The organism is Vannielia litorea, assembly GCF_019801175.1.
GTDB classification, from domain to species: domain Bacteria; phylum Pseudomonadota; class Alphaproteobacteria; order Rhodobacterales; family Rhodobacteraceae; genus Vannielia; species Vannielia litorea_B.
In genome coordinates this window covers 1,780,908-1,836,399 of sequence record NZ_JAHVJR010000001.1, presented here as the reverse complement: position 1 = coordinate 1,836,399, position 55,492 = coordinate 1,780,908, and the positions used below count along the sequence as shown (strand labels likewise).

At 66.6% G+C, this 55,492-nt stretch carries 53 protein-coding genes and 1 tRNA gene (2 of these 54 only partly in view); 26 read left to right on the top strand and 28 right to left on the bottom strand.

The window, feature by feature from the left end; genetic code table 11:
• The 8 genes from iolC to argE form a co-directional block, all read left to right on the top strand.
• Positions 1-975, top strand: partial view of a bifunctional 5-dehydro-2-deoxygluconokinase/5-dehydro-2-deoxyphosphogluconate aldolase gene (iolC, locus tag KUV38_RS09110; protein WP_222469740.1) — the 3' portion only. 948 nt of this gene lie to the left of the window's left edge; only the last 975 of its 1,923 coding nucleotides appear in the window; its start codon lies off the left edge, out of view; it ends in the stop codon at positions 973-975.
• The gene (gene iolD, locus KUV38_RS09105; protein WP_222469739.1) at positions 972-2,801 is read left to right on the top strand and encodes a 3D-(3,5/4)-trihydroxycyclohexane-1,2-dione acylhydrolase (decyclizing); all 1,830 of its coding nucleotides are present in this window, start codon (positions 972-974) and stop codon (positions 2,799-2,801) included. Before iolC ends, iolD begins: the two co-directional genes overlap by 4 nt.
• A gap of 5 nt (positions 2,802-2,806) precedes the next feature.
• On the top strand, positions 2,807-3,709 hold the full coding sequence (gene iolE, locus KUV38_RS09100; protein ID WP_222469738.1) for a myo-inosose-2 dehydratase: 903 nt from the start codon (positions 2,807-2,809) through the stop codon (positions 3,707-3,709).
• The gene (locus tag KUV38_RS09095; RefSeq protein WP_222469737.1) at positions 3,709-3,909 is read left to right on the top strand and encodes a hypothetical protein; all 201 of its coding nucleotides are present in this window, start codon (positions 3,709-3,711) and stop codon (positions 3,907-3,909) included. The genes iolE and KUV38_RS09095 overlap by 1 nt, the downstream gene beginning before the upstream one ends.
• On the top strand, positions 3,906-5,054 hold the full coding sequence (locus KUV38_RS09090) for a phytanoyl-CoA dioxygenase family protein (protein ID WP_222469736.1): 1,149 nt from the start codon (positions 3,906-3,908) through the stop codon (positions 5,052-5,054). The genes KUV38_RS09095 and KUV38_RS09090 overlap by 4 nt, the downstream gene beginning before the upstream one ends.
• A gap of 11 nt (positions 5,055-5,065) precedes the next feature.
• A complete protein-coding gene (iolB, locus tag KUV38_RS09085) occupies positions 5,066-5,887 on the top strand; it encodes a 5-deoxy-glucuronate isomerase (protein ID WP_222469735.1) in 822 nt (273 codons plus the stop codon).
• A 344-nt stretch (positions 5,888-6,231) separates the two neighbouring features.
• On the top strand, positions 6,232-7,116 hold the full coding sequence (locus tag KUV38_RS09080) for a LysR family transcriptional regulator (RefSeq protein ID WP_222469734.1): 885 nt from the start codon (positions 6,232-6,234) through the stop codon (positions 7,114-7,116).
• Between the two features lie 9 nt (positions 7,117-7,125).
• Complete coding sequence (argE, locus tag KUV38_RS09075) at positions 7,126-8,280, top strand: acetylornithine deacetylase (protein ID WP_222469733.1); 1,155 nt, start codon at positions 7,126-7,128, stop codon at positions 8,278-8,280.
• 77 nt (positions 8,281-8,357) lie between these two features.
• On the opposite strand, the gene KUV38_RS09070 is transcribed toward argE, so the two are convergent.
• Entirely contained in the window at positions 8,358-9,776 is a 1,419-nt protein-coding gene (locus tag KUV38_RS09070) for a diguanylate cyclase (protein ID WP_222469732.1), read from the bottom strand.
• A 100-nt stretch (positions 9,777-9,876) separates the two neighbouring features.
• On the opposite strand from KUV38_RS09070, the gene KUV38_RS09065 reads away from it, so the two are divergent.
• The 6 genes from KUV38_RS09065 to KUV38_RS09040 all read left to right on the top strand — a co-directional run bounded on the left by KUV38_RS09065 (position 9,877) and on the right by KUV38_RS09040 (position 15,005).
• On the top strand, positions 9,877-10,155 hold the full coding sequence (locus KUV38_RS09065; protein ID WP_222469731.1) for a DUF3572 domain-containing protein: 279 nt from the start codon (positions 9,877-9,879) through the stop codon (positions 10,153-10,155).
• Positions 10,152-10,853: an HAD family hydrolase gene (locus KUV38_RS09060; protein WP_222469730.1), complete on the top strand. Its 702-nt coding sequence runs from the start codon at positions 10,152-10,154 to the stop codon at positions 10,851-10,853. The genes KUV38_RS09065 and KUV38_RS09060 overlap by 4 nt, the downstream gene beginning before the upstream one ends.
• A gap of 108 nt (positions 10,854-10,961) precedes the next feature.
• Positions 10,962-12,521, top strand: coding sequence for a trimethylamine methyltransferase family protein (locus KUV38_RS09055; protein ID WP_222469729.1), 1,560 nt, complete (start codon positions 10,962-10,964; stop codon positions 12,519-12,521).
• A gap of 82 nt (positions 12,522-12,603) precedes the next feature.
• Complete coding sequence (locus KUV38_RS09050) at positions 12,604-13,209, top strand: heme NO-binding domain-containing protein (RefSeq protein ID WP_222469728.1); 606 nt, start codon at positions 12,604-12,606, stop codon at positions 13,207-13,209.
• Complete coding sequence (locus KUV38_RS09045) at positions 13,206-14,264, top strand: GGDEF domain-containing protein (protein WP_222469727.1); 1,059 nt, start codon at positions 13,206-13,208, stop codon at positions 14,262-14,264. Before KUV38_RS09050 ends, KUV38_RS09045 begins: the two co-directional genes overlap by 4 nt.
• Before the next feature lie 30 nt (positions 14,265-14,294).
• Positions 14,295-15,005 carry a M50 family metallopeptidase gene (locus KUV38_RS09040; protein WP_222469726.1) on the top strand — a complete coding sequence of 237 codons (711 nt, stop codon included), beginning with the start codon at positions 14,295-14,297 and terminating at the stop codon, positions 15,003-15,005.
• On the opposite strand, the gene KUV38_RS09035 is transcribed toward KUV38_RS09040, so the two are convergent.
• The 8 genes from KUV38_RS09035 to KUV38_RS09000 form a co-directional block, all read right to left on the bottom strand.
• Positions 14,993-15,067: transfer RNA gene (locus KUV38_RS09035), tRNA-Glu, on the bottom strand. The genes KUV38_RS09040 and KUV38_RS09035 overlap by 13 nt on opposite strands.
• Before the next feature lie 79 nt (positions 15,068-15,146).
• Complete coding sequence (locus tag KUV38_RS09030) at positions 15,147-15,653, bottom strand: AAA family ATPase (protein ID WP_222469725.1); 507 nt, start codon at positions 15,651-15,653, stop codon at positions 15,147-15,149.
• Positions 15,650-17,395, bottom strand: coding sequence for a single-stranded-DNA-specific exonuclease RecJ (gene recJ / locus KUV38_RS09025; protein ID WP_222469724.1), 1,746 nt, complete (start codon positions 17,393-17,395; stop codon positions 15,650-15,652). Before recJ ends, KUV38_RS09030 begins: the two co-directional genes overlap by 4 nt.
• A gap of 27 nt (positions 17,396-17,422) precedes the next feature.
• Complete coding sequence (gene glpX / locus KUV38_RS09020; RefSeq protein WP_222469723.1) at positions 17,423-18,394, bottom strand: class II fructose-bisphosphatase; 972 nt, start codon at positions 18,392-18,394, stop codon at positions 17,423-17,425.
• 92 nt (positions 18,395-18,486) lie between these two features.
• Positions 18,487-19,947, bottom strand: coding sequence for a hypothetical protein (locus tag KUV38_RS09015; RefSeq protein WP_222469722.1), 1,461 nt, complete (start codon positions 19,945-19,947; stop codon positions 18,487-18,489).
• Entirely contained in the window at positions 19,944-21,569 is a 1,626-nt protein-coding gene (locus KUV38_RS09010; RefSeq protein ID WP_222469721.1) for a CHAT domain-containing protein, read from the bottom strand. The genes KUV38_RS09015 and KUV38_RS09010 overlap by 4 nt, the downstream gene beginning before the upstream one ends.
• Before the next feature lie 48 nt (positions 21,570-21,617).
• Positions 21,618-22,904, bottom strand: a complete 1,287-nt coding sequence (locus KUV38_RS09005) for a homoserine dehydrogenase (RefSeq protein ID WP_222469720.1) — start codon at positions 22,902-22,904, stop codon at positions 21,618-21,620.
• A 57-nt stretch (positions 22,905-22,961) separates the two neighbouring features.
• A complete protein-coding gene (locus KUV38_RS09000; RefSeq protein ID WP_222469719.1) occupies positions 22,962-23,258 on the bottom strand; it encodes a hypothetical protein in 297 nt (98 codons plus the stop codon).
• Between the two features lie 98 nt (positions 23,259-23,356).
• On the opposite strand from KUV38_RS09000, the gene KUV38_RS08995 reads away from it, so the two are divergent.
• Positions 23,357-23,944: a TetR/AcrR family transcriptional regulator gene (locus tag KUV38_RS08995; protein WP_222469718.1), complete on the top strand. Its 588-nt coding sequence runs from the start codon at positions 23,357-23,359 to the stop codon at positions 23,942-23,944.
• An 86-nt stretch (positions 23,945-24,030) separates the two neighbouring features.
• On the opposite strand, the gene KUV38_RS08990 is transcribed toward KUV38_RS08995, so the two are convergent.
• Positions 24,031-24,942, bottom strand: a complete 912-nt coding sequence (locus KUV38_RS08990; protein ID WP_222469717.1) for a pirin family protein — start codon at positions 24,940-24,942, stop codon at positions 24,031-24,033.
• Positions 24,943-25,076: 134 nt separating this feature from the next.
• Here KUV38_RS08990 and KUV38_RS08985 point away from each other — a divergent pair, with 134 nt between their 5' ends.
• A complete protein-coding gene (locus tag KUV38_RS08985) occupies positions 25,077-25,586 on the top strand; it encodes a hypothetical protein (RefSeq protein WP_222469716.1) in 510 nt (169 codons plus the stop codon).
• 128 nt (positions 25,587-25,714) lie between these two features.
• Here the strand turns inward: KUV38_RS08985 and KUV38_RS08980 are convergent, their stop codons facing one another.
• The 5 genes from KUV38_RS08980 to KUV38_RS08960 form a co-directional block, all read right to left on the bottom strand.
• A complete protein-coding gene (locus tag KUV38_RS08980; RefSeq protein ID WP_222469715.1) occupies positions 25,715-26,290 on the bottom strand; it encodes a TadE/TadG family type IV pilus assembly protein in 576 nt (191 codons plus the stop codon).
• A 4-nt stretch (positions 26,291-26,294) separates the two neighbouring features.
• On the bottom strand, positions 26,295-26,867 hold the full coding sequence (locus tag KUV38_RS08975) for a TadE/TadG family type IV pilus assembly protein (protein WP_222469714.1): 573 nt from the start codon (positions 26,865-26,867) through the stop codon (positions 26,295-26,297).
• Positions 26,868-26,881: 14 nt separating this feature from the next.
• Positions 26,882-28,318, bottom strand: a complete 1,437-nt coding sequence (locus tag KUV38_RS08970) for a TadE/TadG family type IV pilus assembly protein (protein ID WP_222469713.1) — start codon at positions 28,316-28,318, stop codon at positions 26,882-26,884.
• A gap of 223 nt (positions 28,319-28,541) precedes the next feature.
• A complete protein-coding gene (locus KUV38_RS08965; RefSeq protein WP_222469712.1) occupies positions 28,542-29,933 on the bottom strand; it encodes a pilus assembly protein TadG-related protein in 1,392 nt (463 codons plus the stop codon).
• Positions 29,934-30,269: 336 nt separating this feature from the next.
• On the bottom strand, positions 30,270-31,649 hold the full coding sequence (locus KUV38_RS08960; protein WP_222469711.1) for a TadE/TadG family type IV pilus assembly protein: 1,380 nt from the start codon (positions 31,647-31,649) through the stop codon (positions 30,270-30,272).
• Between the two features lie 614 nt (positions 31,650-32,263).
• Here KUV38_RS08960 and KUV38_RS08955 point away from each other — a divergent pair.
• A complete protein-coding gene (locus tag KUV38_RS08955; RefSeq protein WP_222469710.1) occupies positions 32,264-33,694 on the top strand; it encodes a Glu/Leu/Phe/Val family dehydrogenase in 1,431 nt (476 codons plus the stop codon).
• Between the two features lie 86 nt (positions 33,695-33,780).
• On the opposite strand, the gene KUV38_RS08950 is transcribed toward KUV38_RS08955, so the two are convergent.
• Complete coding sequence (locus KUV38_RS08950) at positions 33,781-34,248, bottom strand: DUF1203 domain-containing protein (protein WP_222469709.1); 468 nt, start codon at positions 34,246-34,248, stop codon at positions 33,781-33,783.
• Positions 34,249-34,460: 212 nt separating this feature from the next.
• Between KUV38_RS08950 and KUV38_RS08945 the strand changes: the two genes are divergently transcribed.
• The 5 genes from KUV38_RS08945 to KUV38_RS08925 are packed head-to-tail and all read left to right on the top strand — an operon-like array spanning position 34,461 to position 40,459.
• Positions 34,461-35,714 (top strand): sarcosine oxidase subunit beta family protein, encoded by a 1,254-nt coding sequence (locus KUV38_RS08945; protein ID WP_222469708.1) that lies wholly within the window; start codon positions 34,461-34,463, stop codon positions 35,712-35,714.
• Complete coding sequence (locus tag KUV38_RS08940; protein WP_222469707.1) at positions 35,692-36,216, top strand: hypothetical protein; 525 nt, start codon at positions 35,692-35,694, stop codon at positions 36,214-36,216. Before KUV38_RS08945 ends, KUV38_RS08940 begins: the two co-directional genes overlap by 23 nt.
• A complete protein-coding gene (locus KUV38_RS08935) occupies positions 36,213-36,719 on the top strand; it encodes a hypothetical protein (RefSeq protein WP_222469706.1) in 507 nt (168 codons plus the stop codon). Before KUV38_RS08940 ends, KUV38_RS08935 begins: the two co-directional genes overlap by 4 nt.
• A 4-nt stretch (positions 36,720-36,723) precedes the next feature.
• Positions 36,724-36,987: a sarcosine oxidase subunit delta gene (locus tag KUV38_RS08930; RefSeq protein ID WP_222469705.1), complete on the top strand. Its 264-nt coding sequence runs from the start codon at positions 36,724-36,726 to the stop codon at positions 36,985-36,987.
• Between the two features lie 31 nt (positions 36,988-37,018).
• Positions 37,019-40,459, top strand: coding sequence for a 2Fe-2S iron-sulfur cluster-binding protein (locus KUV38_RS08925; RefSeq protein WP_222469704.1), 3,441 nt, complete (start codon positions 37,019-37,021; stop codon positions 40,457-40,459).
• An 83-nt stretch (positions 40,460-40,542) separates the two neighbouring features.
• On the opposite strand, the gene KUV38_RS08920 is transcribed toward KUV38_RS08925, so the two are convergent.
• From KUV38_RS08920 to KUV38_RS08905, 4 genes are read right to left on the bottom strand one after another with little or no spacing between them, the layout of a single operon-like run.
• Positions 40,543-41,148: a DedA family protein gene (locus KUV38_RS08920; RefSeq protein WP_222469703.1), complete on the bottom strand. Its 606-nt coding sequence runs from the start codon at positions 41,146-41,148 to the stop codon at positions 40,543-40,545.
• Positions 41,145-41,537, bottom strand: a complete 393-nt coding sequence (locus KUV38_RS08915; RefSeq protein ID WP_222469702.1) for a hypothetical protein — start codon at positions 41,535-41,537, stop codon at positions 41,145-41,147. The genes KUV38_RS08920 and KUV38_RS08915 overlap by 4 nt, the downstream gene beginning before the upstream one ends.
• On the bottom strand, positions 41,534-42,718 hold the full coding sequence (locus KUV38_RS08910; protein WP_222469701.1) for a vWA domain-containing protein: 1,185 nt from the start codon (positions 42,716-42,718) through the stop codon (positions 41,534-41,536). The genes KUV38_RS08915 and KUV38_RS08910 overlap by 4 nt, the downstream gene beginning before the upstream one ends.
• A gap of 54 nt (positions 42,719-42,772) precedes the next feature.
• Complete coding sequence (locus KUV38_RS08905) at positions 42,773-43,123, bottom strand: HesB/IscA family protein (protein WP_222469700.1); 351 nt, start codon at positions 43,121-43,123, stop codon at positions 42,773-42,775.
• A 187-nt stretch (positions 43,124-43,310) separates the two neighbouring features.
• Here KUV38_RS08905 and KUV38_RS08900 point away from each other — a divergent pair, with 187 nt between their 5' ends.
• Positions 43,311-44,495: a hypothetical protein gene (locus KUV38_RS08900; RefSeq protein WP_222469699.1), complete on the top strand. Its 1,185-nt coding sequence runs from the start codon at positions 43,311-43,313 to the stop codon at positions 44,493-44,495.
• Positions 44,496-44,578: 83 nt separating this feature from the next.
• Here KUV38_RS08900 and KUV38_RS08895 read toward each other — a convergent pair whose 3' ends face one another.
• From KUV38_RS08895 to KUV38_RS08870, 6 genes are all read right to left on the bottom strand, one after another.
• The gene (locus KUV38_RS08895) at positions 44,579-45,781 is read right to left on the bottom strand and encodes a glycerophosphodiester phosphodiesterase family protein (protein ID WP_222469698.1); all 1,203 of its coding nucleotides are present in this window, start codon (positions 45,779-45,781) and stop codon (positions 44,579-44,581) included.
• A 106-nt stretch (positions 45,782-45,887) separates the two neighbouring features.
• A complete protein-coding gene (locus KUV38_RS08890) occupies positions 45,888-46,250 on the bottom strand; it encodes an SUF system Fe-S cluster assembly protein (protein WP_222469697.1) in 363 nt (120 codons plus the stop codon).
• Between the two features lie 210 nt (positions 46,251-46,460).
• The gene (locus tag KUV38_RS08885) at positions 46,461-46,787 is read right to left on the bottom strand and encodes a DUF6525 family protein (protein WP_222469696.1); all 327 of its coding nucleotides are present in this window, start codon (positions 46,785-46,787) and stop codon (positions 46,461-46,463) included.
• Positions 46,784-47,998 (bottom strand): GTP-binding protein, encoded by a 1,215-nt coding sequence (locus tag KUV38_RS08880; RefSeq protein WP_222469695.1) that lies wholly within the window; start codon positions 47,996-47,998, stop codon positions 46,784-46,786. The genes KUV38_RS08885 and KUV38_RS08880 overlap by 4 nt, the downstream gene beginning before the upstream one ends.
• A 116-nt stretch (positions 47,999-48,114) precedes the next feature.
• Positions 48,115-49,605 (bottom strand): cardiolipin synthase, encoded by a 1,491-nt coding sequence (gene cls / locus KUV38_RS08875; RefSeq protein WP_222469694.1) that lies wholly within the window; start codon positions 49,603-49,605, stop codon positions 48,115-48,117.
• Positions 49,605-50,252, bottom strand: coding sequence for an endonuclease/exonuclease/phosphatase family protein (locus KUV38_RS08870; protein ID WP_222469693.1), 648 nt, complete (start codon positions 50,250-50,252; stop codon positions 49,605-49,607). The genes cls and KUV38_RS08870 overlap by 1 nt, the downstream gene beginning before the upstream one ends.
• Positions 50,253-50,427: 175 nt before the next feature.
• Between KUV38_RS08870 and KUV38_RS08865 the strand changes: the two genes are divergently transcribed.
• From KUV38_RS08865 to KUV38_RS08855, 3 genes are all read left to right on the top strand, one after another.
• On the top strand, positions 50,428-52,401 hold the full coding sequence (locus tag KUV38_RS08865) for a heme lyase CcmF/NrfE family subunit (protein WP_222469692.1): 1,974 nt from the start codon (positions 50,428-50,430) through the stop codon (positions 52,399-52,401).
• Complete coding sequence (locus KUV38_RS08860; RefSeq protein ID WP_222469691.1) at positions 52,398-52,859, top strand: cytochrome c-type biogenesis protein CcmH; 462 nt, start codon at positions 52,398-52,400, stop codon at positions 52,857-52,859. Before KUV38_RS08865 ends, KUV38_RS08860 begins: the two co-directional genes overlap by 4 nt.
• Positions 52,860-52,928: 69 nt before the next feature.
• Positions 52,929-53,705, top strand: a complete 777-nt coding sequence (locus tag KUV38_RS08855; RefSeq protein ID WP_222469690.1) for an enoyl-CoA hydratase-related protein — start codon at positions 52,929-52,931, stop codon at positions 53,703-53,705.
• Positions 53,706-53,777: 72 nt separating this feature from the next.
• Here the strand turns inward: KUV38_RS08855 and gltA are convergent, their stop codons facing one another.
• Together gltA and gltX are read right to left on the bottom strand one after the other, a co-directional pair.
• The gene (gene gltA, locus KUV38_RS08850) at positions 53,778-55,073 is read right to left on the bottom strand and encodes a citrate synthase (protein ID WP_222469689.1); all 1,296 of its coding nucleotides are present in this window, start codon (positions 55,071-55,073) and stop codon (positions 53,778-53,780) included.
• Positions 55,074-55,183: 110 nt separating this feature from the next.
• Positions 55,184-55,492, bottom strand: the 3' portion of a protein-coding gene (gene gltX, locus KUV38_RS08845) for a glutamate--tRNA ligase (RefSeq protein WP_222469688.1). It continues 1,092 nt past the right edge of the window; the window shows 309 of its 1,401 coding nt (coding positions 1,093-1,401); its start codon lies beyond the right edge, outside the window — the gene reads right to left on this strand; its stop codon occupies positions 55,184-55,186.

The window sequence follows — 55,492 nt, the reverse complement described above, 5'->3', positions numbered from 1 at the left end:
TGCACGCCGGCCTATCCATCGTGGGAAGAGCTGGAGTTTTTCCTGAAACGCGGCGTCATCCGCCCCGATCTGCGCAACGATGCCGAGTTGGAGCAGATCCACTGGGCCACCAATCGCAAGGGCGACTGGCCGTCGATGCATATCTTCGCCTTCGATCATCGCTCCCAGCTCGAAGAGATGGAGGGCGCCACGACCGACAAGATCGGAACCTTCAAGCAGCTCTGCCTCGCCGCCACCCGCGAGGTCGCGGAGGGCCGCCCCGGCTACGGCATCCTCTGCGATGGCCGCCTCGGCAAGCACGCCCTGATGGACGCCGCCGAGGGCGATCTCTGGATCGGCCGACCCGTCGAATGGCCCGGCTCCCGCCCGCTGCGCTACGAGCCCGAGCTTGGCCCCGATTTCGGCGGCCTCGCGCAATGGCCGCAGAGCAACGTGGTCAAGGCCCTTTGCTTCTGCCACCCCGATGATGACGACGCGATGTGGGAGGATCACCTCTCTTCTCTCACCCGCCTCGCCGCCGCCGCCCGCCGCAACAGCCTCGAGTTCCTGCTGGAGGTCATCCCCTCCAAGGTCGGCGCCGTGGTCGCCGAGACGACGCCCAAGATCATCGAGCGCATCTACGCCGCCGGCATCTACCCCGACTGGTGGAAGCTGGAACCCTTCAAGACCGAAGACGCATGGGCCAAGGCCGTCCAAGCCATCGAGGCGCATGACCGGCACAACCGTGGCATCGTCGTGCTCGGTCTCGACGCGCCCGAGGCCGAACTGGGCGCCAGCTTCGCCCGTGCCGCCCGCCAGCCGCTGGTCAAAGGCTTCGCCGTGGGCCGCACACTCTTCGGCGAGACCGCCCGCGCCTGGATGAAGGGCGAGGTCTCCGACGAGGCCGCCATCTCCACCATGGCCGCCAATTACACCCGCCTCTGCACCCTCTGGGACGAGGCCCGCGCCGCCGCGCAAAAGGAGGACGCCGCATGAGCAAGACCATCCGCCTCACAGCCGCACAGGCCCTCGTGCGATACCTCACCGCGCAGCTCACCGAGTCGGGCGAGCCCTTCATCGCCGGGGTCTGGGCAATCTTTGGCCACGGCAACGTGGCGGGGCTCGGCGAGGCGCTCCATGCCTCGCGTGATGCCATCCCCACATGGCGCGGCCATAACGAGCAAACCATGTGCCACACCGCGCTGGCCTACACCAAGCAGCTTGGCCGCAGCCGCGCCATGGCCGTGACTTCCTCCATCGGCCCCGGCGCGACCAACATGGTCACCGCCGCCGCACTGGCCCACGTCAACCGCCTGCCGCTCCTGCTGATCCCCGGCGATGTCTTCGCCAACCGCGGCCCCGACCCGGTGCTGCAACAGATCGAAGATTTCTCCGACGGCACCACCAGCGCCAACGACTGCTTCAAGCCCGTCACCCGCTACTTCGACCGGATCACCCGCCCCGAGCAGCTTCTCACTGCGCTGCCCCGGGCCTTCCGCACCATGACCGACCCGGCAGAGTGCGGCCCGGTCTGCCTCGCCTTCTGTCAGGATGTGCAGGCTGAGGCCTTCGATTGGCCCGAGAGCTTCTTTGCCCCCCGCACGTGGCACCTGCGCCGCCAAGGGCCCGATGCCTACGAGCTGTCCGAAACGGCAGACGCGATCCGCGCCGCCAAGCACCCGGTCATCGTCGCCGGGGGCGGCACGCATTACTCCCACGCCTGCGCCGAGTTGCAAGCCTTCGCCGCCCGCCACAACATCCCTGTGGTCGAAACCCAGGCCGGCAAATCCGCTCTCCCTTGGGACGATGCCCTCAACCTCGGCCCTGTCGGCGTCACCGGCGCATCCTCCGCCAACGAGGCCTGCGCCAAGGCCGATCTGGTCCTCGGCGTCGGCACCCGCTTTCAGGATTTCACCACCGGCAGCTGGGCGCTCTTCGCCGCCAACCCCACGCTGATCTCCCTCAATGTCGCCGCCTATGACGCCATGAAGCACGGCGCCATGCCGCTGATGGCCGATGCCCGCGAGGGGCTTGAGGCGCTCACCAATGCGCTCGGCGACTACACGGCAGAGGCCCCCGACGCCGCCCTCAAATCCGACTGGTTCGCCGCCGTCGACCCGCTCACCGATGCCCCCGAAGGCGACAACGCCCTGCCCACCGACCAGCAGGTTATCGGCGCGGTGCAACGTGCCAGCCACGAGGATACCGTGGTCATGTGCGCCGCCGGCACCATGCCGGGTGAGCTCCACAAACTCTGGAAGGCCCCGCGCCCCGGCGCCTACCACATGGAATACGGCTTTTCCTGCATGGGCTATGAGATCGCGGGCGCCATGGGCATCAAGCTCGCCCAGCCCGAGCGCGACGTGATCTGCATGGTCGGCGACGGCTCCTACATGATGGCCAACTCCGAGATGGCCACCGCCGCGATGATGGGCGTGCCCTTCACCGTCGTCATCACCGACAACCGGGGCTACGGCTGCATCAACCGGCTGCAAATGGGCACCGGCGGGGCCGAGTTCAACAACCTGCTGGAGCACACGATCCACAGCCAGCCCTCCAATATCGACTTCGCCGCCCACGCCGCCTCGATGGGCGCCGAGGCGGTGCAGGTGAACACCATCGAAGAGCTGGAGGCAGCGCTTGCCACCCGACACAAGGCCACCGGCCCCTATGTGGTGGTCATCAACACCGATCCATACCCCTCCACGCCCCACGGCGGCCACTGGTGGGATGTGGCGGTGCCCGAAACCTCCACCCGCGATGAGGTCGCGCAGGCCCGCAAGGCCTATGAGTCCGCCCGCAAATCCCAGATCGCAGGATAACCCCCATGCCCGTCAAAATCGGCATCTCCCCCATCGCCTGGCAGAACGACGATCTGCCCGACCTCACCGCCGCCTACACCATGGAGCAGGCGCTCAAGGAGAGCCGCGAAATCGGCTACACCGGCGTCGAGCGCGGGCAGCGCATGCCCCACGATACGCCCGGCCTGCGCCACTACCTCGACATCAATGATATCGCCCTCTGCGGCGGCTGGTGCTCGGGCAACCTTCTGGTGAACGATCTGGAAACCGAGAAAAAGGCCGTCGCCGCGCAGGTCGAGCAGTTCATCGCCCTGAATGCCCCCTGCATCGTCTATGCCGAATGCTCCAACACCGTGCAGGGCGATCCGGCGACCCCGGTGGCAAACCGCCCCAAGCTCAGCCGTGATGAGGTGACGGCCTATGCCGCCAAGCTGGGCGAACTGGCCAAGTGGATGGAAGGGCAGGGCATGCCGCTGGCCTATCACCACCACATGGGCTCCATCATCGAAGACGAGGACGATGTGAACTGGCTCATGGAGGGCAGCCCGACCGAGGTCCACTTGCTCTATGACACCGGGCACCTCCGCTTCGGCGGCGCCGACGAGATGGCCGTGCTCGAGCGCTGGGCCGACCGCATCCACCACGTCCACTACAAGGATGTGCGCCCCAAGGTCGTTGAGCAGATCCGCGCGTCGAACGGCTCCTTCCTCGATGCCGTCATCGCGGGCGCCTTTACCGTGCCGGGCGACCCGGAGGGCTGCATTGACTTCGCCGCCATTACTGCGAGGCTCGCCGCAATGGATTACGCAGGCTGGATCGTGGTGGAGGCCGAGCAGGACCCGGCCAAGGCGCCGCCCTACGACTATTCCAAGCTCGGATACGAGACCATCACCGCCGCCTGCCAGAACGCGGGGCTCGAAATTTCCTGATGGGTGACTTCTTCAATCTCCAGCATCCCTTCTTCCGCCCGATGTGGCGGCGGGTGCTGGCCACCGTCCTCTGCTTCGCATGGGCCGGGGTGGAGCTTTCAATGGGCGCAACCCCTTGGGCCGTGGCCTTCGCCGTGGCCGGAGCATGGATGACCTACCAGTTCTTCATCGTCTGGAAGGACCCGGAGCAGGAGGAATGAAAGACACCGCCTATTACTCTGCCGCAAGCTGTGACCTCGCCGCCTTCAAGGCGCTGACCTCCCGCCAGCTCGCGCCCGCCGACGCCCCCCGCGCCGCCGCCATCGAAAAGAACGTGCCGCTCTATGACGTGGCCGCGCTCACCCTCGATGACCCTGCCGAGCGCACCGCCCTCATGGCGGAATGGGCCGCCATCCTGCGCGACCATTCCGGCGTGCTGGTGCTCCGGCAGGCCGTCCCCGACCACGCCGCGCTCGATGCTGCCTCCGCCGCCTACGAGGCGATCATCGCCGATGAAAAGGCCGCCTCCGGCGCCAAGGCCGACCATTTCGCCGCCGCAGGCGCAAACGACCGCATCTGGAACTCGCTGCAAAAGCTCTGCCTGCGGGATCCGCAGGCCTTCGCCGCCAGCTTTGCCAGCCCCGCCATCGACGCAGTCGCCGAGGCATGGCTCGGCCCGGGCTACCAGATGACCGCGCAGGTCAACCTCGTCCGCCCCGGCGGAAAGGCCCAGACCGCCCACCGCGACTTCCACCTCGGCTTCCAGACCGGCGAAGAGGCCGCCCGCTTCCCCGCCCATGTCCACCAGCTTTCGCCTTTCCTTACCCTTCAAGGCGCCGTTGCCCATTGCGACATGCCGCTGGAGTCAGGCCCCACCAAACTGCTGCCCTTCAGCCAGCTCTACGGCCCCGGCTACATGGCCTACCGCGAGCCCGAGTTCGCCGCCTATTTCGAAGAGGCCTTCATCCAGCTCCCGCTGCAAAAGGGCGATGCGCTCTTCTTCTCCCCTGCGCTCTTCCACGGCGCGGGCGACAACGTGAGCGCGGACATCCAGCGCATGGCCAACCTGCTGCAAGTCAGCTCTCCCATGGGCCGCGCGATGGAGTCGCTCGACCGCCTCGCCATGTCCCTCGCCCTCTATCCGGTGCTGCAAACCCTCTCGCTGCCGCCGCTGCAGGAAGCCGCCGCCATCGCCGCCTGCGCCGAGGGTTACAGCTTCCCCACCAATCTCGACACCAACCCACCCGCTGGCGGCCTCGCGCCCGAAACCCAGGCCGCCCTGCTGCGCCGTGCCCGCGCTGAAGGCTGGGAAGCGTCCGCCTTCGCCGAGGCCGCCCGCGCCCAGCACGCCCGCCGCCAGCCCTGAAAGGAACGCCCATGTCCGACCTGCTCCGCAAACCCTCCGGTGAGACCGGCAAGATCCACGAGATCACCATTGGAAACGCCAAAACCCCCAAGTCCCCGGACTGGGGCTATGTCGGCTTTTCGTGCTACCGGCTTAAGGCGGGCGAGAGCGTTTCCGAGGCCACCGGCGATCTCGAGGTCATTCTCGTCATGGTCGAGGGCAAGGCCAACATCTCTGCAGCAGGCGAAGACTTCGGCGAGCAGGGCGAGCGGATGGACGTGTTCGAGCAAACCGCCCCCCATTGCGTCTACGTCCCCGGCGGCGCCGACTGGCAGGCCACCGCCACGACCGATTGCACCATCGGCGTCTGCACCGCGCCCGCCGGGCAGGGCGGCCACAAGGCCCGCATCCTTCCGCGCCCCGAGAAGGTCACGCGCGGCAAGGGCAGCAACACCCGATACATCTTCCCCATCGCGATGGAAGAGTCCGACGTGGCCGACAGCCTCCTCGTCACCGAGGTCTTCACCCCCGCAGGCAACTGGTCGTCCTACCCGCCGCACCGGCACGATGAGGATGACTATCCCAACATGACCTACCTCGAAGAGACCTACTATCACCGGCTCAACCCCGGGCAGGGCTACGGCCACCAGCGGGTCTTCACCGAAGACGGCTCGCTCGACGAAACCATGAGCGTCAATTCGCATGACGTGGTGCTCGTCCCAAAGGGCCACCACCCCTGCGGCGCCCCGCACGGATATGAGATGTACTACCTCAACGTCATGGCTGGCCCGATCCGCAAATGGCGGTTCAAGAACCACCCCGACCACGACTGGATCGCACAGCGCGACGCTTAAGCCTTCCTTGCGCCACCGTCCGGCGGTCTTAACGGCCCCACGCGGTCAATCTTTGCAGATTGCGTATGCATGGGATGTGCATCGGATGTGCATAAGTTGTGCATCAGTGTTTATTGGCTCTGCGTTGCGTTCTGCGAAGCGGTTAACCAACCGTGCGCCCCACCATTTGCCGTGGTTTTGGTAGAACTCCTCGATCTCGTTCGGCGTGGGTTTTCGCCGGTCGTTCCGGCGCGGAAGGATGGTCAGGATCGGTGTCATCTCAGCCTCCAATTGTTGCGTTATTGAAAAGATAAGGCCTTAATGGGCGTACTAAACTGCCCGATACCGAAGCTTTCTTTTCAAAAATGCAAAACTGGGACGACCTCCGCCTCTTCTTCCACATCGCCGAATCCGGCGGCCTCTCCGCCGCCGCGCGTGAAACCGGTGCCAGCCCCGCCACTCTCGGCCGCCGGATGCTGGCACTGGAGGAGGCGCTGGGCCTGCAGCTCTTCGTAAGGTCCCGAAATGGCTACGAATTAACGCCAGCAGGGCAGGGGCTCTTGGCCCGCGTCAAGCCCATGGCCGCCGCCGCCCGGAGCCTCGATCAATGGCTCGACGCCGCAGGCAATCGCCCCGCCGTCCGCATCTCCGCCGGCACTGCCACCGCCGCCTTCATGGCCGACCATTTCACCGAGCTCTGGCGCCCTGAAGACCCGTTCCGCATCACCTTCTGCACCACTGAGGTTCGGCTCGACATTGCCCACCGCGAGGTCGAGATCGGCATCCGGAACAGCCCGCCGACCAGCGGCAACCTCGCGTCCAAGCCCTTGCAAACCCTGCGCTTTGCACCCTTCCGTGCCCGCCACATGGCCGATCCGGTGAGCGCAGGCTGGGTCGCCGTCGATGAGGCCCATGCCATGCACCCCGCCGCCCGCTGGGTGCTGCGCCAGCCTGTTCAGGTCACCGCCTGGGCAAGCTCCGTGGCCACCATGCATGACCTCGTGCGCGGCTGTGCAGGCATCGGCGTCATGCCCTGTTTCGTCGGTGACGCCGACCCGCGTCTCACCCGCGCTGGCGCGCTGATCGACGAATTAACCGAACGGCAACATCTCGTGACCCATAATGACGACCGACACCGCCCCGAGATCCGCGAGGTCTGTCGCCGCATCTCGACTCTCTTCGCCCGCCACGCGCCCCTCTTGGCCGGGGAGCGCCCGATCGGGCTGGCGGGGGCCGGGCCTGAGGCGTAGTCTCGCGCCATGACCACGCTGGACGACACGATTGCGCTTCTGGGCGAGCTGGTGGCCTATCCCACCGTCTCCGCCGACAGCAACCTTGCCTGCATCGGCGCGCTTGCGGACCGGCTCGAGAATGTCGGCGCCCGTGTCGAGGTGATGAAGAGCGACTGCGGCGAAAAGGCCAATCTTTACGCCACCTTGGGGCCTGATGTTCAGGGCGGCATCCTGCTCTCCGGCCATTCCGATGTGGTCCCCGTAGAGGGGCAGGCATGGACTGCCGATCCCTTCACCATGAGCACCCGTGAGGGCCGCCTCTACGGTCGTGGCACCTGCGACATGAAGGGCTTCATCGCCGCCTGCGTGGCGATGGCCCCCGCGCTCGCCGCGCAAATCAAGACCCGCCCGCTGCACTTCGCCTTCACCTACGATGAAGAGACCGGCTGCCTCGGCGCCAAGTCCTTGGCAGAGCAGCTGAAATCCCGCGAGATCCTGCCCTCCCTCGCCATCATCGGCGAGCCCACCTCCATGCGCGTCGTCGAGGGCCACAAGGGCTGCTGCGAGTACACGACCCGCTTCACTGGCCGCGGCGGCCACGGCTCCGACCCGGCGGCAGGCGTCAACGCCGTCGAATACGCCGCCCGCTACATCGCCCGCCTGATGGAGCTGCGCGAATCCCTCAAGGACCGCACCCCGCCCGAAAGCCGCTTCGAGCCGCCCTGGACCACCATCAACACCGGCAGCCTCATCGGCGGCTTCGCCCACAACGTGATCCCCGCCGAGGCCGAAGTGCAGTGGGAGATGCGCCCTGTGGTAGACGCCGATGCGCAGTTCGTCCGCACCGAAATGCAGCGCTATATCAGTGACATACTGCTCCCGGCCATGCAGGAGGTTGCGCCGGAGTCTGCAATCACGACCGAAACCATCGGCGACACCCCCGGCCTCATGCCGGCGACCCACGGCGAGGCCGCCGCCCTGGCCTGCGCGCTCACCGGCTCCAACGGCGGCGCGCTGGTGCCTTTCAACACCGAGGCGGGCGTTTTTCAGCAACTCGGGATCGACGTGGTGATCTGCGGTCCCGGCTCTATCGAGCAGGCCCACAAGCCCGATGAGTTCCTTGAAATTTCCCAGCTGTCGCAATGCCTTGCCATGCTGGAACGGCTCGGGCCTAGGCTGTAGGTATTCGGCACCGTGCTGGCGCGGAGCTTCGATGGAGCAGCACCCAGATGCAAACCCGCTCGCCCGGGACAGCAGGTTCAGGCGGCGTTGCGCCCAAGGGTAACGGTGTTTCGACCATGCGCTTTGGACGACAGCAGAGCGCGGTCTGCCTGATCGATCAGGGCTTCCAGCATCGCCTCCGCCCCGGCTTCATCGACCCAGTCGCTGCCCGCACCGCCGCCGAGGGCCACGCCGATGGAGACGGTCTGCCGCAGGCTTCCACGCGCAGGAGCGGGCAGGGGGATCGGCTCTGCCTCGATCAGCCGGCACAGGCGCTGCGCCGCGCGTCGGGCATCCTCTTCGGTGGTGTCGGGCATGGCGACGAGAAACTCCTCGCCGCCGATGCGGGCCACCATGTCGACGCTTCGCAGGTTGCCCGCGATACGCTTCGCCACGCTCCGCAGGACCTCGTCTCCCGCAGCATGGCCATACCGGTCATTGACCTGTTTGAAGTGATCGAGGTCGAGCGCCATGACCGCAAAGCTCTTGCCGCTGTGGGCAGCATTGTTGCGGATCCGGGCGAGGTGCGAGAGCGCGTAGCGGCGGTTGTAGAGCCCGGTCAACGGGTCGGTCACCGCAAGCTTCAGCCCGTCGCGCACCCGCCTGCGCAACTGGTCGCTCTCACGTTTGCGGGCAATGAGCGCGGTAAGGCGGAGCGCCAACTCGCTGCCCTCGACCGGCTCGTCGATGAGGTCGGCCGCGCCGAGGTCCAGCGCCATGGCGGCCTGTGCCGGGTCACTGCCGGGCATGACGATGAGGCAGGGCGCATGGCGCGACCAACGGCGCGACCGCAGCTCGCTCATCAGGTGTAGTCCGTCGCCCGGGCGCTTCAGTTCCGATGCGATCACGTAGACATCCTGCAAGGCGGGCGCATGCTCCCCGAGCGCTGCATGCTGATCAAGCACCGAGATCCGGTGCGCAAAATGACCCTTCAGAACCTCCTGCCAGCGCTGGCCGGTCTCCACATCGCCTGCGATCAAGGCGATCCGCGCCGGGCGGGCGAAGGGTTCGATCTCCTCAGCAAAGCCAAGAGCGTGGCTCGTTGTTTCCCGCAGCCGCAGCTCCTCGGAAATTTCCCGCAGGCGAAGCAACTGGCGAATGCGCGCGAGCAAAAGTGCATCTTCGACTGGCTTGGGGTGGAAGGCGTCGGCGCCCCGGGCGAGGGCGGCGAGCATCAGTTCGGTGTGGCTGGCTCGGTCCGAGGGCGCACCGGTCACGATCACCGGCAGGGTGCCGAACTCGGCATCGGCGCGCAGCGCCTCGATGGCCTGCAACGCGGGCGCATCGGGGTGGTCTGCGTCCACGATCACCAGACGGGGCCGAATGCCCCGCACCAGCGCCACGATATCCTGCCCGCTGTGCTCGGCGACGGCGTCATAGCAGGCGGCGGCGAGTTTGACCTTGAGGACGACCCGGTTTGCGGGCACGTCATCAATGATCAGGATTTTCCCTGGCATCCAACGATCCTTCCGAGCGCTTCTGCGCCTTTCCCCTGTGAAGGCCAGTCTGTATGCAGATGGTTAAAAAAACCTTTCCAAAAGTTAATGGGGCCAGAAAATGAATCGTGACTCCGCCGAGACCATCGGCTTGCAGGCCCTCGCCTGGCTGGCCGGGAATGACGAACTATTGCCTGTATTTCTTGGGTCAACGGGCGTGTCGGAGGCCGAGGTGCGGGCGCGGGCGGCGGAGCCCGAATTTCTTGCCTCGGTGTTGGACTTTCTTGCGATGGACGATGCGTGGGTCACTGGCTTCTGCGATGCTGCGGGGCTCAAATACACCGTGCCGATGCAGGCGCGCATGGCACTTCCGGGCGGCGATATGCCGAGCTGGACATGAGCGCGCCGCGGCTCAAGGGCCTGCTCTTCGACAAGGACGGCACGCTGTTCGATTACCAGAAAAGCTGGGGCGGATTCACGCTGGGGTTCATCGACGGGTTGGCCGAAGGCGATACGGCGCTGGCGAGACGGCTGGCGGAAGCCATGGGGGTCGATCCGGAAACTGCACAGTTCTCGCCCGAGAGCCCCATCGTTGCCGGAACTCCCGAGGAGGCGATTGCGCCGGTCTTGCCGCTGCTAAGGGGCTGGAACCGGGCGGCGCTGACCGACCGGATCAACACCGCCGCCGCCGCGGCCCCGCAAGTGCCGGCAACTGACCTCACCGCACTGTTCGACACGCTCCGGGGCAGGGGCCATGTGCTGGGCATTGCGACCAATGACGCCGAAGCCGCCGCCCATGCCCACCTAATCGCCGCCGGGGTGGCAGAGCACTTCGCCTACGTTGCGGGCTATGACAGCGGCCATGGCGCCAAGCCGGGGCCGGGCATGTGCCTTGCCTTCGCCGATGCGCAGGGCCTCGCGCCGGAGCATTGCGTGATGATCGGTGACAGCACCCATGATCTGGAGGCTGGCCGCGCGGCGGGGATGGTCTGCGTGGCCGTCTGCACCGGCATCACACCCCCCGAGGTGCTTGCGCCCCATGCCGCAGTGGTCCTGCCGCACATCGGCCACCTGCCGGAGTGGCTGGCCACGGCCTGAGCCGAAATCGCCGCCCGGTCCACCGTTTGCGACATCACGCGTCGCATCCGGAAAACCGCGTTCCCGATCTCGCGCGCAACCTGAGGCCAGATGCCCAGGAGCCACGCCATGGATGACATGCCCGCAAAACGCCGCCGTTCCGGAGGCCGCGCTGCCAACCCGCGCCGCAACCGGCCCGAGGTGCTGGACCAGATGCCGTGGCGCATCCCGCTCAATACCGATGCTCCGACCGAGCCGCTCACGCCGGAAGGAGTGGCGGCTATTCATGAGGGGGCGATGCGCATCCTCGAAGAGATCGGCATCGTCTTTCTCAACGAGGAGGCCTGCAAGATCTTCGCCGAGGCGGGCTGCACGGTAGAGGACCAGGTGGTGCGGATGGGCCGCGACTGGGTGATGGAAATGGTCGCCAAGGCGCCTGCCGAGTTCACCATCACCCCGCGCAACCCGGCCAAGACCCTGCCCATCGGCGGTAAGGCGATCCTATTCGGCAACGTCTCTTCGCCGCCCAACTACTGGGACCTGTCGCTCGGTTCGAAGGTGCCCGGAAACCGCGAGCAATGCGCCAACCTGCTCAAGCTCACCCAGTATTTCAACTGCATCCACTTCGCCGGCGGCTACCCGGTGGAGCCGGTCGACATTCACCCCTCCGTCCGTCACCTCGACGTGCTCTTCGACAAGCTCACCCTGACCGACAAGGTGGCGCACGCCTACAGTCTCGGGCCGGAGCGTGTGGAGGATGTGATGGAGATGGTCCGGATCTCCTGCGGCCTGACGGACGAGGAGTTCGAGGCCAGGCCGCACATGTATACCAACATCAACTCCACCTCGCCGCTCAAGCACGATTGGCCGATGATCGACGGCTGCCTGCGGTGCATCAGGCGGGGGCAAGCGGTGATCGTCTCGCCGTTCACGCTGGCCGGGGCGATGGCGCCGGTGACGATGGCGGGCGCGGTGGCGCAGTCCATCGCCGAGGCGCTTTCGGCCATTGCCCTCTTTCAATATGTCCGCCCCGGAGCGCCCTGTGTGATCGGCACGTTCACCTCTAACGTTGACATGAAGTCTGGCGCCCCTGCCTTCGGCACGCCAGAGTATATGCGCGCCACCCAGATGACCGGCCAGTTGGCGCGGTTCTACGGCCTGCCCATGCGTGCCTCCGGTGCATGCACCGCCAACGTGCCGGACGGGCAGGCCATGTGGGAGACCTCCAACTCGCTCTGGTCGGCGGTGCAATCGGGCACCAACATCGTCTACCACGCGGCCGGGTGGCTGGAGGGCGGGCTGGTGGCCAGCCCGGAGAAGTTCATCATGGACTGTGAAGTGATCCAGATGATTCAGCGCTACTTCGAGCCGGCAGTCGTGGCGACCACGCCCGATGATATCGCGGTGGATGCCATCGCCGAGGTCGGCCATTACGGCCATTTCTTCGGCATCGACCACACCCAGGCCCGCTACGAGACGGCTTTCTACCAACCCATCGTTTCGGACTGGACGAACTTCGAGGCGTGGCAGGCCAAGGGCGGGGTCTGGACGGCGGAGCGCGCCCATACGCTCTACAAGCAGATCATCGACACATTCGAGCCGCCACCGATGGCGAACGACATCCGCGAAGAGCTGGAGGCGTTCGTCGCCCGCCGGAAGGCAGAAGGCGGCGCACCGACCGACTTCTGAGACGCTCGGCGCGACCGGCACCGCTTCGGTCTTTGTTAACTCGCCCCCGCTAGTCTGCGTCACAGGTTAAACGGGTGCAGCTATGCATGGCTTGATCAATCGCGCGGTCCAGTGCTTCGTGCGCGACATCTACGGCCCTGAAATATGGGCAGATCTCGGTGCCGAGGCGGGGGTCGGCACCTCTGGCTTCGAGGCCATGCTTACCTATGGGGATGAGGTCACGCTCACCATGCTGACCGCTCTCTCTCGCATGCGCGGCCAGCCGGTGGAGGATATTCTCGAGGATCTGGGCACTTACCTCGTCACCCACCCAAATACCCGCGCCATCCGCAGGCTCCTGCGGTTTGGCGGGCAGAGCTTTCTGGAGCTTCTCTATTCACTGGATGACCTGCCGGATCGCGCGCGCCTCGCCGTGCCCGAGCTGGAACTTCCGCAGCTGCACCTGACCGAGCTGGAGCCCGGGCGGTTCAGGCTTGAGGTCGCGGCGCGGCAGGGCGGGTTCGGCGCGGTCATGACCGGGATTCTGCGCGCGCTGGCCGATGATTTTGGCGCACTTGCCTTCCTTGAATTGGGTGGCGCGATGGAGCGGCAGGAGGTGATCACCATAAACCTCCTCGATCCCGAATTCGCTGAAGCCAAGCAGTTCTACCTTGGCGGCGAGGCGCAGCTGCCGGGGGGCGCCGGATGAGTGTCGAGCCGGGTCGCGGGGCCATTGGTGAACTCGCACGTGTTCGCGGGGGCTTTCTGGAGCCGATCCTGCAAGAGGCGCTGGACCGGCTGATGCCGATGCACCTGCAACTGCGCCATAGCGGCCATATCACCCACGCCGGGCCAAGCCTTCAAAAGCTCCGACCCGACCTGCCGCTGGCCGGGCGCAGATTTCTGGAGGTTTTCGAGATCAAGCGCCCGAGCGGGGTAACGCGCGTCAGCGACCTAGCCCGCGCCGATGGCGGACGGGTGAAACTGGCCTTTCGCGATGCCCCGCGCACCGGCATGGCAGGCCTTGTCGCACCCCTCTCGACCGAACATGGGCTGATCGTGAACCTCTCGTTCGGCTTCAACATCATCGAAGCGGTGCAGGATTACGACCTGACCAATGCCGACTTCGCTGCCACCGATCTCGCGGTTGAAATGCTCTACCTCGTCGAGGCCAAGACGGCGGCGCTCAACGAGTGGAAGGCGCTCAACCAACGGCTCCAAGGGGCGATGACCGCCGTTGAAAAACAGGCGTCATCCGACATGCTGACCGGGCTCGCCAACCGCCGGGCGATGGAGGATGTGCTGGAGCGGCTGACCACCAGCAAGGCCAGCTTCGGGCTGATGAACCTCGACCTCGATTTCTTCAAGTCGGTCAATGACACTCTCGGGCACGCCGCAGGAGACCACGTGTTGCGCGAGGTGGCCGACATCCTCCGCGCGGAGACCCGCCTTTCGGATGTAATCGTACGGGCCGGCGGCGACGAATTCGTGCTGATTTTCGTCGGCCTCTCCAACCCCGACCGGCTCGCCGCGCTTGGACGGCGGATCATCAGCCGGTTGGAGGAGCCGATTCCATTCGAGGGCGATACTTGCAATATCTCCGGCTCAATCGGGCTCACCGTGAGCGACTTCTACACCACCACGGATGCCGAGGAGATGATGCAGCACGCCGATACGGCCCTCTATGCTTCCAAGCGGGGCGGTCGTGGGCGGGTGACCGTTTACGCCAGCGATCTGCCGGGCATCGGCGAGGGCTGCGATTGACAAGCCGCTCCGGTCACTGCCCCATGAGGCATGACGTTTCTCCGGGGCCACTGGCAACTGCTGCTCATCCTCGCGCTGGTCTTCGCCCTCTGGCGCACGCCCGTGGTCTATCCGCTGCGGATCCTCGTGATTTTTCTCCACGAATTGTCCCACGGCCTCGCCGGGCTGCTGACCGGCGGCAGCATCGTCGAAATGTCGCTCGATCCGCGCGAAGGCGGGCACGCGCTGATCCGGGGCGGCAACCGGTTTGTCACCCTTTCTGCGGGGTACCTCGGCTCACTGCTCTTCGGCGCGCTGGCGTTGGTGGCCGCCCTGCGCACCAACGCGGACCGGGCGATCCTGGCGGGATTCGGGGCGCTGCTCCTGCTGGTGGCGGCCCTATGGATCAGAACGCCCTTCGCCCTGCTTTTCTGCCTCGCCACGGGCGCCGTCATGCTGGGCGTGGCGCGGTTTCTGCCGCATCAGGCGGCTGACCTTGTGCTCCGTGTGATCGGCCTCACCAGCCTGATCTACGTGCCCTACGACATCTTCGATGACACTATCCGCCGCAGTGCATTGCAGTCGGACGCACGGATGCTGTCGGAGGAGTTCGGAGGGGCCACGGTGCTTTGGGGCGGGATCTGGCTGATCCTCAGCCTCGGCGTGATCTGGCTTTGCCTGCGCCACGGCCTTGGCCCGGCAAGCAACATCCGCTTTCGCAAAACAGATACTGAGGGGAGAAGGACGGCTGGTACCCCGTAGGGGAATCGAACCCCTCTTTCCAGGTTGAAAACCTGGCGTCCTAACCGATAGACGAACGGGGCAGGGTCCAGCCGTGGGGGGGTATTTAGGAAAAGCGCGGGGGGAGCGCAAGAAGATTCTTCGGCTCCCGGTGCGGATTTTTTACCCGCCCGTCATCGCCTTGAAAATCAGGGCCGCAGCGCGCTCGGGCGTCACCATGGCGGTGTCAATGTGCAGGTCGGCGGCGGCCCACGGGTGATAATCGCGCGCCAGAACGGCCTGCCAGTCGGGAAGTTTATGCCCCGGCAGATCGGCGCGGCGGGATTCGACCCGCGCGCGGTGCTGCTCCGGATCGGAACAGGTGATTTCACAGGTCACCAGCCGGGCGTCCGCTCGCGGGACGGTGCAAAACCAGTCTCGTGTCATCTGCCACTGGTTCACGCAATCCACGATGGCCGAATGTCCCGCAGCCAGCATTTCGCCAGCTTGGGCGCGGGCGACGAGGTAGCCCGCGTCGGCGGCGTTTTCGGGCGCGAGGGTGGACGCGCAGATGGCGGTCTCGATCGTGTCGATCCGAAGGTGGATCGCGCCTGAAAGTCTTGCAAGCGCGCGGGATATGGTGGTTTTCCCGGTGCCGGGCAAGCCTGCGAGAACCACCAGCGCGGTCACGCCCGCGCGGCGTCTTCCAGCCGCAATTGCGGACGGGCGCGGCCCTGCCAATGGTTCACTTCCAGCCGTCCGGCAAGGTGCCACGCGCCGCCGCGCGCTTCGAGCATGGCCTGGCCAAGCGGTGTATCGGCCATGCGAAAGCCGATGGCCTCTAGTCGCTGGCCCATCGCGGTGCGGATCGCCAGTTTCAGGTGGTTCTCGCCCACCACGCGGGCATCGGCCAGTGCGGCCTCGGGCAGGGCAAAACGGGGGGCGGGGGCAGAGGCGCCAAAGGGGCCGGCCTGTTCGAGCGCCTCGATCAGTTCCACCGTGGCGGCCGTGGGCAGGATCAGCCCATCGAGCCGCAAGTCACGCGGGCCGCTCGCTCCAGCGCCCTGTCGGCCCAGCAACTCGGAGAGGCGGGCCATCGCGGGCTCCAGCTGATCGGCGGTGAGCGAGAGCCCCGCCGCCATCTTGTGGCCGCCGCCACGGGTAATCAGCCCCTCATCTTCCAGACGATGCACACAGCCGCCCAGATCGACGCCGGTGATCGAGCGGCCAGAGCCTTTGCCCTCGTCGCCCTCCATACCGATCACCACGGCCGGGCGGCCGGTGGCCTCTTTCAGCCTTGAGGCGACGATGCCGACGACACCGGGATGCCAGCCTTCGCCCGCGGCCCAGACAAGCGGCTCCTCCAGCCCGCGTGCCTCGGCCTGCTCAAGCGCGGCCTGTTGCACGGCGGCCTCGATCTCACGGCGCTCCTTGTTGAGCGTGTCGAGCCGTTCGGCCAATTCGCGGGCTTCCGCCGGGTCGTCGGTGGCAAGGAGCCTTGCGCCAAGGTCGGCGCGGCCCACGCGCCCGCCCGCGTTGATCCGGGGGCCGAGGAGGTAGCCGAGGTGATAGGGCGTTGGTGCCCGGTCCACGCCCGCCACATCGGCAAGCGCGGAGAGGCCGGGGTGGGCGCGGTGGGCCATGATCTTGAGCCCTTGGCGCACCAGCGCCCGGTTCACGCCGATGAGCGGGGCCACATCGGCCACGGTGGCAAGCGCCACGAGGTCGAGCAGGCCCATGAGGTCGGGCAGGGGGCTGGCCCCGGCTTCGCGCCGCTGGCGGTTGGCCTCGACAAGGCACAGGAACACCACGGCGGCGGCACAGAGGTGGCCAAGCTCGCCGCTTTCGTCCTGCCGGTTGGGGTTGACCACGGCGACCGCAGGCGGGAGCGTTTCACCGCCCAAATGGTGATCGAGCACGACCACCTCGGCGCTGCCGGAGGCAGCCAGCGCCTCATGTGAGAGGGTGCCGCAATCGACGCAGATGATCAGGCTGTGGCTCTGGCCCAGCTCGGAGATGGCGGGCGCGTTTGGCCCGTAACCCTCGCCGATCCGATCGGGCACATAGAGCGTGGCCTCGCGCCCTAGAGCGCGCAGCCAGCGGATCAGCAGTGCCGCTGAGGTGCCGCCGTCCACGTCATAATCGGCAAAGATCGCAATGGCTTCGGCCTGTTCGACGGCGCGGTTGAGCCGTGCGGCGGCCACCTGCATGTCGCGCAGCTTGCGCGGGTCAGGCAGCAGATCGCGCAGAGCGGGGGCAAGGAAGGGTTCGGCCTCTTCAGGGGGCACGCCGCGCTGCACCAGCAGGCGGGCCAGAGGGCCGGGGAGGCCGGTGGCCTGCACCATCGCCTCGGCGAGCCTGTCTTCCTCGGGCGGCGGGCCGACCCAACGCCGGCCCGTGAGGGACTCTTCGACGCCCAGAAAGGCCGTCATCGTGTGCGGCTCATCGCATCGCGCCCGTTACATCGCCGAGGTCGGGTTGCGATACTGCATGCGGCGGACCGAACCGGTCTTGGAGCGCATCAGCAGGGTCTCGGCGGTCAGGTATCCGACCTCGCGCTTGATGCCCGGCACCAGCGAGCCGTCGGTCACGCCGGTGGCGGCGAAGATCACATCGTGCTGCACCATCTCGTCGCGCGCGTAGATCCGGTCGAGATCCTCGATCCCTGCCTTCTTGGCGCGGGCCTTCTCATCATCATTGCGGAAGGTGAGCTTGCCCCACATCTGCCCGCCCATGCACTTGAGCGCGGCAGCGGCCAGCACGCCCTCGGGCGCACCGCCAAGGCCCATGTACATGTCGATCCCTGTCTTTTCCGGCTCCGCGCAATGCATCACCCCGGCCACATCGCCATCGGTGATCAGGCGGATCGCGGCGCCGGTAGAGCGCACCTCGGCGATCAGATCCTCATGGCGCGGGCGTTCGAGGATGCAGACGGTGATATCGGCGGTGGTGGCCTGCTTGGCGGCGGCCAGAAGGCGCACACGTTCGGCGGGGGATTGGTCGAGGCTCACGATCCCCTCGGGGTAGCCGGGGCCAACCGCCAGCTTTTCCATATAGACATCCGGGGCATGGAGCATCGAGCCGCGTGGAGCCATGGCGATGACGGTGAGCGCGTTGGGCATGTCCTTGGCGGTCAGCGTGGTGCCCTCGAGCGGGTCCAGCGCGATATCCACTTCCGGCCCGGTGCCGGTGCCAACCTCTTCGCCAATATAGAGCATCGGCGCCTCGTCGCGCTCGCCTTCGCCGATCACCACCGTGCCGCGAATTTCCAGCGCGTTCAGCTGGTTGCGCATGGCGTTCACGGCGGCCTGGTCGGCGGCCTTTTCGTCGCCCCGACCGATCAGCTTGGCCGAGGCAAGCGCGGCGGCCTCCGATACGCGGGCGAGGCCCAGCGAGAGCATCCGGTCGTGAAATTCTGGCTTCTTGGTCATCGGGTGCCCCTCGTGGCTAGCATGTGTTGCCGATTGGGTAGCCTTCCGCCCGTGGCGGCGCAACCCTCGCGCGGGCTGTTAGCGCAAGCGGATCATTCGGAGACGACGCAGTGGTGATACTCGGCCTCGGGGCAGCCGGTTTGCCCGGCGCTGGCGGCCAGATGGGCGGCGGAAAGGAAGATTTCGACCGCGCTGGCCATGCTCGCGCGGGCTTGGTCGATGCCAAACTGGCTGTCAGTCGAGTTCAGCACCCAGTCGCGCTGGATGCCGACGGAGCGCTCTGAGAACTCCAGCGCCTTCTCGGTCTCGCCGATACTGAGGAGGGTCTGAGCCGTTTCTCGCAGCACGAAGGCATGGCCCAGCGGCGGCTCCGACAGCCGCAAGATTACCTCGGAGGCCGCAATCAGTTGGGCGGTGGGGGCGGGCCCCTCGCGCAACGAGGCAGTTTTGACGGCGACGAGGGCGGCATAAAAGCTGGTGCTGTCGATGATCGCGGCATTGCCGGAGCTTTGCGCAACGGTCACCGCATCCTGCAGCACGTCATGGGCCTCCGCCCATGCCCCGGTGTTGGCGAGGAGTGAGGCGCGCGTGACCATGGCATCGGCCTTCCAATCGGGCCGTTCAGCCAGCGTCTCGGCCTCGATCAGGGCGGCTTCGGCGCGTTCGTAGTCTCCGAGAGAAATCGAGCATCCGCCGAGGCGGCTCATATGGCGGTAGAGCAACTGCCTGTCCTGCTCCAGTTCCAGCGAAACCCGCCAGGAGATCCGGCTGCGGCCATCCCACGGCTCGGCGATATGGCGCAGGGCGGCGAGCAGGCTGGCGCAGGCGTCTTCGGGCCGGTTCAGGCTGTTCTGCGCCTGCCCGACGATATGCTCGGCCCGAAAGTTCAGGCCGGCGGCGCGCAGGGCGTCCTGCCCCGCGCCGGGCACGGTGGGGATGCGGGCCGATTGGGCCAGTTCGATGGCCCGGCCATATTCGCCCGCGCCATAGGCCGCTTCGGCTCGGGTGATGCGCTCCTGCGCGATGTCGAGGGCGGAGCGGTTGAAGTCTCCCAACTCGCCGCGCTCCCATCGCGCGATATACCCGGCGAAGTCATCGGCATCTTCGTCGCCATAGGCGGCGCGGAAGAGGGGCAGGGCGATGCGCCCGACCTCCACCGCCTCGGCGTAGCGGCCCAGATCAGCGAGCGCGTAGGCCTTGGAGACCATGAGCGCCCAGCCGACCTCGTCCATCGTCCCGTCTGCCGCATTCACCAGAGCGAGGCCATCCTCGGCCAGTTGAAGGGCGTAGGCGGGGTTGTTCTTTTGGATGCGGGCGGCGTCGGTCAGCATCGCATAGAAGATCGCCCAGCCTGGGGTGAGTTCGCCATTCGCGCGGGCCTCCCGGATACCTGCGTTGAGGGTGGCGTAGGTCTGATCGTCATCATTGCTTTGCCAGGCCAGTTCGAGCCGCTGCAGCATGGCATCGAAGGCCGGGCCATCTGGGCCGGTTTCCTGCGCGGTAGCGAGGTTTGGAGTGAGCGCGAGGAGCAGAGCGCAGAGAAGGCGCTTCATCGGCCGTCTCCCACGAGGATGAAGGGCGCCCAGGCTGCCGGGTGGGCGAGGGTCGGGTCGCTCTCATCTTCGAGCATTGCTTGCATGGAGGCCTGCAAGGCTTTGGATTTATGGCGGATATCCGGCTGCTCCAGAGCGGCGAAGGCATCGGTCGTTAGTCGGGCGGCGGCATCGTCGCGCACCGGCCAGTGGCTCACCATGAGCGTCTTCGCCCCGGCTACGAGAAAGGCGCGCGCAAGGCCGGAGAGGCCCTCGGCATCGGGGCGGCCGTCACCGCCTGCGGTGTTGCAGGCCGAGAGGATCACCCACTCGGCGGTGAGGGTCATGTCGGCGATCTCGGAGGCGGTGAGCAGCCCGTCATCAGTGGCGGTGGCGACCTGTGGTGGGGTGAGCACAAGGGCGGGTTCTGCCAAGCCCTCAAGCTCGCCGGAGAGCAGCCCGTGCGTGGCGAATACGACGATCTCTGCCTGCTCCAACCCGGCGCTGCGCAGGGCGGGCTCAACGGCGGCATCCCCGGTGAGCAGGGCGTCCGGCCCGGCGCCGAGAGTGGTTGCGATGGCGCGGAGCTCGCGCAGGGTGCCGGGCAGCGGGGCGAGGGCGCGGATGCTCTCGGGGTCCGCCGTGGCGCCTGCCATCTTGACCCCCCGCAGGCCGGTGGCGCCGCCCGTCAGCTTGGGCGCACCGATGCCCAGAAACCGCCCTGTTGGCGGGGTGGCCTGCGCCCGGCTGGGGGCCGCGATGGCGCGCAGGCTCTCCACTGTAGGCAGGCTGGCGAGGGCGAACCGCTGGAACAGCCAAGGGGTGCGGCGCAGGGCACCGGGGTCGCCGTCCTGCGACGCATCGCCGGGGGCATCGGTGACCAGCAGGCCCAGCGGAATGCCGGTGAGCGGGCCTTGCGCGACGGTATAGAGCTGGTCCGTCCTGGCCAGCGTGGGCATCACGCCGGAGAGCAGATCAGCGTAGACGAGAAAGGCGCGGGTGCGGTCGAACGGGGTGATCTGCGGCTTTTGCCCGAGTGTTTTCAACGCTTCGGCGCCACGGGCATTGCTGGCCGCTTTCAGGGACAGCCGCAGCGCGGCGACATCGGCGGCAATGTCCGCCTCGCCCAACTCGATCCTTTGCCAAGCGCTGTGCTCCGGCGTGATCGCCCAGATATGGGTCTCGCGGGCGCCGGTATAGATGAACAGCAACCCCTCCTCCGGGGCCAGCGCGGCCTGAACCTCGGCCAGCGTCATCGGGCGCGGGCGGGTCATTTCGGCAAAGCGGGGAAACTCGGCGGCGATACGCGTCTCTAGCTGGGTGATCTCGGTGCTGAGCGCGTCGATCTCTCCCGAAAGGCGGGTGGCGGCAGAGGTGTCGGCCGTGCCGTCGCGCCCGAGCGCACCCAGCTCGGCCTCGGCCCGGGCGCGGCGGTCGGCCACGCGCTGACGGGCCTTCAGCAGGTCGGCCAGCGGGCCGGTCCCGGCGGAGCGGCGTAGCTCGGCCTGCCGGATGGCACTGCCAGCGGAGGAGAGCATGGCGAGCTGGGCGGCCTGAAAGGCGCGGTCGGAGAGGCTCTCGGCGCGGAGCGGCAGGCCCGCGAGGGAGAGGGCGAGCGCGAGGAGGAGGGCGGGGCGCAGCATGGCGTGAGGATGGCCCGGAGGCCGCACTCACTCAAGTGACAAAGCCGTTCAGACCTGCTCGATCCGCAGCGCCACCGGCTCGCCCACCACCACGCCGGTCTGGCCGATCGCGGATAGGGCAGCGGAGAGCGAGGCGTGGGTCGTTTTGTGGGTGACGAAGAGCACCGGTGCAGCCTCGTTGTCATGGCCGTACTGGCGCATCCGGTCGATGCTTACGCCCGCTTCACCGAGCGCAGCGGCGACCTTCGCCATCGCGCCGGGTTTGTCGTGCAGGTCCATCCGAAGGTAGTAGGGCGCGGCAGAGGCCGAGCGGGCAGCGGGCGCTTTTGTGAGCGTTTCCGAGGGTTTGCCGAAGACCGGCAGGCGCGTGCCGCGGGCAATGTCGCAGATATCGGCCATCACCGCGGAGGCGGTGGGGCCTTCGCCCGCGCCGGGGCCGCGCAGTACGATTTGCTCGACAGCATCGCCCTCGATCACCACCATATTCGTGCCGCCCTCGAGCTGGCCGAGCGGCGAGTCGTAGGGCACGAGGCAGGGGGTCATCCGTTGTTCGAGGCCCCGGCCCGTCATCTGGGCGACGCCGAGCAGCTTGATGCGGAAGCCCATGTCGGCGGCGTGTCGGATATCGGAGAGGGTGATACGCTGGATTCCCTCGATCTCGATGCCGTCGAAATTGACCTGCGTGCCGAAGGCGATGGACGACAGGATCGCCAGCTTGTGGGCGGCGTCGATGCCGCCGACATCCAGCTCGGGGTCAGCCTCGAGGTAGCCCAGCTTGGCGCATTCGTCGAAGAGCGCGTTGTAGCCCTGGCCGGTGGCCTCCATCCGGGTGAGGATGTAATTGCAGGTGCCGTTCATCACGCCCATGACACGGGTGATCTCGTTGCCAGCCAGCCCCTCGGTTAGCGACTTGATGACCGGGATGCCCCCGGCCACGGCGGCCTCGTAGCGCAGCTGGGTGCCGGCGGCCTCGGCGGCCTCGGCCAGCGCCTGACCGTGGATCGCGAGCATGGCCTTGTTGGCTGTGACGACCTGCTTTCCGGCGGCGATGGCGGCCTCGGTCGCGGCTTTGGCAGGGCCGTCTTCGCCCCCCATCAGCTCGACAAAAACATCAACATCATCGCGGGTGGCAAGCTCTACCGCGTTGTCTTCCCACGCATAATCCTTGAGCGGCACGCCGCGGTCCTTGTCGCGGGAGCGGGCGGAAACTGCCGAGATGGCGATTGGGCGGCCGGTGCGCGCGGCGAGCAGATCGGCGTGGCGGCGGACGATCTTGACGACACCGGCGCCGACGGTGCCGAGGCCTGCGATACCAAGGCGAAGCGGGTCAGACATGTCGGGCCTCCGTGGGTCGTAAAACTGGGGCGGGCATAGCGGGTTGCGCGGGAAGGCTCAACTGGAATGGCGACGCAGCGCGGCGTTCATCCGGGCGCGGACCGGCGGCTCGATGATCGGGCCGCGCAGGCGGGCGGCGCGGGCGCGCAGGGCGGCGACGCGGGAGGCCAGATCGCCGCGCACCACGGCTGGGTCGGTGGTGGAGGCATTGGCGCGCGCCAGCAGCCCATCGACCGGGGCGAGGGTGGGGTAGGGCGCATTCTTGGCCGACTCGCTCACCACCGCATCCAGCTGTGGAAACTGGGTGCAGCCCGAGAGCGCAAGGCAAATGCAGAGGGCGAAGGCGCGGTGCATGGCGGCAGACTACCGGGCGGCGCGGCGGGAGGAAAGCGGGCTGTGGGCGCTAACATCGGCGCTTGAATTGAACGCGCGTTCATTAGATGCTGCCCCTCATGGCAAGGAAAACGGGCTCCCACGCAGAAATCACCGGGCCGAAGGTGCGCGAAGCGGCGCTGCGGCTGTTTGCGCAATACGGCTATGCCGCCGTTTCAATGCGCCAGATCGCGCGTGAGGTGGGGGTGCAGGCCGGGGCGCTTTATACCTATACCACTGATAAACAAGCGCTTTTGTTCGATCTGATGCGCGACCACATGACCGAGGTGCTTGGCGGCATGTCGGTGATGCCAGAGGGCAGCCCGGGTGAGCGGCTGGAATGGATCGTGCGCTACCACATTGGCTACAACCTGAGCCACAAGGACGGCGTGTTCATCAACTACATGGAACTGCGCAACCTCGAGCCGGAGAACCACAAGGTGATCTCGGGGCTGCGGCGCAGATATGAGGATGCGGTCGAGGCCGTGCTGGTGGACGGGCAGGAAAAGGGTGTTTTCCAGATCCCCGACACGCGGCTGGCGTCAATGGCGGTGATCGCCATGCTGAACGGTGTGAACACGTGGTACCGCGAAGGCGGGCGGCTCAGCCAAGAGCGCGTGGAGCGGATTTACTGGAACATGGTGCGGCGGGCTGTGAAGGGGGCGTGATCCTTTTGCTTGGCCCTGCCACTATCAAGCCCGCCGGTTAATTCGACGTTAAGAGGGAGGTAAGGCGGGACTTGTCCCGCCCTACGTCAGTGCGCCGGTTTGACGAAGGTGCCGTTGCGCAGATCGGCCATCGCCTGTTGTAGCTCGGCGGGCGTGTTCATCACGATCGGGCCGTGCCATGCCACCGGCTCCTCGATCGGGGCGCCGGAGATCAGCAGGAAGCGAATGCCTTTTTCGCCTGCCTGAACAGTGACTTCGTCGCCGGTGCCGAAGCGTACGAGGGTGCGGTCGCCGGAGAGATCGCGGATGTTGACCTCTTCGCCCATGACTTCTTTTTCGAGCAGCACGCCACCGGGTGCGGAGGCATCGGCAAAGCGGCCATTGCCCTCGAACACATAGGCAAAGGCGCGGCGGTAGGTGTCGACCTTGAAGGTCTTCTTCACCCCGGCGGGCACGAAGATGTCGAGATACTGCGGATCTGCGGCGATGCCGTCGACCGGGCTCTTGTAGCCCCGGTAATCGCCGATCACGACCTTCACGCGGGTGCCGTCATCATCAATGATTTCAGGCAGTTCGGTGCCTTCGATATCCTGATATCGCGGGGCGGTCATTTTCAGCGAGGCGGGCAGGTTGCCCCAGAGCTGGAAGCCGTGCATCTGGCCCTTCGCGTTCCCAGAGGGCATCTCTTGGTGCATGATGCCGGAGCCGGCGGTCATGAGCTGTATCGAGCCCGGGCCGAGGACGCCGCGATTGCCGAGGCTGTCGCCGTGCTCGACGGTGCCCGCGAGCACGTAGGTGATGGTCTCGATGCCGCGGTGCGGGTGCCACGGAAAGCCCTTGATGAAGTCTTCGGGCCGCTCGTTGCGGAAGTCGTCGAAGAGCAGAAAAGGGTCCAGTTCCTTGGGGTTATGGAACCCAAAGGCGCGGTGCAGCTTGACGCCGGCGCCTTCGAGCGTGGGCTGGGCTGGGCGGATTTCGGTGACGGGGCGGATGGACATGGGTGTCTCCTTTCGCCACTGAAGATAGGGCTGCCGGGGCTCTCTCGCAATGAGCGCAGATATGCGCCGGATGCCTGATGTAAGTGCATTCGCGCACAGCATTGCGCCGCCCCACGGGCCTGCTATGAGAGGGCATGACAGAGTTCAACGACTTCCGCATCGGTGCCTCCCTGCTGCGCCGGATCTTCGCCGCAGCGATGTTTGGATTGCTGGCTTACGTCTTGATGAAAATGGGTTTTTCGGACGACGGCGAGCTGTGGATCAGGGCGGTTTTGGTGGTGTTTGCGGGGGCGGTGATCGCCATGGGCGTGTGGCTCTGGCAGGCGACCGAGGGCGAGTTGGTGCTGAAGGACGGGGCGCTGGTGGTCGAGGGCGGGCGGGTTTTGGCCCGGCTGGACGAGATCGACCGGGTCGAGCGCGGCGCATTTGCCCTGAAGCCCGCGGGCGGGTTCGTTTTGAAAATGAAGCAAAAACAGAAGTTTGGTTGGGGTCCGGGCCTGTGGTGGGTGCGCGGCAAGACGGTCGCCATCGGCGGCGTTGTCCACCCTGCGGCGGGCAAGGCGATGGGGCAGATCATCGAGGCGGAGATGGCCGAAATGGCTTTGCAGAAATCCCCGGACGAGGGCACGCCGGACGGGCGTTAACCACGAAACGGGCGATGCACAACTGATGCACAACCCATGCACATTCCATGCATACGACAAAAATGCAAAACGGCCGGGGATAACCGGCCGTTTGCTCATGCATTAGCGCCAAGCCGGTGCGTCGGCGGTCAGCTTCCGGCGCCTGCGTAGAGCAGCTGGGGCGCAAAACGCGGCCGTGTGACGATGTAGTTCTCGAAGCTCTTGGCCGGGATGCCAGCGTTGAAGAGCGGCTCGTAGGCCATGAAGGTCTCCAGCAGGATCACGGTGTCACCCTGCGGCATCAGCGGGATCTTGTCTTTCATCCCGGCGATGGTGCCGTTGGTGTGCTTGGGCCGCCCCTCGGTGGCATAGGACCAGTCGATCTGGAGGGTCCGGCTCTCTTCGTCGCAGTTGTTGGTGCATTTCACCACGGTCACCCGCAGGTAGGTGGGGTGGCGCGTGGTGGTCAGGTAGTCATAGACCTTGTTCAGCCCCTTCAGATAGGTTTCGGTCACCGGGTCGGTCTCACGCGAGAGCATGTCCGCGAGGGTGTAGGATGCCTTCAGGTTGGCGTTCTGGGTGCGGTAGGCATCGAACCAGACGAAGGCCGAGACGTAGAACCAGCAGAGCAGCGGAAGGATCAGCGCGGCCTCGACCGAGAGCGAGCCGCGGGCGTCTTCGGCAAAGGCCTTCAGGCGGGCGTGGAGGATGCGGATCATGGTCATGGTATCAGCTCCCTGCGCCCGGTTCGTTGACGAAGGCCGAGGACGACACGATGGCGTAGTTTTCACCGTCGATCAGCGGCAGCCGCAGCCCGTAGGCGGTGGCGGTGAACCAGGGCTTCATGACCGCGCAGGCGCGCACGATCATCATCTCGTTCTCGGAGCCGCCGTTGAAGGCAGTGACCGGCTGCACCGGCGCCGACTTGTCGTTGCAGGTGGCCTGCTTGGGCAGCGGGGTCCAGCTGGACTTGGAGACGGGCTGAAGCTCGATCAGCATGGAGTTCATGCAGTCGGGGATGATGCCCGCGCGGTTGCAGATGGTGCGCTTCAGCTCGTCGTGGGTGGGCGGGGTCCAGTGGCCGAGGCGCAGATCGCGCACCGAGAGGTCGACCGCGCGCTCCAGCATGACCTGACGTGTCATCAGCATGCCCATCTCGAAGCAGGACATGAACACGACGATGAAGATGGGGAAGAGGATCACGAATTCGATCGTGGAGTTCCCATCCTCCTTTTTGCGGAAGCGGTTGAGGCGGACGGCCAGATGCCAGAGCCGTCCCCTCGGAAATCTGTCGGTCTGCATCGCGGGGCCCCCCATCAGTTGATCAGACGCAGCTGGTTGATCTGCCGGGCGATTGCGGAGAAGGCCTCGGAAATCTCGGTGCCTTCCACCCGGAAGAAGTGCGACGGCGAGGATGCGCAATCCTGCATGACGCCGGCGGAATGGTTTGTGACCTCGAAGCCGATGGTGAACACGGTGATCCCGGCGCCCTTGGCGGCGTCGCAGATGTTGTCGAGCATGTTGTCGGCCTGACCGGCGGAGTACTTGCGGTAGTAGTACTGCGAGCGGTTGCGCGAGTTCACGTAGCGGTAGAGGTAGTACCACAGAGGGTATTTATCCCAATGGGCGTATTCGGAACTGGAATTGTAGGCCCAGCTCTGGATCCGGTAGGTATCCACGTTTTCGCCGTCGGTCATGAGCACAACGACCTTGAGGGTCTCGTCGTCGTCGTAGTCGGCGGGACGGTCGATGAAGGCGTCATCCACCACGCCGGCGACGCGCATGTTGTTGACGATGGTGCGCATGGAGGGGTCGAGCAGGGCGGTGCCCCACTTCATGCCGAGGTGGATCGCGGTGTTGGCGCGGGCGCGGTAATCGTCGATCGTGTTTTTCAGCACGGAGGTGTTCTTGCTCAGGGCAACGATGCGCTCGTAGTCCCGCATCGGGCAGCCGGGGTTGCGGATCGGGCGGTAGTTTTCGGACGACCACTCGAAGTGCTGCATCTGCTGGTAATACTTGGTCATCGAGATCGTGGTCGAGTTGAAGTCCGACGAGTCGAAGTCGATGCAGTGCGAGTAGTCGTGCCGGCCGCTGGACGACTTGCGCAGCTGGTTAAAGATGTTCGGCCCGGCGTTGACCTGGGCGGTGTAGGGCACGAGGCTCAGCGAGATCTGACCCTCGGCGTCATCGACCACCACGGAATCCACGAACTCCTTGGCCGCGGTGCGCAGGTTCTGGATCTTGTTGTTGGAGCCCATCGAGCCGGAGATATCGAGCACGAGGCTGATCTCGACGTTCGAGACCCGCTCTTCGGCGGTACCGGAGGCGGGGGCGGTGAAGCTCTTGATGCCGACGAGGCCGAGCAGCAGGGTCTTGATCTCGGCTTCGGTGGAGGCAGAGACGTTGCGGTAGTTCAGCCCTTCGTCGACGGTGATATCGACGTTGAAGTTGCCGAGGCCCGCCTTCTGGAAGTAGTCGGCAACCACGGCCTCGGGCTCGAGGGTCTGATCCATGTCGGCGGCAGCGAGAACGGCGCGGTCGAGCGTGTTCTGCAGCTTGGTGCGGGTCATCTCGAAGCGCATGACATCAACCGCGATGCCAACCGCCAGCATCATGCAGGCGAGCAGGAAGAGCGAGAAGACGATGAGACCGCCTTCGCTGCCTTCGGCGAAGCGTTTCAGGCGGCGCTTTGCCCCCTTTGTCGCCTCTGCTTTCTCCGCCCCCGCGGTGATCTGGTTGTCGATCTGGGCCATGCCGGTTGGTCCTCTGCGTTTCAAGCATCGCCTGATCCGTTCCGGGTATCGTACCGTTCATCGGACACAGGCCGCGCATGAGCATATGCGAGGAGGAGGGTGTCGAAATTGGGGCGAAAGCCCGCCGCAAATCAGGAAATTTAACCATTATTGAATGTATCCCGTTGGGGCCGAAGGGGGATTTGCGGAGGGCGGGGGGCAGTGGCATGGCGGGTTTCGGGGCTCAATACAGCAGGCGCAGCATGGAGATTTGCCGGGCGATGGCGGCGAAGGCTTCGGAGATCTGGGTGCCTTCGACGTTGAAGTAATGCGAGGGCGAGGTGGCGCAGCTGCGCATGACCGAGGCCGAGTAGGGCGTGACCTCGAAGCCCACCGAGAAGATCAGGATGCCCCGGTTCTTGGCTGCCGTGCAGATGCGGGAGAGCATCTGGTCGGCCTGAGAGGCGGTGTAATCGGTGGTGACGTAGGTCGACCAGTTCTGCTTTTTCGACACCGCGTAGTCATAGACGGCCTGGTTGTGCCAACGGGTGCGCTCGGATGAGGTGTCATAATATGTGGGCTTGATCCGCCAGGTATCGACGTTTTCGCCATCGGTCATCAGCACGATCACCTTCATGGTGCCGGGGCGGTCATAATCGAAGGGGCGGTCGGCGAACTGCGGGCTGGCCTCGCCGGTGGTGACGAGTTTGTTGACCACGGGGCGGAAGGCCGGATCGAGCAGGGCGACGCCCCATTTCATCCCGATCTGGATCGAGGTGTTGTGGCGGGGCCGGAGCTGGTTGATCCGGGTTTTCAGCGCGGCGGCATCGCCCGAGTAGGCCATGATGCGCTCGTAGCTCTGCTGCGGGCAGCCGGGGTTGTCGATCGGGTAGGAGGTGGCGGGCTGGTGCTGGAAGTGCTGGGCCTGGGTCAGCGGCGTGGTGGGGGAGAGCGCGGTGCTGTTGTAGTCGGCGCTGGTGAAATCGACGCATTCGGCCCAGCTGTTGGTGGCGGTGACCTTGAGCTGGTTCAGGATCGCGGGGCCGGCGGCGACCTGCGCGGTATAGGGCACGATGGAGAGCGCCATAGTGCCGGGCTGGTCGGGGTCGAGCACGGTATCGACGAACTCGCGGGCCGCGTTTTGCAGGTTCGCCATCTTGTCGTTCTCGGACATCGAATTGGAGATATCGAGCACCAGCGCGACCTCGACATCGGTGAAGCCCGCGGTGGCGGTGCCAGTCGAGCGGGCCTCCATCTGCTTGATGCCGACGAGGCCGAGCAGCAGGGTGTTGAGCCGGGTGTTGGTGTTGGCGGTCACCGTGCGCGAGTTGGCGGTGGCGGTGATGGACACGCTCTCGAGGCTGCGGGAGAGACCGGCGCGGGCGAAGTAATCCTCGACCACTGTTTGCGGGTCGAGGGTTTGCTCCATCGCGGCGGCGGCGAGCACGGCGCTGTCGGCGGTGTTTTGCAGGCGGGTGCGGACCATTTCGGTGCGCATCACGTCGATGGCCAGACCGACCGAGAGCATCATGCAGGCGAGCAGGAAGAGCGAGAAGATGATGAGGCCGCCGCTGTCGTCTCTGGCAAAGAGGACGAGGCGGGCGGGGTTGCGCGATGCGCGGGTATTGAAGTGCATGTCACACCACAAGAAAATGGGCCCCGGCCCAGGATCGGGATAATCTCGCCCGACTTCTGCCCTAATTCGTGGAAAATTGACGCCTTTGGTGTGGCACCCCAAAATATTGGGGGTGCGGCGGATTTGAACGGAATATGAGCAAATCCGTGACCGGCGCATGGAAGTGGCGTTGCGGCCGCTCCAGCGGGGTGGGTTTGCCACCAATCCGCCCGAATTGAGGGGCCGGGACGGGGGTGCCGGAGGCTGCGCGCGTGGCCCAATGAGTCGCTCCCCCGCCACCGGCTCCATGCAAGGAGCGGGCGCGGGGGCGGGCTGCATAACCGGGGTATGGCGGGATCAGTTGGTCAGGCGCAGGGTGCTGATCTGGCGCGCGATGGAGTCGAAGGCGTCGGAAATCTCGGTGCCTTCGACATCGAAGTAATGCGCCGGGGTGGAAGCGCAGTTGCGCATCACGTTGCCCGAGTGGGTCGTGACCTCGAAGCCAATGGTGAACACAGTGATTCCGGCGGATTTGGCGGCATCGCAGATGTTGCCCAGCATCGTGTCGGCCTGGCTGGAGGTGTACTTGGTGGTCACGTAGTTCTGCCAGTTCTGGCCGACGCTGTAGGCATAGGCGGAGACGGAATACTGGTGCCAGCGCTCGATCTCGGAGGCGCTGTCATAATATTGCGGCTTCAGCCGGGTGGTGTTGACGTTCTCGCCATCGGTCATCAGCACCACGATCTTCTGGGTGTTCTCGCGGCTGTAGGCGTAGGGGCGACCGGCGAAGGTGGGATCGGTGTGGCCCGAGGCGGCGAGGTTGGAGATGACCGGCTGCATCGAGGGGTCGAGCAGGGCGACGCCCCACTTCATCCCGAGGTGGATGGCGGTGTTGGCGCGGGCCTCGAACTGGTTGATCTGGGCCTTCAGCGCGGTGCGGTTCTGGCTGAACGGGGTGACCCGCTCGAACTCTTCCTGCACGCAGCCCGGATTGTCGATCGGGGTGGTGGCGGAGGAGTAATACTGGAAGTGCTGCATGTGCGCGTAGGGCGCAGTCAGCGAGACGGCGGCGCTGGTAAAGTCGGCGGCCTCGAAATCCACGCAGTGCGAGTGGCTGTGCGAGAGCGGCACGTTGAGCTGGCCGATCATCTCGGGGCCGATGTTCACCTGCGCGGAGTAGGGCACGAGGGAGAGCGAGACCGAGCCGGGCTGGGTCGGGTCGAGCACGGTATCGACAAAGTCGCTGGCGGCGACCTTGAGGTTGGGCAGCTTGTTGTTGCGGCCCATCGAGCCGGTGATGTCGAGCACGAGGCTGATTTCAACGTCGGTGTAGCCTGCGGTGGCTGTGCCCTCGGACTTGGCCTCCATCTTGTCGATGCCCACCATGCCGAGGAAATACATCGGCAGCTTGGTGTTGGTGTGGGCGGTGACCGTCTTGTAATTGACGCCCGCGTTCACGGTGACGCCCTCGAGGTTGGAGGAGAGGCCGGCGCGCTCGAAATAGTCGTTCACCACGAAGGCCGGGTCGAGATCCTGCTCCATGGCCGCGGCGGCCAGCACGGCGTTGTCGACGGTGTTCTGCAGCCGGGTGCGGGCCATCTCGGTGCGCATCACGTCAATCGCGAGGCCGACAGCGAGCATCATGCAGACGAAGAGGAAGAGCGAGAAAATGATCAGGCCGCCGTCTTCTTCACGGGTGAACCGGGCAAAATGAGATGTGTTCTGTTTGGTCTTCATGGCTTGCACCGCCGCAACTCGGGCCCCCACCCGGGTAATTGAGACTGTATTGCCTCAATTCAGTCACGTTTTGTTAGGGAAAAAGGCGGAAGGGCCAAAATCGCCCGAAATCGGGCCACAAAGAAGGCGAGCCTGACATAATTGTCCGGTAATTGGATACTGAGGCGGAAACAGTCCCGCGAGGGCGCGGGATTGTTGATTTCAAATGTGGCCCAAGTGCGAATCGAAATGGCCTGAAAGGCTGCTTCAGGGGCGTTGGGTAAGCTTATTGAGCGGGTCGATGCCGCCGATCCGGTGCCTGTCGGTCGACGCTGCGCAGGGGGCTGATGTGGCGGAGAAGGCTACGGAAACCTCGGTGGGCTGCCGGTCGAAGGACCGGGCCGAGGGGATAGCTGGCGTCTTGTTGCCGCCGATGCGTTGAGGTGTTTTCGCCCGCTCGTGCAGGGAAATTTGGGCTTTCGATACAATTGGTTCGACTTTCCTGCCGGATGTGACAGGCGGGGTCGACAGGCGACATGAAGTTTTCATGTGTCTCGGGGCAAGCCTCCGTTAGCATCGAAACCGATTCCGGGGCGCAGAAGGCGCGGCGGGTCACAGAACAGGGAGGTCGTGCCATGGCACCGAAGAACGAACCCACATTCCGTCAGTCCGTTGACATGATGTTCAACCGCGCGGTCGCGCTGATGGATCTGCCGCCGGGGCTGGAAGAGAAGATCCGGGTGTGCAACGCGACCTATACGGTGCGCTTCGGGGTGCGGCTGCGCGGCAAGATCGAGACCTTCACAGGGTATCGCTCGGTGCATTCGGAGCACATGGAGCCGGTGAAAGGGGGCATCCGCTTTGCGCTCTCGGTTAACCAGGACGAGGTGGAGGCGCTGGCGGCGCTGATGACATACAAATGCGCGCTGGTCGAGGCCCCCTTCGGCGGCTCCAAGGGGGGGCTCTGCATCAACCCGCGCGACTACGACGACGAGGAGATGGAGCGGATTACCCGACGGTTTGCCTATGAGCTGATCAAGCGCGACCTGATCAACCCGGCCCAGAACGTGCCCGCGCCCGACATGGGCACCGGCGAGCGCGAGATGGCGTGGATCGCCGACCAGTACAAGCGGATGAACACCACCGATATCAACGGCACCGCCTGCGTGACGGGCAAGCCGATCAACGCGGGCGGTATCCAGGGCCGGGTCGAGGCGACCGGGCGGGGCGTGCAATATGCCCTGCGCGAGTTCTTCCGGCATGGCGATGACGTGAAATCCGCCGGGATGGAAGGCAAGCTCGACGGCAAACGGGTGATCGTGCAGGGCCTCGGCAACGTGGGCTACCATGCGGCGCTGTTCCTGCAGAAGGAGGACGGCTGCAAGATCACCGGGATCATCGAGCATGATGGCGCGCTGTTCTCGGAAACCGGTCTCGACGTGGAGGCGGTGCGTGCGTGGATCGTGAAGCACGGCGGCGTCAGCGGGTACCCCGATGCGCGGCACACCTCGAAGGGCGCGAAGGTGCTGGAGGAGGATTGCGACATTCTCATTCCCGCCGCAATGGAAGGGGTGATCAACCTCGAGAACGCGGAGCGGATCAAGGCGCCGCTGATCATCGAGGCCGCCAACGGCCCGATCACCGCGGGCGCTGACGAGGTGCTGCGCGAGAAGGGGGTGGTGATGATCCCCGACATGTATGCCAACGCGGGCGGTGTGACGGTGAGTTACTTCGAGTGGGTGAAGAACCTCAGCCACATTCGTTTTGGCCGGATGCAGCGGCGGCAGGAGGAGGCCCGGCACGAGCTGATCGTGGCCGAGCTGGAGCGGCTGGACCGCTACCTTGGCGATGCGTGGTCGATGACGCCGGACTTCAAGGAGAAGTACCTGCGCGGGGCCGACGAGCTGGAGCTGGTGCGCTCGGGGCTCGATGACACCATGCGGATTGCCTATCAGTCGATGCGCGAGGTCTGGCATGGCAGGAGCGATGTGCATGACCTGCGCACCGCGGCCTATATCTGCGCAATCCAGAAGGTGGCGGCGAGCTACCGCGCGAAGGGGCTTTGAGGGAGCGGGCGGGGCAGGGCGGCTGACCCGTCGCCCCACCCGCCCTCCCGCGCCGGCTCAGCCGCCTTCGGGCGCTGCAGGGTGGCTCAGGCCCGGGTGATCCGGCCTGAATAGCAGCCGCGCGCCGCGTTGTGGGCGTGGATCTCTGTCACCTCGGGGTTGGTGAAGATGCGGGTGATGGCCTCTGCGATGCCGTCGCCCGTGGCCAGCTCTGCCTCGACGATCATGCCTGACTGGTCGAAGCCGCGCAGCGAGAGATGGCGGCGGTGCATCACCTGCGGCACCTCGCCGGTGGCGTCATAGGCCTGCTCGGCTCCCTCACGGACGAAGATGGCGTGGGTGGTGCGGTAGGGCGAGGGTTTGGGCATGCAGCAGTGGTTGAGCAGGATCACGGTTTCGCCCTCGGGGACATCCTCCATCGTGATCCGGTCGGGAAAGCCGGGGTGGCTGTTGGCCACCATCCGCCGGGCACCGCGCTGGGCGAGCTGGGCGTCGGAGAGGCCGTAGAGCGGGCGGAAGGGGTCCGGGCTGAGGCCGGTGATGCGGAAGGTCATGTGGGTGGCTCCTTGTTGCTGTGAGGGCAATCTGGCGCGGGGCGCGCCCTGCCGCGACCCGGAGCCTGCGGTTTGGGCCGGGCACCCGAAGAGATTCTGGTGAGTATTTGCCGCAAGAAAATGACCGGGGTGCGGGAGCGACAAGGGGTGTCGCTTATGGCCTTGTTTTCGCACGGGGCTGCTGGTTTTGTGGCGGCAACGGAGGTGGCGGTTTGCGCTACAATGCTTTGAAAATCCTGAAAGAGGGGCTGACCGGCAATCGCGGCTGGCGGCCTGCGTGGCGCACGCCCGATCCGCGCCCCGAGTATGACGTGGTGATCATCGGCGGCGGCGGGCACGGGCTTTCGACCGCCTATTACCTCGCCAAGGAGCACGGGCTGACCAATGTGGCCGTGCTGGAGAAGGGGCGGCTGGGCCTCGGCAACGTGGGGCGGAACACCACGATTGTGCGGGCCAACTACTTCTTGCCGGGGAATTCGGAGTTTTACTCCATGTCGCTGAAGCTCTGGGAGGGGCTGAGCGCGGATCTGAATTACAACGTGATGCATTCGCAGCGCGGGCTGATCAACCTGTTCCACTCCGATGGGCAGCGCGATGCCTTTGCCCGGCGCGGCAATGCGATGATCAATCAGGGTGATGATGCGGTGTTGCTGGACCGGGAGGGGGTGCGCGAGATGCTGCCCTATCTCGATTTCGAGCAGGGGCGGTTCCCGATCTTCGGTGGTTTGTATCACCCGCGCGGTGGCTCAGCGAGGCATGATGCGGTGGCTTGGGGCTATGCGCGGGGGGCGGACAGCCGGGGTGTGGACCTTGTGCAGAACTGCGAAGTTACCGGGATCGACGTGGAAGGCGGCCGGGTGACCGGTGTGCAGACCACGCGCGGTGCGATCCGGGCGAAGAAAGTGGCGATTGTGACCGCCGGGCGGAGCGGGCAGGTGGCGGCGCTGGCAGGGTTGCGGCTGCCGATCGAGAGCCACGTGTTGCAGGCCTTTGTCACCGAGGGGCTGAAGCCGGTGATCGACCATGTGATCAGCTTCGGCATGGGGCACTTTTACATCAGCCAATCCGACAAGGGCGGCTTGGTGTTTGGCGGCGATCTGGATTTCTACCCGAGCTATGCCCAGCGGGGAAACCTGCCGATGGTGGAACATGTGATGGAGGCGGGGATGACGCTGATGCCGATGATCGGCAAGGCGAAGGTGCTGCGGTCATGGGGCGGGATCATGGATATGACGCCGGACGGCTCGCCGATCATCGACAAAAGCCCGATTGATGGCCTCTATCTTGATTGCGGCTGGTGCTACGGCGGGTTCAAGGCGGTGCCGGGCTCGGGCTTTGCGCTGGCCCATCTGATCGCGCAGGACCGGCCTCATGCGGATGCGGCGGGCTTCCGGCTGGACCGGTTCCGCACCGGGGTGGGGCTGATGGACGAGGAGGGGACGGGTGCGCAGCATAACCTTCATTAGTGCGATGCTGGCGGCCAGCGTGGCCGGGGCACAGGAGTTTGGCGGGGAGTGCTGGGCGCGGGATTATTCCGCCGAGCATCTGGCGAAACATCCGGAGCAGACGGTCGAAGAGCTGCGCATTGCCTTCAAGCCGTGGGAAGACATGGCCGGGGTGGCCGACATTCGCGCGACCATGGCGGAGAACGCCTATACGCGGGCCGATGGGACGGCGGGAAAGAGCTATTCCAACGTGTTGCTGTGCAACATCCATGAGGGCGGCTCTGGCTGGCCGGACTGGCTGGAGGCGGGGCGGATGACCTGCCAGGGCGAGTGCGACGGCGGGTTCTTTCAGGTGGTCTCGCTGGAGCCGGGGGCACTGACCATTCGCACGGAGGGCGTGGCGGTGAGTGACGGGACGGGCTGCGGCTCGACGCTGGTGGCAGATGTGGCGAAGGGCGACCCAAACCGCACCGTGCTGACGACATTCCGGCTGGAGAGTGCGCCGCCGGGGGTGTGCCAGTGATCCGGGCGGCGCTCTGCACGGTGCTGGTGTCCGGGCCTGCGGCGGCGGGGCCGGATTGCTACCAACGGTTCTATTCCGATGCCCATATGGCGGCCAACCCGATGCAGGGTGTGCAGGGGATGGTGCTGAGCTTTCGCCCGCTGGATGGCGGCGGGCGGGGCGTTCAGCTTTGGGCCGAGCTTTCGCCAGAGGCGGAGGGCATTGCGCCGGGCGAGGTCGGTGAGCGCTACTTCTCGGACATGGTCTGTGAGGCGGGTGGGCCAGCGGTTAACGGTGCGGACCCTGCGGCAGAGACCTGTTTTGACGGCTGCGATCAGGGGTTCATCCAGATCGTGGAAGAGAGCGATACGCGGCTGCTGATCCGCAGCATCGGGCTGGGGCTGCATGGCAACCCCGCCGCCTGCGACGGCGGCGCGGTGCTGGCCGACAGAACCGAGGGCGGGGGATATGCGGTGACGCTGTTCCGGCTCGACGGGGCGATGGAGCCGGAATGCGAGGGATGACGCGATGAGAGTGGCCTGCCCTCTGTGCGGCGAGAGAGACAGCCGCGAGTTTACGCCGGTGGGCGGGGCCGAGCTTGTGGCGCGGCCTGATCCCGAGGCGGGCGCGGAGGCGTGGGACGATTACCTGCACAACCGGGTGAACGCCTGCGGGCCGAGCCGGGAGCTGTGGTATCACGGCGCGGGCTGCGCCAGTTGGCTGGTGGTGGAGCGCGATACCGCGAGCCACGAGGTGCTGGGCGTGACGCTGGCGCGGGAGGTAGCGCGGTGAGGGCGATTTCCCTGATGTGCGAGGGCCGGGCATGAGGGTTCAGGGACGCGGACATGCGCTGGACCGGGGGCGGAGCCTGCCGTTCTCGTTCGACGGGCAGATGATGCATGGGCATCCGGGGGACACGCTGGCCTCGGCGCTGCTCGCCAATGATCAGCGGGTTATTGCACGCTCGTTCAAATACCACCGCCCACGGGGGCTGTTCAGCGCCGGGCCGGAGGAGCCGAACGGGCTGGTGACGGTGCGCGGCCCTTGGGGGCCGGTGCCGAACCAGCGGGCGACGATGGCGGAGCTTTACGAGGGGTTCTGCGCGGTGAGCCAGAACCGTTGGCCCTCGCTCGGGTTCGACGTGCTGGGCATGAATGACATGCTGCACCCGTGGCTTGGCGCGGGGTTCTACTACAAGACATTCATGTGGCCACCGAAGTTTTGGCTGAAGCTCTACGAGCCGTTCATCCGGCGGGCGGCGGGGATCGGGGCGTTGAGCCGCGACCATGACGACACCCCGCAAGAGAAGGCCTTTGCCTTTTGCGACCTGCTGGTGATCGGCGGCGGGCCGGCCGGGCTGACGGCGGCGCAGGCGGCGGGCCGGGCGGGCAAGCGGGTGATCCTTTGCAACGAGCAGAGCGGTTTTGGCGGCCGGTTGCTGGGCGAGCGCGAGGAGGTGGGCGGCATGCCGGGCCACCTTTGGGCGGCGGGCGTGATTGCAGAGCTTGAGGCCATGCCCAACGTGCGGGTGATGGCGCGGACTTGCGTGACCGGCGTGTACGACCACGGCACATTCGCCGCCGTTGAGCGGGTGGGCGAGCATCTGGCGAAGCCGGGGGCGGACCTTCCGGCCACATGCTTCTGGCGAATCGTGGCGGGGGCGAGCGTGCTGGCGACGGGTGCGGTGGAACGGATGGTGGCTTTTCCGGGCAACGACCGGCCCGGGGTGATGGCGGGCGGCGCTGTGCGCAGCTACCTCAACCGCTGGGGCGTGCTCGCGGGGCCGCGTGTAGCGGTCTTCGGTGGCGGCGCAGGCGTGGCGCGCACGGCGCGGGAGCTCGCGGCGGTGGGCCTGCCGCCGGTGGCGGTGATCGACAGCCGCGGAGGCGCGGAGGCGCCGGAGGGCGTGGACGCGCCGTTCTTTGCGGGCGCGCAGGTGGCGGCGGTGCAGGGGCGGATGGGGGTGCAATCGGTCACCGTGCAGGCCGGGCGCAGGCGGGAGATCGGGGCGGACGTGCTTGCGGTTTGCGGCGGATGGGTACCGCAGGTGCAGCTGGCAACCCATCTGGGCGCGAAGCCGGAGTGGCGGGACGGCATGTTTTTGGCGCCCGAGGGGGCGGTGCCGGGGATGGTGGTGGCCGGCGCTGCGGCAGGGCTGGCAGGCACGGCGGAGGCGCTGCGCTCGGGTGCGGAGGCGGCGGCCTCGGTGCTGGGCGTGAGCGCGGCGGAGGTGCCCGAGGCGGAGGACGGGCCGCGCGAGGCGGCGCCGCATTTCGTCGACCTCAAGGGCCGCGCCTTCCTCGACATGGGCAACGACGTGACGGTGAAGGACATTCGCCTTGCCGCGCAGGAGGGGTTTGGCCGGGCCGAGCACACGAAGCGTTACACCACGCAGGGGATGGCGCCGGATCAGGGGCGCGTCTCGGGAGAGGCGGCGATGGCGGTGCTGGCGGAGGCCACGGGGCGGACGCTGGCAGAGACCGGGCTCACGACCCATCGCCCGCCCTTTGCCCCGGTGAGCATTGGCGCGATGGGCGCGGGTGGGCGCGGCAAGGGGTTTGCGCCGGTGCGCGAGACCACGAGCCACGCCGCCACCGTGGAAGCTGGCGCGCCGATGGTGGAGGCGGGGCTGTGGTATCGGGCCTCGTATTTTCCGCGGGCGGGCGAGACGACATGGCGCGAGGCCTGCGACCGCGAGGTGCGGATGGTGCGCGAGGCCGTGGGCGTGTGTGATGTGTCGACGCTCGGCAAGATCGACGTGCAGGGGCCGGGGGCGGCGGCGCTGCTGGACCTGCTCTACACTGGCAAGATGTCGGGCCTGAAGGAGGGCCGGGTGCGCTATGGGCTGATGCTGCGCGAGGATGGCCATGTGATGGACGATGGCACCGTGGCGCGGCTGGGGGCCGAGCATTACCTCGTGACCACCACCACGGGCGCGGCGGGGCCGGTGATGCGGCATGTGGACTTTGCCGCGCAGGTGCTGGCGCCGGAACTGGACGTGCAGGCGATCTCGGTCACCGAGCAGTGGGCGCAGTTTGCCGTGGCCGGGCCACGGGCGCGGGCGGTGCTGGGCGCGGTGGTGCAGGAGGTGCCGGAGCTGCCGTTCATGGGTTGCGCGGCGGTGGATGTGGCGGGGGTCGCGGGGCGGCTCTTTCGGATCAGCTTTTCGGGCGAGGCGGGCTGGGAACTTGCGGTGCCTGCGCGCTATGGCGCGGCGCTCTGGGGGGCGCTGGTGGCCGCAAGCGAGGCTGAGGGCGGCGGGGCCTACGGGATGGAGGCGCTGAACGTTCTGCGGATCGAAAAGGGCTTTGTGACCCATGCCGAGATCCACGGCCGGGTGACGGCGGGCGATGTGGGGCTTGGCGGCATGGTCAGCCCGTCGAAGGATTGCATCGGCAAGGTGATGAGCCAGCGCGAGGGGCTGGCGGACGGGCCGCACCGCGAGCAGTTGGTCGGCCTGCGGGCGGTGGGCGCGGTGAAGGCGCTGAGCGCGGGGGCATTCCTGTTTGACGAGGGCGCGGAGGCCACGCGGGTCAACGCGCAGGGCTACACCACCTCGGCCTGCTGGTCGCCCACGCTGGAGAGCGGGCTGGCGCTGGGGTTCGTGAAAGACGGCCGGGCGCGGCATGGCGAGCGAATGAGCTTTGTTGACCACCTGCGCGATGTGCGGGCGGTGGTGGAGGTCTGCGACCCGGTGTTCTTTGACCCTGAAGGCACGCGGATGCGCGGGCCGGTGGAGGGCGAGGGGGACTGGGGCTCACCCAGCATGAAGGCTGCGGCGCCCTTGGTGCGCGAGGCGGTGGAGGCCGGGAACGTTCAACTCTCGGTGCTAGAACCGCGCCCGATGTTCGCGGTGCTGCCGCTGGGCGGGGCCAAGGTGACGCTCGGGGGCATGGGCTTTCCGGCGCCGGGCGAGAGCGCGGCCAAGGGGGTGGCGCGGCTCTGCTGGTGGGGCGCGGGGCAGGCGATGCTCATTGGCGCCGAACCGGGCCGGGTGAAGGGCGCGGCGGTGGTGGAGCAGTCCGACGCCTGGGTGGGCTTTGCGCTCGAGGGCGCGGGCGCAGCGGAGGTGCTGGCAAGGCTGGTGCCGCTGGAGCTTGAGACGATGGCCGAGGGCGCGGTGGCGCGGAGCCTGTTAGGCCACATGCCGCTGGCACTGGTGCGGACGGGCGCGGGGTTTGCGCTCTATACCTTCCGCTCGATGGCCGGGACGGCGTGGGGTGAGCTGGAGCACGCGGTGTGCGGGGTAGCGGCGCGGGGGTGATCCTTGCCGAGTCGGGAATAGTCCCGACCTATGGCGGCTGGATCAGGTGCAAACTCGCAGCGGGAGTGTGAGGCAGTCGCGCGCTAGTCTTCGCGGCTGTTCTGCCGTCGGATAACGCGCATGAGCCAGACGCCAAGGAAGATGGTGAGGCCGAGGGCCGCGAGGAAACCGAGGGCCTGCGAGGCGACCTGTGCGCCGAGTTCGATGTTCTCGGCAAAGGCGCGGCCAAGGCCAACGTAAAGGCCGACCCAAACCACCTCTCCGGCGAGGCCCCAGAGGGTGAAGGTGAGCCAGTTCATCCGGCTCGCGCCGGCGGCGAGGTTGGCGTAGGGGCCGAGCGGGGCGAAGAGCCAGCAGGTGAGGAAGATGCCGGGACCGCCGCGGTTTAGGGTGAACTCGCGGGCGCGGGTGAAGAGCTGCTGGCGTTTAGGGCGGTGGGCCATTTTCTCGTCGATCCACTGGCCGCTGCTGCGTCCCAGCTGGTAGCCGGCCTGATCGCCCAACACGGCCCCGGCAAAGGCCCCGAGGGCAACCGAGGCGAGGGTGAGATCGCCGGTCGCGGTGAAGGCCCCGCCGGTGATCATCAGCAGCGAGGAGGGGACCGGCACGCAGAGGCAGGAGGCGAAGGTGACGCAGGCGAGGATCGGCACGCCGTAGGCGGCGAGGAGCTGGAAGAGCCAGTCGGTCATTCGCCGGGCGGAGCCTCTGGCGCGCCGTCGCCGGGTGCCGTGGGCGGAGATTGGGCTGCGCGCTTGGCGTGAGCCTCGATGAAGGCGCGGGCCTCGTCCATCACCTGCTCGAGCGGGACGCCGCGCTTTTCGGCGATGGTTTCCAGCGTGGGGCGCTCCTTGGGCTTGGGCGGCACGCCGAGGTGCTCGGAGAGTTCGCGCCCGTCGAGCAGCCAGCTGTGGGCGATGTAGCGCGGGGTCATCCACGGCTCCAGCGCCTGCGCCTGATGGGCCGGGTCCATCCAGTAGAGGGTGCGCTGCACGGTGCGGATGCCGAAGAAGAGGGTGGCGGCGAGGGCCAGCGCGAAACAGGTGACGAGAACCGGATGACGGCGCAGCAAGGCCATCACTTGGTGAGGCCCTTCATCCCGGCGGTCAGCCCCTCCAGTGTCATCGGCACCATGCGATCCTCGAAGATCTCGCGGATCATGGCGATGGATTGGGTGTAGCCCCAATGGCGTTCGGGCACCGGGTTGATCCAGAGGTTCTGCGGCCACTGCTGGCGCGCGCGGGCGAGCCATGTGCTGCCCGCCTCCTCGTTCCAGTGCTCGTTGGCGCCGCCGGGGTAGGCGACCTCGTAGGGCGACATGGAGGCATCACCGACGAAGATGGCGCGGTAATCCGGCCCGTAGGTGTTGAGCACCTCCCACGTGGGCGTCTGCTCGGACCAGCGGCGGCGATTGTCGCGCCAGAGGCCCTCGTAGAGGCAGTTGTGGAAGTAGTAATATTCGAGGTGCTTGAACTCGGCGCGGGCGGCGGAGAAGAGCTCTTCGACCACCTTGATATGCGGGTCCATCGAACCGCCGACATCGAGGAAGAGCAGCACCTTCACGGCGTTGCGGCGCTCGGGGCGGGTTTTGACATCGAGGTGGCCGTGCTCGGCGGTGGCGCGGATGGTGCCGTCGAGATCCAGCTCCTCGTGGGCGCCGTCGCGGGCCCATTGGCGGAGGCGCTTGAGGGCCACCTTGATGTTGCGGGTGCCCAGCTCGACAGTGTCGTCGAGGTTGCGGAATTCGCGCTTGTCCCAGACCTTCACGGCGCGCTGGTGGCGGGACTTCTCCTGGCCGATCCGCACGCCCTCGGGGTTGTAGCCGTAGGCGCCGAAGGGGGAGGTGCCGGCCGTGCCGATCCACTTGTTGCCGCCCTGGTGACGGCCTTCCTGCTCCTTGAGCCGCTCGCGCAGGGTTTCCATCAGCTTCTCGAAGCCGCCCATCGCCTCGATCTCGGCCATCTCCTCGGGCGACAGGTGCTTTTCGGCCTGCTTGCGGAGCCAGTCCTCAGGCAGGTCCACCGCCTCAAGCACGGCCTCCAGCGGGATGCTCTCCAGCCCTTTGAACGCATGGGAGAACGCCTGATCGAAGCGGTCGAGATGCCGCTCGTCCTTCACCAGACAGGTGCGGGCGAGGTAGTAGAAGGCCTCGATGTCATAGGTGGTCAGCCCGGCCGAGACGGCATCGAGAAAGCCCAGATGCTCGCGGAGGGTGACGGGCACGCCGGCGGCCCGGAGGGTCTGGAAGAAGGGCAGGAACATGGGGCGAGGGTGAGCCTGCAAGCGGGCAGGGTCAAGCGCGGTTTACCGGCCCGTTCACTGGTTTGCGAACTTGATGGACTCGCCGCAGCCGCAGGCCTCGGTCACGTTGGGGTTGTTGAACTTGAAGCCGGACTCGAGCAGCGAGGTCTCATAGTCGATCTCGGTGCCGAAGAGGAACATCTGGGCCATCGGGGCGATCATCACCCGGGCGCCGTCCTGCTCGACCACCTCGTCGTGCTCATCGACGGTGTCAGCATATTCCATCGTGTATTCCATGCCCGCACAGCCGCCTTTCTTGACGCCGATGCGCAGGCCTTCATGGCCGTCACGCGCCATGAGCTTGGCGATTTCCGCCACGGCGCGGGGGGTGATGGTGACGGCTTGCTTGCCGGGAATGCCGAACATGGGAGTGCTCCTTTGAGCCATATGTAGGCCGGGAGGGGCGGCGGCTCAAGGGGGCGCGGCACTGCGAGGTCGGGAACCGAAATGGGCGGATTTCCTCCAATCCGGCCCCGGTTCCGCCTCGCGGATGCCACATTTCTGACGCGCTCGGTTAGTCTCTTCGCCAGAGCAGATTTTCGGAGGACATCCCATGACCAAACCCATCAAGACGGGCTTTGCAGCCCTCGTTGTGGCCGCGATGGCAGCGGCGCCCGTGACCCTTGCTGTCGGTGCGGCGACCGTGCTGAGCGCCGATGCGGCTTGGGCCAAGTCGGACAACGGCAAGGGTGGCGGCAATGGAAATGGCGGCGGCAACGGCAATGGTAACGGCGGCGGCAAGGGCAACAGCGGCAATGCTGGTGGCAAGAGCGCCGAGAAAAGCGGCGGCGGGGCCAAGGCTTCGACAGGCGGCTCCTCCACGCGGAAAGTGGCCAAGACCCGCGACGGGCGGACCATCAAGCGGGTGGAGACCAAGAAGGTCCGGATGAAGGACGGTCGCATCAAGACGGTGCGCACGGTTTACGTGTCGAAAGGCAAGGCGGCGGCACCCGCGGCCCGCAAGGCCGAGCCGAAGGTGGCCAAGGCGAGCGCGACCACTGAGCCGAAGGGCAACAGCTGGAAGACCCGGCTGGAAGCGGGCGAGCTGCGGGTGCATCCCAGCGAGCTGGGGCCGTGGAACTCGGCCAAGCGCAGCCCGCAAGCCATTGCGAACATGGCCGAAAAATTCCGTGAGACCGGCGTGGCCAATGGCGCGGGCGGGATGATCGGCGCGCTCGTGGTGGCCTATGAGGATTACAACACCGACATCGCAGCGGCGAGTGAAACACTTCAGGCGGCGGTCGACGAGGGTGTGCTTACGGCAGAGGCCGCCAATGAGATCATGGCGGGCACCTTCCCGACTGAAGAGGAGCTTGTGGCGGAAGTCGGCGCGATTTCGGACACTTACGAACTGCCCGAGGGCGTGGAACTGAGCCTCGACGGCGGCGTTGTGGGCTGTTCGGACGGCGGCGATGGCGGCTGTGACGAGGTTCTCGAAGGCGAGGACTATGCCGATCTGCAGGCGGAGATCGACTCGATCGAGGCCGATGCGGCGGTGCTGGCTGACGAGGAGCTGGCGGCGTTGATCGACGAGGTCGCCGAGGTCGGGTCTGCGCTGGAAGAGGCGCAAGGCGCTGTTCAGCCACAGAAAACTCCGGAGCTGGCCGAGGATATGCTGGCCGATGTGGAGGAGTTGCTCCAGATTAGCGTGGAGGCGCCCGAAGAGATCACCGCGCCGGAGGAAGAGCCGACCGAAGAGGCCGCTGCAGATGGCGAAGAGGGCAGCTCGGAAGGCTGACACCAGACGCCAGCGTGAAACAGAAACGGGCGGCCCGAGAGGCCGCCCGTTGTGTTTTTGAGGTGTTGGCTAGGCGCCTGTGATCAAAGGCCCATGCAGTTGGCGTAGAAGGTCACGGTGGCGGGCCAGTCGGAGAAAATGCCGGTGACCTCAACGTCTTGCGCCAGCGTATCCACCAGTTCGTAGATGTCGCCGTCATTGTCGGTGATCTCGGTGGTGGAGTTGTAGTACCAGCCGCCGCCGGAGGCGAGGGGGCCGGAGCGCTCGAGCGACCACGTGATGAGGTTGAGGCCCGCCGCCTTGGCCTGCTTGGCGTATTCGGAAGCGGCGTAGGTGCCGTTTTCAGGCGTCACCAGCATGTTCATCGAGGGGGCGAGATACTTCACGCCCTGTGCGGCGAGCTCGGTGAAGTCCTGTTTCCAGGTCTCGGGGTTCTGCTCGTCGAAGCTGTCGTCCGGCTCTACGAGGAAGACAGCCTGCGCGCCGAATTCGGGTTCATTCTCAACCCAGTAGAGCACGTCTTCGAGGTTGAAGCTCTGCGGGAATACGTCGGACGCGGGCACGCCGGCGGCCTTGTATTCGTCGATCATCTTCTGGGCGTAATCGGCCTGAGTGAAGCCGTCGAAGGGCATCTCGACGGAGGGGGATTTCAGCTCGGGGGTCATCTTGACGCCGAGATCCTTGAAGAGCGCGATGGACTCGGCGTGGGTGAGGATCGTGGGCTCCTGCACGTAGAGCGCGGTGCGCCAGCCGGCGATGCCGCCCTGATACTCTTCAGCAGTGGTGGCGGCGCTGTCGGCGCTGTCCATCTTGGGCATCAGGCCCTTGAATTCGCTCAGGGAAATCTCGGAGGTGCGGCATTCGGCAGCGGCCTTGTCCTCGCCCGCGGCGGGGCTGAAGGGGGTGGTGCAGGTGGCGGCGAGGTCGCTCACGAGGATGTTGGTGGTGGTGTGCAGGTCGTTCTGCGCGTGGCGGCAGACCAGTTCCTTGTCTTTGGTGAAGGTCACGTCGCACTCACCCACGCCTGCGCCCTGCGAGGCCCCGGCGATGTAGCTCTCGGCGGTGTGCTCGGGGAACATCATCGGCGCGCCACGGTGGGCGATGGAAAACTCTGTCTTTTCCATCGGTTGGCCGAGGCAGCTTTGCAGCTTGGTCTTCAGTTCGCCCTCGGGCAGCTTGCCGATCAGGTAGGCCGGGCGGGGGCCGTAGCCGGAGAGCGGGGCCTCGGCGAGGGCCGGAGCGGCGGTGCCGAGGGCGAGAAGGGCGAGAAGGGGGGTGCGGCGCATTTTTGCGACTCCTTGGTTTGCGATGGGCGCAAGAAAGGGTCGCCGTGTGACGGCTGCAAAACGGGCAGGTGACAGTCAGGTAAAAACGCGCAAACCTTTGGGCCTGTTACATGAATCCCAGCTCAAGCCGGGCTTCGTCGCTCATCATCTCCATGCCCCAGGGCGGCTCCCAAGTGATCTCGACCTCGACCTGCTTCACGCCGGGGATGGGTTCGATGGCATCGGCCAGCCAACCCGGCATCTCACCCGCCACGGGGCAGCCCGGCGCGGTGAGCGACATGATCACGTTCACCTCGTTCTCGGGGTTGATCTCGATCGTGTAGACCAGCCCCAGATCGTAGATATTGACTGGAATTTCAGGGTCATAGACCGAACGGCAGGCCTCGACCACGGACTCGTGCAGAGGGTGATCGGTCGACGAGGGCTTGATCAGCGGGGTGCCTTCGAGGGGGGGCGTGTCTTCGGGCATGATGGTCCTTGGGGGGTGCTGTTCCTGAGTGTTTACATAGGAGAAAGGGGGCCGCCCGGCAAGGGCAGCGGGGCGGCAGAGTTGCCGCAGCGCGCGGTGGGGCAGGGATTTGGCGGCAAACCGCGTTAACCCCAATAAAAGCTGATGCACAACTGATGCACATTCCATGCACATCCGATGCATACGCGATTTTCTGGGGTGGTGGTTAAGTTAACCCGCCGAGCGCAAAGCCTCCCGCCCGCCCGTGCCGCCGGAAGGGGCCGTGGATGGATGCCCGGTGCCCCAGATGCGGGGTGCATCGCGGGCGAGGAGGCGGGCCTCGATCTGGTCGAGCGTGGCGAGGGCAGCCACAGGGCAGCCGCCGGATCGGGCGAGCGCGGCGCGGAAGGCGCGGTGGACGGCGCGGGCCGACCACGGCAGGGCCGCACCGGCGAGCCAGAGGCGGAGGCTGGGGGGCAGGCGATCGTAATCGCGCATGGGGTTGGCGCCTGCCCGGCGGCGGCGGGGCAGGGCGCTGGCAGCGTTGCGACGGGTCATGCCGGCTCAGGCTGGGCCATGCGCCAGCCGGGGAATGGATCGGGCAGGGTGCTCCATGTGTCGTTCAGGCCGTGGGCCATGGGCATAAGGGCGGCGTTGAGGCGGGCGGTGATACCGGCCTCGTCGAGCCCGGCGCCGATGAAGACCAGCTCCTGCCGCCGGTCGCCGAAGGGCTCTTGCCAGTGGTGGTCGATGTAGCGGCGCGCCTCGGGGTGGGCGGGCCAGCGCTCTTGCGGGACCGAGGCCCACCAGCGGCCCATCGGCCGGACCGAGGAGAGCGCCCCGGCGAGGGAGAATTCGGCCAGCCAGTCGGGGCGCGTGGCGATCCAGAAATGGCCCTTGGCGCGGATCACGCCGGGCAGGGGGCCATTCAGCACAGCGTGGATCTTCTCGGGGTGGAAGGGGGCGCGGGCGCGGTAGGTGAAGGAGCTGACGCCGTATTCCTCGGTCTCCGGCACGTGGTCGGCAAAGCCGTAGAGTTCCTTGGCCCAGAGCGGGTGCTCGTTGGCGGTTTCGAAATCGAAGAGGCCGGTGCCGAGGATGGCGGAGGGGGCGACGAGGCCATAATCCGCCTCGATGATCCGGGCGTCGGGATTGAGGGAGGTGACGATGAGGCGGGCCGCGAGGCGGGCATCTTCGCCTGCGGCAGTGACCTTGTTGAGTACGACCACATCGGCAAATTCGATCTGCTCCACCAGGAGGTCGACGAGGGTGCGCTCGTCTTCCGGGCCGAGGCTCTCGCCCCGGTCGCGCAGGAAATCGTGGCTGGCGTAGTCGCGCAGCAGGTTGGCGGTGTCGACCACGGTGACCATGGTATCGAGCCGGGCGGCATCGGAGAGGCTGGCGCCAGCCTCGTCGCGGAACTCGAAGGTGGTGGCGACGGGGAGCGGCTCGGAGATGCCGGAGCTTTCGATCAGCAGGTAATCGAAGCGGTTCATCTCGGCGAGGCGGCGGACCTCGGTGAGCAGGTCGTCGCGCAGGGTGCAGCAGATGCAGCCGTTGGTCATTTCGACCAGCGTTTCATCGGTGTGGGAGAGGTTGGCGCCGCCATCGCGGATGAGGTCGGCGTCGATGTTCACATCGGACATGTCGTTGACGATGACCGCCACGCGCAGGCCCTCGCGATTGGAAAGGACGGCGTTGAGCAGGGTGGTTTTGCCCGCGCCGAGAAAGCCGGAGAGGACGGTGACGGGGAGGCGGGTATCGGGCATGGGACTCGCTTTGGGTTCTTTTAGATATGTTATAACGTAACAATAATGTAGCGAGACCGAGGGTGCAATGGGGGTGGCGGTGCTTTGGGCGGTTGCACGCCCGGGCGGGCCGGGAGCTACAGAATGGGGCCGATGGTGGCGATGGTGTTCTGCCAGATGCGCTGGGGGAAGGGCCATGCGGCGACGGTGGCGAGGGTGACTTCGCGGGAGCTGGCGAGGTAAGTGGCCTGCCGCTCGGCGATTTGTGCGGTCAGTGCCTCGTCGTGCAGCAGGATGTTGTTTTCGTAATTCAGATCGAAGCTGCGCAGGTCGAGGTTGGAGGAGCCGATGAGGGCGGTGGTGCCATCGAGCGTGAGGGTCTTGGCGTGGAGCAGCCCGCCCTCGAATTCGAAGATCCGGCAGCCAGCCTCCAGAAGCTGGCGGTAGTAGCTGCGGGAGGCGGCGCGGACGATGAGGCTATCGTTCCGGCGGGGGAAGACGAGGGTGGTCTCGACCCCGCGGCAGGCGGCAGCGGCGAGGGCGGAGAGCAGGGTGGCATCGGGGACGAAGTAGGGGGTGGTGATGGTCACACGGGTCTGGGCGGCGGCGAGCAGGGTGGCGAAGACCTGCGGCATGGCGCCGGGCCGGGTGGTGGGACCATCGCCCATGGCCACGGCGGGGAAGCCGGGGGCAGGCTCGGGCTCGGGTTCGGCCTCCGTGGTTCCGGCGAGCACGGCGCGGGCCGGGGCGCGCGTGGGCGCGGGGGCGATGGCGAGCTGGGTGAGGGGTTCGCCGGTGGCGGCCATCCAGTCGGCGGCGAAGAGCAGGGCCTTCTGGGTGACGACGGGGCCGGTGAAGCGGATCATGATATCGACCCAGGGCGCGAAACGGCGCTTGGGGCGAAAGGCCGGATCGGCCGCGTTGCCGGACCCGCACCATGTGACCGCGCCGTCGATCACCACGATCTTGCGGTGGTTGCGCAGGTCGATCCGGGCGGTGAGCAGGGTACGCAACGGGTTGTCCAGCGGCAGCGCGGTGGCGGTGTGGACCCCGGCGATGCCCATCTCCTGCCAGAGCTTGGAGCGGAGCATGGCGCGGGAGCCGAGCGCATCGGCCATGGCGCGGACCACCACGCCACGCCGGGCGGCGCGGATCAGGGCGCGGGCGAGGGCTGTGCCGGTTTCATCCTCCAGCCAGATATAAAACATTACATGGACGTGGGAGGTGGCGGCGTCGATATCGGCCAGCAGGGCCTCGCGACTTTGGGCGCCATCGCCCAGCAGGGTGGCCGTGTTGCCGCTGGCGGTGGTAAAGCCGTTAATCGCGGCGGCGGTGCGGAAGGCGGGGCGGATGTGCGCGGGCAGGCTGGCGGTGGCATCGGCCACGGGGTGGGCGCGGAGCCACTCGTGGAGTTGGGCGAAGATGTAGCCGTCGCGGCGCCGGGCTTCGTGCCCGATATCGACCTCGCCGAAGAGAAAGTAGGCGGCGCTGCCGAGGTAGGGCAGGGCGGCGATGACGACGAACCATGCCATGCGGGCGGGCGGCGAGAGATCATCGCGCAGCAGGATGCGGAGGGTGAAGGCGGTGACGATCAGCCCGTGGAGGATGACCAGCGCGGTGAGCAGCATCAGCTCTCCACCTCCAGTTCGAGCACCACGGGGAGGTGATCGGAGGCGCGGGCGGCGGCGGGGGAGCGGTGGACATGGGCGGAGGCATGGCGCACCCCCTTGAGCGCGAAGCGGTCGAGCGGGGCCGTGGGGCGGGAGGCGTGGAAGCTGGGGCCGGGCGCGATGAGGCGGAAGTGGTCGGAGCCTTCGCCGCGCTTGCGCCACATGTTGAAGTCGCCGCCGATCACCACCGGGCCTTCGGGGAACTTCTCTTCCAGCGTTGAGATCTGGCGGGTGCGGGTGCGCGGTGTCAGCCCGAGGTGGACGCCGACGACCGTCACCCCGCCGACGCGGGCCGAGACCGCGCCGCGCGGCTCCAGCGAGGGCAAGTAGACGCGCTGCGGCCGCTCGGCCCGGAGCCGGGTGAGGATGGCGTTGCCGTGCCAGCCGTGGCTCGCGGGGCGCAGGTTGACCGGCGCGAAGCGGTAGCCCATGTCGCCCAGAGCCTCGGCGGGAAGCACGCCGGCGCGGGTGCCGAAGCGCTTGTCGGCCTCTTGGAGCAGCACAACGTCGGCGTCGATCTCCTCCAGCACGGTGAGGATGCGGGCAGGGTCGCGGCGCCAGTCGAGGCCGACGGCCTTGCGGATGTTGTAGCTGGCGATCCTCACGCGGGGCCTTTCACTGGTGCCGGGTATGGGGCGGGTCTGATCAGGGTGCGCCTTGGGGACGGGGAGTCAATGTTGCAGGTCAATGCGGGGGCGGGGCGGCGGTTCCGGTCAACTCCCTGCGACGGGTGGGCGCAGGGAATTGGCGGCGGCGGGCGGATGGCGTAGAACGGCGGGCATGATAGCTGAGCTTGGCCATTTCGCCCTGATCCTCGCCGCCGTGGTTGCGGTCGTTCAAGCCATTGTGCCCCAGGTGGGCGCGGCAAAACGCTGGGGCGGGTGGATGGCCATGGCCGAGCCTGCGGCGGTGCTGCAATTCGCGCTGGTGGCGCTGAGCTTTGCGGCGCTGACGTGGGCCTTTGTCACCAGTGACTTCTCGCTGCGCCTCGTCACCCTCAACTCGCACACGCTGAAGCCGATGATCTACAAGATCAGCGGCGTCTGGGGGAACCACGAGGGCTCGATGCTGCTCTGGGTGCTGATCCTCGCAGGCTTCGGCGGCGCGGCGGCGGTGTTTGGCGGCAACCTGAGCGACACCTTCCGCGCCCGCGTGCTGGCGGTGCAGGCAACGGTGGGGGTGGCGTTTTACGGCTTCATCCTCTTCACCTCCAACCCCTTCACCCGGCTGGCCAGCCCGCCGATGGACGGGCAGGACCTGAACCCGCTGCTGCAAGACCCGGGCCTCGCCTTTCATCCGCCGTTTCTTTACCTCGGCTACGTGGGCCTTAGCATGGCGTTCTCTTTCGCCGTGGCCGCGCTGATCGAGGGCAAGGTGGATGCTGCATGGGCGCGCTGGGTGCGTCCGTGGACGCTGGCGGCATGGGTGTTCTTGACCATCGGGATCGCGCTGGGCTCGTGGTGGGCTTACTACGAGCTGGGCTGGGGCGGCTTCTGGTTCTGGGATCCGGTGGAGAACGCGAGCTTCATGCCGTGGCTCTTTGCCGCCGCGCTGCTGCACTCGGCCATCGTGGTGGAGAAGCGCGAGGCGCTGAAGGCCTGGACGATCCTGCTGGCGATCACCGCCTTCGGGTTTTCGCTGATCGGCACCTTCATCGTGCGCTCGGGCGTGATCACCTCGGTCCACGCGTTCGCCAACGATCCGGAGCGGGGTGTTTATATCCTTGGCATTCTGGCGGTCTTTGTTGGCGGGGCCTTCCTGCTCTTTGCGGTGCGGGCGGGGGCGATGGAGGCCAAGGGCCTCTTCGCGACCGTGAGCCGGGAAAGCGCATTGGTGATGAACAACGTGCTGCTCTCGGTCGCCTCGTTGCTGGTCTTCGTCGGCACGGTCTGGCCGCTGATCGCGGAGCTGGCGCTGGGCAAGAAGCTGAGCGTGCAGGCGCCGTTCTTTGACACCGCCTTCACACCCTTCATCGTGGGGCTGGCGGTGATCTTGCCGGTGGGGGCGATGCTGCCGTGGAAGCGGGCCAAGCTGGGGCGGAGCCTGCGGGCGGTGGCCCCGGCGGCTGTGCTGGCGCTGGCCACATTGGGCCTTGTCTGGGCGGTGCAGAGCGGGCGCAGCCTGCTGGCGCCGGTGGGCATTGGCCTTGCGGTCTGGATCGTGGCGGGCGGCGTGCTGGACCTGATGAGCCGCACCGGGCGCGGGCCGCTGGCGGGCCGGATGGGCCGGCTGGCGCGGCTGCCACGGGCCGATTGGGGCAAGTTCGTTGCGCACTCGGGCCTTGGGGTGACGATCCTCGGGGTGGCGGCGATCACCGCGTGGCAGGTGGAAGACATTCGCGTGGCGCAGACAGGCCAGCCCTATGAGGTGGCGGGGTTCACCATCGAGCTTCAGGGCGTGGAGCGGGTGCAGGGGCCGAACTACTTTAGCACCATGGCGGAGATCGCGGTGCGCCGGGAGGGCGCGGAGATTGCGGTGCTGCACCCGGAAAAGCGGGTTTACCCGGTGCAGGCGATGCCGACCACGGAGGCGGCCATTCGCAACGGCCTCTGGCGCGACATCTACGTGGTGATCGGGGATGAGCAGGCAGCAGGCGGCTGGGCCGTGCGCACCTATATCAAGCCCTTCGCCAACTGGATCTGGGGCGGCTGCATTTTGATGGCGCTGGGCGGGTTCATCTCGCTCTCCGACCGGCGGTTCCGCCTTGCGGCGGGCGCGCGGCGGGCGCGGGCCGAAGGGGTGCCGGCGGAATGAGGCGGGCAGGCTGGCTCATCGCGGCGCTGTTTGCCCTGGCTCTGCCGGCCTTGGCGCTGGACCCGTCGGAGATGCTCGACGATCCGGTGCTGGAGGCGCGGGCGCGGGGGCTGGACCATGAGCTGCGCTGTGTGAAGTGCCAAGCCGAGTCCATCGCCTCCTCCAATGCCGACTGGGCGCGGGACGCCCGGCGGGAGGTGCGCGAGATGATCGCGGCAGGCGCCACAGACCAAGAGGTGCGCGACGCTTTCCTGCGCAATTACGGGGACTTCGTGCTGATGAACCCACCCGCGAGCGGGTGGAACCTGATCGTCTGGCTGGCTGGCCCGGCGCTGCTGCTGGCGGGGCTGGGCGTGGTGATTGCGGCCCAGAGGCAGCGCAATGCTGCCCGCGGCCCCGAGGCGCTGGACCCGGAAGAGGAAGCCCGGCTGAAGGAGTTGCTCGGCGAGGACGGGTGACGCAGTGTTTGGGCTTTTCTGAACCGGCAAGTTCAGTATCCTGCGGCGGAAACCTCAGGGAGCCCGGACATGATTTACGAAGCGATCCGCTACTCGGTGCGAGACCACGTGGCGGTGATCACGCTGAACCGCCCGAAAAAGATGAACTGCCTCGACACCCAGATGCGGGCCGAGATCCTGCACGCGCTGAAGGCGGGCGAGGCGGAGGCGCGGGTGATCGTGTTGACCGGCTCCGGACCCGCCTTCTGCTCGGGGCAGGATCTGGGCGAGGGTGCCTCGATCAGCGATGCCGACATGGAGCGCACGCTGATCGACGAATACGAGCCGATGCTGAAGGCGATCTACGAGTGCCGGGTGCCGACGATTTCAGCCGTGAACGGCCATGCGGCGGGGGCCGGGGCCAACCTTGCGCTGGCCGCCGATGTGGTGATCGCCGCGGAGAGCGCGGTGTTCCTGCAGGCCTTCGCGCGGATCGGCCTGATCCCCGATGCGGGCGGCACGTGGTGGCTGCCGCGTCAGGTGGGCTTTCCGCGCGCGATGGGGGCGGCGCTCTTTGCCGAGCCGGTGAGCGCGACTGACGCCGCGCAATGGGGCATGATCTGGGAGGCGGTGCCGGACGAGGGCTTTGCTGACCACTGGTGGAGCCGCGCCCAGCACCTCGCCGCCGGGCCGACGCTGGCCTACCGCCAGATCAAGCGGGCACTGCGCGGGGCCTATGACAACAGCCTCGAAGAGCAACTGGCGCTGGAGGCGAAGCTGCAAGGCAAATGCGGCAAGAGCCGGGATTTTCAGGAGGGTGTGATCGCCTTTCTGGAGAAGCGGCCGGCGAAATACGAGGGGCGGTAGGGCGCCCCTGACCCGAAAAGCAAAGGGCCGCCCGGTGGGGCGGCCCTTGTGTTTTGTGGCGGTGTGCCGCGTTCAGCGGTTCTCGACCTCGACGTAGTCGCGGAAGGGGGCGCCGGTGTAGAGCTGGCGGGGGCGACCGATGCGCATGGTTGGATCTGCGAGCTGCTCTTTCCACTGGCTGACCCAGCCCACGGTGCGCGAGAGCGCGAAGATGGGGGTGAACATCGAGGTGGGGAAGCCCATCGCCTCGAGGATGATGCCGGAGTAGAAATCGACGTTCGGGAACAGCTTTTTCTCGGCAAAGTAGGGGTCGGCCAGGGCCTGGGTTTCCAGCTCCTTCGCCGTCGCCAGGATCGGGTTGTTCTCGACGCCCAGCAGATCGAGCACCTCGTCGGCCGATTGCTTCATCACCGTCGCGCGGGGATCGAAGTTCTTGTAGACGCGGTGACCGAAGCCCATGAGGCGGAAGGGATCGTCCTTGTCCTTGGCGCGGGCGATGAACTCGGGGATGCGATCGGGGGTGCCGATCTCTTTGAGCATCTCGAGGCAGGCCTGGTTGGCGCCGCCGTGGGCCGGGCCCCAGAGGCAGGCGATGCCGGCGGCGATACAGGCGAAGGGGTTGGCGCCGGAGGAGGAGGCCAGACGCACCGTGGAGGTGGAGGCGTTCTGCTCGTGGTCGGCGTGGAGGGTGAAGATCCGGTCCATCGCGCGGCTCAGGATCGGGTCGACCTTGTACTCTGCCGCGGGCACCGCGAAGCACATGTGTAGGAAGTTCTCGGCATAGGTCAGGTCGTTGCGCGGATACACGAACGGCTGGCCGATGGAGTACTTGTAGGCCCAGGCTGCGATGGTCGGCATCTTGGCGATCAGACGGTGCGAGGCGACCTCGCGCTGATACGGGTCCGAAATGTCGGTGCTGTCGTGGTAGAAGGCGGCCATTGCGCCGACCACGCCCACCATGACGGCCATCGGGTGCGCATCACGCCGGAAGCCGCGGAAGAAATACTGCATCTGCTCGTGCAGCATGGTGTGGTGGGTGATGGTGTGCTCGAAGGTTTCGAGCTGCTCGGCGGTCGGCAGTTCGCCGTAGAGCAGCAGGTAGCAGACCTCGAGATAATGCGATTTGGCGGCCAGTTGGTCGATCGGGTAGCCGCGGTGCAGCAATTCGCCCTTCTCGCCGTCGATGAAGGTGATGGTGCTCTCGCAAGCGGCGGTGGAAGTGAAGCCCGGATCGTAGGTGAACACGTCACCCTGGGCGTAGAGCTTGCGGATGTCGATCACGTCCGGCCCGGCGGTGGGCGAATGGATCGGCAGCTCGATCGACTTGTCTTCAAACGTCAGCGTCGCCGTCTTGGAGGTATCTGCCATGAAGGTCCCTTTCGGTGGTCACTCACGCAACGGACCCTTGTTTTCAAGGGCCCGGGCGCGGGGTTGTTCCTCTCATATCGGCGACAGAGTTAGCGCGGAGTTAAGCGCTCTCAAGTCGCCGCGTCTTGCAGCCGTGCCAAAGTTTCGGCCCGGCCGATCACCAGCATCATATCGAACACACTCGGCGTTGCCGTGCGGCCGGAAAGCGCCGCGCGGAGGGGGCCTGCAAGCTGTCCGAACTTGCTGTTCTTACTCTCTGCGAACTCGCCAAGAGTAGCCTCCAGCGCCTCGCGGTTCCAGCTAGCATTTTGCAGGTGCGGCGTCAATTCCGACAGTATACCACGGGATACCGGGTCGAGAACCTTCGCCGCCTTCTCGTCGGGAATGAAGGGCCGCTGGCCGAGCACGAAGGCGGCTTT

What these genes read in the sequence shown, in the direction of transcription:
- KUV38_RS08930 (WP_222469705.1), top strand. Translation starts at nt 36,724, where the DNA reads ATGAGAGTGGCCTGCCCTCTGTGCGGCGAGAGAGACAGCCGCGAGTTT.
- KUV38_RS09080 (WP_222469734.1), top strand. Translation starts at nt 6,232, where the DNA reads ATGCAAAACTGGGACGACCTCCGCCTCTTCTTCCACATCGCCGAATCC.
- KUV38_RS09055 (WP_222469729.1), top strand. Translation starts at nt 10,962, where the DNA reads ATGGATGACATGCCCGCAAAACGCCGCCGTTCCGGAGGCCGCGCTGCC.
- KUV38_RS09010 (WP_222469721.1), bottom strand. Translation starts at nt 21,569, where the DNA reads ATGCTGCGCCCCGCCCTCCTCCTCGCGCTCGCCCTCTCCCTCGCGGGC.
- KUV38_RS08895 (WP_222469698.1), bottom strand. Translation starts at nt 45,781, where the DNA reads ATGCGCCGCACCCCCCTTCTCGCCCTTCTCGCCCTCGGCACCGCCGCT.
- KUV38_RS08865 (WP_222469692.1), top strand. Translation starts at nt 50,428, where the DNA reads ATGATAGCTGAGCTTGGCCATTTCGCCCTGATCCTCGCCGCCGTGGTT.
- KUV38_RS08880 (WP_222469695.1), bottom strand. Translation starts at nt 47,998, where the DNA reads ATGCCCGATACCCGCCTCCCCGTCACCGTCCTCTCCGGCTTTCTCGGC.
- KUV38_RS08900 (WP_222469699.1), top strand. Translation starts at nt 43,311, where the DNA reads ATGACCAAACCCATCAAGACGGGCTTTGCAGCCCTCGTTGTGGCCGCG.
- glpX (WP_222469723.1), bottom strand. Translation starts at nt 18,394, where the DNA reads ATGACCAAGAAGCCAGAATTTCACGACCGGATGCTCTCGCTGGGCCTC.
- KUV38_RS09000 (WP_222469719.1), bottom strand. Translation starts at nt 23,258, where the DNA reads ATGCACCGCGCCTTCGCCCTCTGCATTTGCCTTGCGCTCTCGGGCTGC.
- KUV38_RS09005 (WP_222469720.1), bottom strand. Translation starts at nt 22,904, where the DNA reads ATGTCTGACCCGCTTCGCCTTGGTATCGCAGGCCTCGGCACCGTCGGC.
- iolD (WP_222469739.1), top strand. Translation starts at nt 972, where the DNA reads ATGAGCAAGACCATCCGCCTCACAGCCGCACAGGCCCTCGTGCGATAC.
- KUV38_RS08855 (WP_222469690.1), top strand. Translation starts at nt 52,929, where the DNA reads ATGATTTACGAAGCGATCCGCTACTCGGTGCGAGACCACGTGGCGGTG.
- KUV38_RS08960 (WP_222469711.1), bottom strand. Translation starts at nt 31,649, where the DNA reads ATGAAGACCAAACAGAACACATCTCATTTTGCCCGGTTCACCCGTGAA.
- KUV38_RS09040 (WP_222469726.1), top strand. Translation starts at nt 14,295, where the DNA reads ATGACGTTTCTCCGGGGCCACTGGCAACTGCTGCTCATCCTCGCGCTG.
- KUV38_RS08910 (WP_222469701.1), bottom strand. Translation starts at nt 42,718, where the DNA reads ATGTTCCTGCCCTTCTTCCAGACCCTCCGGGCCGCCGGCGTGCCCGTC.
- KUV38_RS08995 (WP_222469718.1), top strand. Translation starts at nt 23,357, where the DNA reads ATGGCAAGGAAAACGGGCTCCCACGCAGAAATCACCGGGCCGAAGGTG.
- KUV38_RS08990 (WP_222469717.1), bottom strand. Translation starts at nt 24,942, where the DNA reads ATGTCCATCCGCCCCGTCACCGAAATCCGCCCAGCCCAGCCCACGCTC.
- KUV38_RS09065 (WP_222469731.1), top strand. Translation starts at nt 9,877, where the DNA reads ATGAATCGTGACTCCGCCGAGACCATCGGCTTGCAGGCCCTCGCCTGG.
- KUV38_RS08885 (WP_222469696.1), bottom strand. Translation starts at nt 46,787, where the DNA reads ATGACCCGTCGCAACGCTGCCAGCGCCCTGCCCCGCCGCCGCCGGGCA.
- KUV38_RS09070 (WP_222469732.1), bottom strand. Translation starts at nt 9,776, where the DNA reads ATGCCAGGGAAAATCCTGATCATTGATGACGTGCCCGCAAACCGGGTC.
- KUV38_RS08965 (WP_222469712.1), bottom strand. Translation starts at nt 29,933, where the DNA reads ATGCACTTCAATACCCGCGCATCGCGCAACCCCGCCCGCCTCGTCCTC.
- KUV38_RS09095 (WP_222469737.1), top strand. Translation starts at nt 3,709, where the DNA reads ATGGGTGACTTCTTCAATCTCCAGCATCCCTTCTTCCGCCCGATGTGG.
- KUV38_RS09015 (WP_222469722.1), bottom strand. Translation starts at nt 19,947, where the DNA reads ATGAAGCGCCTTCTCTGCGCTCTGCTCCTCGCGCTCACTCCAAACCTC.
- KUV38_RS08950 (WP_222469709.1), bottom strand. Translation starts at nt 34,248, where the DNA reads ATGACCTTCCGCATCACCGGCCTCAGCCCGGACCCCTTCCGCCCGCTC.
- KUV38_RS08985 (WP_222469716.1), top strand. Translation starts at nt 25,077, where the DNA reads ATGACAGAGTTCAACGACTTCCGCATCGGTGCCTCCCTGCTGCGCCGG.
- KUV38_RS09045 (WP_222469727.1), top strand. Translation starts at nt 13,206, where the DNA reads ATGAGTGTCGAGCCGGGTCGCGGGGCCATTGGTGAACTCGCACGTGTT.
- KUV38_RS08980 (WP_222469715.1), bottom strand. Translation starts at nt 26,290, where the DNA reads ATGACCATGATCCGCATCCTCCACGCCCGCCTGAAGGCCTTTGCCGAA.
- KUV38_RS09090 (WP_222469736.1), top strand. Translation starts at nt 3,906, where the DNA reads ATGAAAGACACCGCCTATTACTCTGCCGCAAGCTGTGACCTCGCCGCC.
- KUV38_RS08860 (WP_222469691.1), top strand. Translation starts at nt 52,398, where the DNA reads ATGAGGCGGGCAGGCTGGCTCATCGCGGCGCTGTTTGCCCTGGCTCTG.
- KUV38_RS08955 (WP_222469710.1), top strand. Translation starts at nt 32,264, where the DNA reads ATGGCACCGAAGAACGAACCCACATTCCGTCAGTCCGTTGACATGATG.
- KUV38_RS08970 (WP_222469713.1), bottom strand. Translation starts at nt 28,318, where the DNA reads ATGGCCCAGATCGACAACCAGATCACCGCGGGGGCGGAGAAAGCAGAG.
- KUV38_RS08920 (WP_222469703.1), bottom strand. Translation starts at nt 41,148, where the DNA reads ATGACCGACTGGCTCTTCCAGCTCCTCGCCGCCTACGGCGTGCCGATC.
- cls (WP_222469694.1), bottom strand. Translation starts at nt 49,605, where the DNA reads ATGCTGCTCACCGCGCTGGTCATCCTCCACGGGCTGATCGTCACCGCC.
- KUV38_RS09060 (WP_222469730.1), top strand. Translation starts at nt 10,152, where the DNA reads ATGAGCGCGCCGCGGCTCAAGGGCCTGCTCTTCGACAAGGACGGCACG.
- gltA (WP_222469689.1), bottom strand. Translation starts at nt 55,073, where the DNA reads ATGGCAGATACCTCCAAGACGGCGACGCTGACGTTTGAAGACAAGTCG.
- recJ (WP_222469724.1), bottom strand. Translation starts at nt 17,395, where the DNA reads ATGACGGCCTTTCTGGGCGTCGAAGAGTCCCTCACGGGCCGGCGTTGG.
- KUV38_RS08975 (WP_222469714.1), bottom strand. Translation starts at nt 26,867, where the DNA reads ATGCAGACCGACAGATTTCCGAGGGGACGGCTCTGGCATCTGGCCGTC.
- iolE (WP_222469738.1), top strand. Translation starts at nt 2,807, where the DNA reads ATGCCCGTCAAAATCGGCATCTCCCCCATCGCCTGGCAGAACGACGAT.
- KUV38_RS08925 (WP_222469704.1), top strand. Translation starts at nt 37,019, where the DNA reads ATGAGGGTTCAGGGACGCGGACATGCGCTGGACCGGGGGCGGAGCCTG.
- argE (WP_222469733.1), top strand. Translation starts at nt 7,126, where the DNA reads ATGACCACGCTGGACGACACGATTGCGCTTCTGGGCGAGCTGGTGGCC.
- KUV38_RS09050 (WP_222469728.1), top strand. Translation starts at nt 12,604, where the DNA reads ATGCATGGCTTGATCAATCGCGCGGTCCAGTGCTTCGTGCGCGACATC.
- iolB (WP_222469735.1), top strand. Translation starts at nt 5,066, where the DNA reads ATGTCCGACCTGCTCCGCAAACCCTCCGGTGAGACCGGCAAGATCCAC.
- KUV38_RS08905 (WP_222469700.1), bottom strand. Translation starts at nt 43,123, where the DNA reads ATGTTCGGCATTCCCGGCAAGCAAGCCGTCACCATCACCCCCCGCGCC.
- KUV38_RS08890 (WP_222469697.1), bottom strand. Translation starts at nt 46,250, where the DNA reads ATGCCCGAAGACACGCCCCCCCTCGAAGGCACCCCGCTGATCAAGCCC.